The organism is Paenibacillus harenae (assembly GCF_030812415.1).
GTDB lineage: Bacteria > Bacillota > Bacilli > Paenibacillales > Paenibacillaceae > Pristimantibacillus > Pristimantibacillus harenae_A.
Genome location: NZ_JAUSST010000014.1, coordinates 1 through 45,358, shown reverse-complemented (window position 1 = coordinate 45,358; position 45,358 = coordinate 1). Strand labels below are relative to the sequence as shown.

The following is a 45,358-nucleotide window of genomic DNA, read 5'->3' as shown; positions in this document are numbered from 1 at the left end:
GTTCCACTGAAATGTTATCTGCAATGTGCAAACTAGGACAATATTCTAAGAAAACGTGAGCATTTAAGAGCATAGTGATTCTCCATAGAGGGAGGTTAACACAATAGCATTGTGGAATTTTTCTGTAGAAAGGAATGCCAAACTCCAGCAACCGATTTATGTTTGCTGAAGCCTAGCACATGATTAAGAAGAAAATAGGAGTAAGGAGTAGATTATGGAATACCTAGTAAGGGAAATCAACATAACCGATTATCCAGACATATACTTCTTGAATCAAGATTTCAACCCCAATCTTTCATGTTTTACCGAAGAAAAAGTCAAAGAAAAAATTGAAATCATTACACGAGAGACAAAAGATAAGATTTTTGTATTCGAACTCAATAACGAGATTGTTGGATATATCCATGGAACTCGCTATGAGTTGCTTTTTGCCGATCCTTTGATCAATGTTTTAGGCTTTGTAGTAAAAGAACGCTATAGAAATCAAGGTATTGGCAGCAAGTTAATGGATTATTTAGAGCAATGGGCGCGGGAAAAGGGTTATTCCGGCATAAAGTTGTTGTCTCATCCGAGCCGCGAGCAAGCACATAGACTGTACCAAAAAAGGGGCTATCAATTTACGAAGGATCAGAAAAATTATATTAAGTCTTTTTAATTAGCATCAATTGGAAACTTATGCACAATTAAACTAACGGGAGACGATAGTTCAACATCAACATACGGCAGTTGGCCATGACCGGCTGCCGTTTTTCATTGAACTAACGGGCAGGATAGTTGAATGATTTCGCGAATAACTTAAGTCATGACGAATTTACGAAGTTCGCAAAAAAGATGTTATAAGAAATCGGCGTAAACATAAAAAACACAAAAAGACAGGTGAAACTAATGAAATGCTCTCACTGCAATGAAGAGATCGGAGAAATATCATTATGTTTTGGGAGCAATGCCCCATTCCATTACCTCGTGCTTGATGAAAAGGAAAGACAAGATAGATGTGAAATCAATAATGACTTATGTGTAATAGACCAGGACAAATTTTTTATTAGAGGACATCTAGAAATTCCAATCTTAGGAACAGATGAATTTTTTATATGGAGCGTTTGGTCTTCAATAAGTGAAGGCAATTTTATGAGAGCAAATGAAATATGGAATTCAAAGACAAGAAAGAATGAACCTGCTTATTTCGGATGGTTTTCTACCGAACTTCCTTTATATCCAAGTACTCTTAGTCTGAAATGCGAAATACAAACAAGAGAAATTGGAGTATGTCCTTTAATTAATTTAGAACCTAATGATCACCCACTTGCAATAGAACAAAGAAACGGAATATCACTAGATCGAGTACATGAAATAAATCATTTATTAATGCACATAGATCGGATTAAGTGATTTTGTAAGATTAATCAAGGAAGACGCCGACATCTTATAACACCGTATTCACGCTCCGGGGCATTCGCCCCTCGGTCCGCCCGAGGTATTTCGGGGATGGGGATTCAGGCGGACACACCTGCGAGGCTAACTGCGCATTCGCGCAGCCGGCAGCTTCGCTGCCTTAAGCCTCTCGGCGTCGTGAATACAAGAACGTTAGGTGAAATCCCTGTAAATACTATGATAGAGTGAATTCGATGGAGTTAATAGAAATCAAGAAAAACTTATTTACTACACCTGAGGAATACTAATTGGCTCATTGTATTTCTGCGGATGCAAACCGCGGTGGTTATTTGCGGAGCTCCATTTATTTCTTCACTGAGCCGTGGGAAGTATAACTTCTTGGATTAATGTTTCCCCTTAGGGTGAAAACTAAAAGAAAGACCCCTTGTAAGGAGGTCTCTCTCCATAGTCGCACTTCTTGTACAACTCAATTGATCCTTGCTGCATTCTTAGTACGTGCGGAAATGGGTATTTTTCGGCTTCTTAATTATTTTCGTATCGATGATGAAAGCAACAATACCTCCAATTGTATATGCAATCATATCCATAGGGTCGAATATAGAACCAATTACTAGCTGTGCAATTTTATTGTGTTGAAGACCTAGAATTGAAGCAAAGTGAAAATACTGCAGCACTTCTGTGATTAAAGCCAATACAAGAGTAAAGATTACAACATAAATTGAACTAAAATCTTTCAGAGTCATAATAAAATAATATATAAAAACTACTATAATAACATCCCCAACCAATCCTCTTATGAACGGCGTTTCACTAAAGAGCAAAACTATAAGTATACAGAAAATAATACACATTAAGGAAAGGCTAAAGTAAACTAGTCTTCTATTCATAAGTACACCTCGTGTTTGTATGAGTAATGACATCAGAGAAAAATTTTTGTAGTTCTTTTATAAGGTGAAGTATATCCTATTAACTCAGTAGTGCCAATCGCCGGTTCCTTACATAAATAAAGAAGGCTTCGGATTAACGAGATCTCAATGGCAGGGCCGTCCAGTTTAAATAAATTAGCAATGCCAGAAATTCGATGTGGTCTAGACAAATTACAATGGGGAAGAGTAAAAGAAATAATCTCTAGAGATCACATTTGCAGATTATAGATAAAGAGAAGGGATGTAGCTCGAAAAAGACAGGGACATCACCTAACACCATATTCACGCATCGGGCATTCGCCCTCGGTCCGGCAGAAGTTAGATGGGATTCTAGGAGGCATTTCAGCAGCAGAGAAGCGGAATCTGCCGGACACATCCGCACCACCTAACCGCATCGCGGCCCCCCTTCGGGCTTAAGGTGGTGGGACGTCGTGAATACAACAACGTTAGCCGAAAGAAGTTCTTAGTTTAGGAGGAGTCTATATGATATTAGAAAAAGTTATAAATAGAATTGTAATACAAAGTGAATATAAGGATTTTGTTGATAAGTATATAGATAATATACTTACCGAATTTAAAGGTAAGATTCATAGCATTTATATGTGTGGCTCGATTCCAAAAGGAACTGCTAAACCTTTTAAGTCAGATGCAGACTTTACTATTGTATGTGTAAATCCTAAAGATATTGATTACGAAAGATTGTCAAATATTAAAGACAGGCTTTTGGAAGAATATCCAGTAGTAACTAAGATTGATACGATAATTTGCTCGATTGACGATGTATTAAGTAAACCAAATGAGTGGGGTTTTTGGGTAAAGATAATTTGTGTTTGCATATATGGTCATGACGTTGGTGAAAAAGTACCACCGATAATTATTTCTCCAGAGTTCATTTTAGACTTAAATACAGAGACCAAGGAGGAAGTAGATCGTATACATAGTTTACTTTCTAATGCTAGTGATAACACAATGAAAACTAGATATATTAAAGGTTACTCTAAGAGATTAATTCGTGCATTATACTCTTTGGTTTTAGAAGATACAGGTGTATGGCAAGATGACATTATTAAGATGAAGAATGCCATATTAAACTATTGTGAGATTGACTCCGCTTTAGTTGATTATCTGTATGTTTGTTACTTGGATAGTAATGTACTTGTTGAAGAGTTTCTGGGAATTGCAGATGAAGTATATAGCTATTTTGAGAACGCCTTAAATGCAATGGCTGCTTCCAGAACTTCCTTCGGCTAACACCATATCGACGCTCCGGGTCACTCTGAGAAGCGAGTGACCACATCCAGCCCCCTAAGCCCGTCGGGACGTCACTGCATTAGGTGTTCGGCAAGCCTCACAACTATAAGCAGCGACTCTAATTAAAACATAAGACTATTGAGCTAACGGAGAACGATAGCGTGGTAAAGATCAAAGGAGCAAGCACCGCGGCAGCGTTTGCTCCTTTGTTGAAGTAACTGGCAGTTATCCTCAATTAGATACGCAAAGGAAATCATAAACAATTATAGAAGAACGCAACAAATTACCACCAAGATTCGTTTGAGAAGCAAGCGGTGAAATTGGAATTCAGAATATTCAAGGCGGAACGTATGCCGTTTGCAGAATTGAAGTTAGTAAGGACAAGGACATTCCATATGAATTATCCATCTCCGAGCTGGGGACAGTGGTAGATTATTTATACGGGGAATGGCTTCCTGATAGCGGTTTTCAACTAGCTGACAAACCTTGTTTGGAAATATACTACCGTGCTGATAATAATCAAGAAGAGATGTTTATAGAATATTGTTTGCCTATAACTCCATACTGATTAGGAACATATCCCGATGCTCGGAGGTTGATTGAATATGACTCAATATATTGGAAATGGTGCTTATTGTTACGCAAATTCATCTTCAATGCTGTTAGCATCAATCGGGAAAAATGTTTCTCCTTCGACAATAGAAGTTTTGACGGGCGGATGGCAAGATGTTTAATTGTTGTTGGAAGGTAATGTTGAGCAATTGCGCATATTCCCCAATCGGATAGATACGCAAAATAGAACCGGCCAAGGCAGACTGCCTTGGCCGGTTATTTGTGATTGGGGATCCATGTAAGATAGTTTGGGTTCGTGCTTAAGACCGGGAGCGGATTTCCTGGCGCATGAAGAGCAAATAAGACAAGCCGAAGCAAATCATGGTCGCGGCAAGCATGCCGGTAAGATGCGGCCATACAAGCAGTATGCTCTGGCCCAAAGGCAGCGGACTAGGCAACGCCCCGACGACCTGCTCCATGGCTAGCGGTCCTAAGGAGCGAACGTTCGGCATAAGCAGCGTAGTGTTCGCCTCGTTAAACAATTCGGAAGGCGAGAAGCGGTTTAACGCCTGCATCAACTTCTGATAACCCATGACGACTTCCGCGCCTGAATCCGTGGCGGGGGCAGCGCCTTTGGCAATGAGATTCAGAATCATCCCGTAGAAGACGGAGAAGAAAATCCAGAGCGAAATGCCGGCGAGCGCCGAGGTGGTCGCTTGACGGAAGCGTACCGAAAACAAAATGGATACGTTCAGCCAAAAACCTACATAAATAATTGCCGTAATCAAAAACAGAAGCACTCGCCAAAATTCCTCGGGCGTCGGAGGAAAGCCGATGACGATCAAGCCGACCCCCATGACCAGAAGGCCGATAGAGAAGATGGATACCGCAATAATGAGCAGGGTGGAGACGAACTTCGCATTCAGGAAGTCGTCCCGGTAGATGGGCTGCGAGATTAGCCTGCTAAGCGTACCTTTGCTTCGTTCCGCATTTACGGCGTCGAATCCGAGCGCGATCCCCATAAGCGGTCCCAGGAACGTGACGAACCCGATGAAATTAGGCAGCGTTCCGTCCGACAACGTGAAGATCTGAAGGAATAAAAATTCGGATGATTCCCCGGCCTGGCCGTTGCCGCTCCGCAAAGCCGTAATCGCGGAATAAATGGAGCCGATGCAGGCAAGCAGGATAATCGTCATAAGAATCACAAAGCGCCAGCTACGAACGTGATCGCTGAACTCCTTGCGAACCATGACCCAGAACGCCGATGTAGAGGTCGCGCTCCGTGCGTCTTCCTTCGGACGGAATAAGCGAACGGGCAGTCTGGATACCGTTTCTTTAAGCGCCATGAGCATCTCCTCCTTCGAAGTAGCGGCGATAGATATCGTCTAGATGGTAGGATCGTTTCCGCAGCGAGAGCAATTCCGATTCGGTCGCCGCGACGCGGGCGATCTCCGGCGTAACGTCGGCATCGCAAACGACCTCGAACGCCGCATGCGAACCGTTCATGCCCGAAACGGAGCATCGAACGGAGTTCACGCCTTCGATCTCCCCGATCGACTGCTCGAATTGTTCGGTCTTCCGCCCGACCTCGAGTTCCACGATGATGGCATTCTTCTGCTCCAAGGATCGGGACAACTGCTCAATGTCTCCGCAAGCGACGAGCTTTCCGCCTACGAATAAGCCGACCCGATCGCATATTTGCTGAACTTGCTGGAGATGGTGGGAGGAGAGCAGAACGGTTAAACCCTCTTCCTTGCTGAGGACGGTGATGAGCTCAAGCAACTCCGTCACGCCTTTAGGATCGATTCCAAGCGTCGGTTCGTCCAGAATGATCATCTCCGGCCTCTTGATGAGCACGTCGGCCAGACCTAGCCGCTGCCGCATCCCGCGCGAATAAGCGCCTACTTTTTTGCCTCCGGCTGCGGAGAGCCCCACACGGTCCAGCAGCTCCTTGGCGCTCTCGCGGGCAGTTTCCTCGGACAATCCATTGAGCCTTGCGGTGTAGATGAGATTGTCCGTCGCGGTCCGGTCCTCGTAGAAGCCAAGATCGTCGGGCATGTACCCGACTCTTCGCTTAATATCCAATGAGCTGCTGGCGGGATCCAGTCCGAGCACGCGCACCGTTCCGTTGCTCGGCTCCGTCAAACCGAGCATCATCAGAATCGTCGTCGTTTTACCGGCGCCGTTTGGCCCAAGCAAGCCGAATATTTCGCCTTTCCGAATAGTAAGGTCCAGCCGATTCACGGCTAGATAATCGCCGTACGCCTTCGTTAATCCCGATATTTCCACTGCCGAATCGATAACGGAGTACTGAACCGCCACTGTCAACGCCTCCCGTATTTGCGGAACAACCCATATATGCCGAGAGCTACGGCCGCAATGATGAGTATGCCGATCCAGCCCCATAACGAAGAGGATTTGACGGCTACCCGGATGGCGGCATCGGCCGTTTTTTGAGCGGATTGGGCCGACAGGCTGAGCGCGTAATCGCCTGGCAGGGATTGCTCCGACGATTTAATGACGGCCTGAACGCTTTCTTGCTTGCCGGGTTCCAATGAACGAATCGTCTTCGGCTCGAAAGTCACCTCCCAATCGGACGGCGTCTGCGCCGTTAAGCTGATATCTTCGAGTTTCGCCGTGCCGGTGTTCGTGACCGTCAATTGCAACGAACGAGTGCCGCCCGCTTTGATGTCCGCATTAAGCCGCTCGTCGGCAGTCGTTAGTCCAATGCCGTAGGCCCCCGTAATAACGGCCTCCAGCGTTGTTTCCGCTTTGGTTGCGTTGTTGGCGGCCATAATCGGGATTTGGTACGTGCCTGCTTTCACCTGATCGGGCGGGAGAACCTCCACGGACAAGGTTTGATTCGTATTCGGCTCAACGGTTACCGAAGTCACGCTGCTCCCGCCGGAGTTGAACCGAATGTCCCAGCCGGGATCCGCGGAGGCGGTAAGAGCGTATGTCTGCTCCTCTGCCGTCTGATTCGTCAAAATAGCCGAAAACGTGAAGGTAGAATCGGAATGGCCTTCCATATTGGACTGCTCTACCTCAAGCTTCGAGGTGAAGGTTCCTTTCTCGGCTACCGATACACGCAACGGAAGACGCGCTTCGCCTGCTGTCAGCGTAAATTGGTATTCGCCGCGCTCGACCTCCAGCGGGACATCGAGCCGCAAGCTTAACGATTGCGAGCTGCCAGGCTTGACGGCAAGCTGCTTGACGACGCGACCGCCTGCCGTCAGCTCGTGCGTCCACTGTGCATTCGCGTTTTGAAATCCGAGATTGGATGTTACCGTCTCGTCGCTGTTATTGATTAGCTCGACATTATAGCTGACGGATTCCCCGGGCGCGGCATCGACCGCCGTATACGGCGTGTACAGCTCTGTCTCGCTTGCGGCCCAAGCGGCCGCGGGAAAGAGCGCGCTTCCTCCCGTCCACAGAATGGCTGCAATTAGTGCCAGGATGCCTGCCTGGCGGCATGCTTTGCGCATAATGAACGACCTCCCGAATGTAATATGTTCGACGCGCTGACGCGCTTCGTTCATATGGTGTACGACGCGGGCTGCGTTTTGGATTTACTCGGCAAAAAAAATTTTTTGGAGTTTTCTTTTCGCGCATTTTTTGATAAAAAATAATTAAAAGAGATCGCGGGGAGGGAAATATCGGTGCGGCAGGGCAAAGGCAAACCGGTTTGGCAAGACGATGGCGAAGAGAACGAAGCGGCGCTTCTGAGGGCAATGTGCGAAGGTTCAACCGAGGCATTCCACTTGTTCTATGCCCGATATGCTCCGTTAGTGCTGAGAATCGCTTGCCGGACGCTTGGCGAACGGATGGAAGCCGAGGATGCGTGCCACGACGTCTTTCTCGAGGCAATAAGGAAGGGAGACCGCTATAACCCGGCCAAAGGCTCGGTCGAATCGTGGCTGGCCGTCATGACGCGAAGCCGCTGCGTGGATCGTCTCAGAAAACGGAGCAGGACGGTTGCGATGAGCGCGGAGAACGGGGGAGAGAAGCTGCGAACCGATACGACGCCGGAGGATAAGACAATCGGCTTCATGGAGAGGATGGCGGTCAGGGAAGCCCTTGAGGTGCTGCCCGAGCTTCAGCGGAACGCGGTGGTTACGGCATTCCTTGGCAAAAGAACGCAGCGCGAGCTTGCCGAGGAATGGCAGGTGCCGCTTGGAACGGTCAAGTCGTGGATCCGTTACGGGCTCGGGAATTTGCGCAAGGAACTTGCGAGGAGAGGCTGGACAGACGGCAGCATGGGAAGGAGGGAGAGGGAATAATGGCGGAGGGTAGAAACACTTATCAGCGGAATAAGGACAGCGTTCGCGTCGACTGCGGGCACGGTTATTCCGAGCAAGATTGGATCGATTACGCGATGAACAAGCCCGGCGTGATCAGGCAAAAAACGATGGAGGAGAACCTCGCGTCTTGCGGCCAATGTGCGGCCGTTTATAGGGAATGGGCATTCTTATTAGCCGTGGGCGACAGCCGCGACTGGACGGAATCCGTATCGGCGCCGCTAGCCGCCGGGCATCTCGCTTCGCTCGAGAAGGAGATTAGACGGATCGGCCGGATGAGGAGATTACGTAAATGGGCGATCGCCGGTGCGCTTCCCGTCGCCGCGGCGCTGCTCTTGTTCGCGCTGCTGCGGGGAACTCCGCCGAACGAGGCATTAACCCCGTTCGAGGCCTACGTGGAGCGGCAGGAGCCTGCCGCGCTACACGTCGTGATGGCCCCGGATACATCGCGTTACCGCATTATGGCGCCTGGTGGGCGAACCGAAAACGGCTATTTATGGCTCAGCGGAGACAGCAGCGAGGCGTTCCTGCTGCTCGATCACTTGACCGGGCTGTCTAACTCCGTCTATCAGGCGTGGGCAGTGAAAGGAGATCGAAGCGATTCGCTCGGCTTAGTGAAGCTGAAGGGAACGCGCGGCCATCTTCACGTCAGGGCCTACACCGACATGCTTCTTGGCGCGGACATTATTTCCCTAAGCGCGGAACCGATGGGGGGTAGCGCACAACCTACTTCCCGACAAATCGAATTATTGCTGCTGAATCGCCGCTGATCGCCATATATGAACCCCGGTTCAAGCGAACGGTAATCGTTCTAAATGGAGAACAAGACAGATAATAAAATGAGTGGATAACTGGAAAAGGTAGAATTCATCATGGAAAGATTCGATTCTATCAATTTTGTCAAATCTTTGCCATGTTTGCCGTCGTGCTGATACATGCGATGCCAAGCGAAATTGGGGGGACTGACGATATATGCACTCGCGAGATTCGCGGTCCCTTTGTTTTTTTTGCAGGATCGAGTCTGAACGATCGGCCACCTTCATGGGGTCCGAATGATGGAAACTTTCCTTGAACCTATTTCTTACACTACTCTTGCTGTCCCGATTGCGAAATGATGCCACAACACGTCTTCCACAATATCCGCTTGAGACTCCTCACACTCTATTACAAGGATTACCTCTGAATTTTTCCCCCGTAACAGGCGTTGCTGCTTTTTGATGACCTTGTAGTAGAATACGTCGATACAAACCCCAAGGGCAAAACCGCCTGCTGCACCGATCAGTCCCCAATATATCGGCCCCCATGCCAGCTTGAATCCGACACTGGCCCCAATGACGGCAAACGCGGTTCCGAGCGCCGCACCAGTGCTAATCAAGGAAATGCCGTCCGCGTTGTGGATACTGTCGAACAATCGTCGCTCCGTTTTGCGGTTCGTTAAGGGAACTGCGAAAATATTTCCTTTTTGAATTCCGTTTTTCTCCAGCACCGTAATCGCTAATTCTAAATTGGTGGAGTGCTCGAACGTCGAAAAAATCTGTACCATAGGATTTATTTCACCACTTTGCCCTTTTTCACCCGAAATGTAGGGTCTTGGTAATGTTTGATCAGGAAGTCTTTTTGCTCATTGTTAAATAGCTTGTTGTTTTCCACGGTGTTTACATACGAATCATACGCGGCAAATCCCCACATGGAAGGCATAAAAAGCAGCCATTGTTTGTCAAGTACGGCTGTAGACTCAGTAAGTTGCCCGAGAAACAAGTAATGGACTGAAAGAAGCAGCTTAGAGAAATATAAAAAAACGATTGTCCAAATCAGCGCGAAAAACGCAGTGACCACGCGGTGGATATGCAATTGTCCAAGTCCAGGCATAAATAAGGACCATATGACGGACATGATGGGTTTTCTTTTGTCCAAATAATTAATCTCCATCGCTCCGATGGAGAATGAGTTAAATGGCGCATCCTCCTTCTCCGCTAGCAAATACACTTTGTTCATATCGACTGAGGTCCGGTAACTGTCCCAAATGCCAAACAAATAAACGGGAATATACATGAGCATCCACCTTGGATCCAGCACTTCTTTCGCTGCCTCAATATTTCCGCAAAACGAATGCACCATTGCTAGGTTGATTTTGGCGTTGTAATTAACAATGACTTCCCAGATGAACAAGGAGAGACCACGATAATACTTGCTTAAGAGTAGATGCCCAAAACCAGGAAAGGCTGCAGACCACCATGCTATGGCATACGGATTTCGTATATGAAACTGGGTGGTTCCCGCGATGGAAACATGGGCTTTGTATCGGCGGAATTTGTTTTCGACATTTCTATAATTATCCAAGAGACATCCCTGCCTATGCCATGTTTAACTATTTTCCATATGTATTCTCACGAGTTTCAAATTTATGATAAGAACCAAGAAACTGAAGGGGTATAGTTATCATATCAAGCATTATTGGATTATTGCGACGATAATAACCCCCTCTTTGCATATTCCCCGAACAAATTATTCGGTGGGCTAAGGAAGCCGATCTCATACTACGGAAGTAAGTGGATTTCTCACCTTACGAACGAACGGCTGCTTAAGGAGTTCATCCCTCTGTTGGTGCGCAGCACGAACTTCATATAAAATATGGGGATCATTCTTTAATTTGTTAAGTGGTTATGTATGCGCTTACCTCCTATAATTTACTTATGGAGGAGGTGAAAGTCAGAAGTTCGCGGAATATGACACAGAATAAGTTTTGTACTGCAAGGAGAAACAACCGACAAGCAGGATGTTGGTAAGCAGCGAGAAAAAAATATTCTAGGAGGTAAGTTATGTTCAAGTTGAATAAGAAAATTTTTACAGTATTTATTGCGGCTACAATGAGTTTTAGCTTGTTTGCAGCAACCTCAAATGCAGCGACAGACTATTGGCAAAATTGGACCGATGGTGGCGGAACCGTAAATGCTACCAATGGATCAGGTGGAAATTACAGTGTTAACTGGTCAAATACCGGGAATTTTGTTGTCGGTAAAGGCTGGAATACCGGATCGCCAACTCGGACAGTAAATTACAATGCGGGCGTCTGGGCGCCGTCCGGCAATGGGTATCTGACTCTCTATGGGTGGACGAGAAACTCACTCATCGAATATTACGTCGTTGATACCTGGGGCACTTATAGACCTACAGGAACACATAAAGGCACCGTGTCAAGTGATGGCGGCACCTATGACATCTATACGACTCAACGAGTCAACGCACCTTCCATTGACGGAACAAAAACGTTCACCCAGTTCTGGAGTGTCCGCCAGTCGAAGAGAGTTACCGGCAGCAACGTCGCTATCACTTTTAGCAACCACGTTAACGCATGGAAGAGTAAAGGGATGAATTTGGGAAGCAGTTGGTCTTACCAGGTGTTAGCGACAGAGGGGTATCAAAGCAGCGGTAGCTCTAACGTAACGGTGTGGTAATATCTATTCTGGAGGGAACCGATCTCTAATAGTCTGAGACAGGCCGATGGACGTTCCCCTCCAGTTTGCTCCGTCAATCCGGGCGCGTTGAGGGCCGTTTCCCGCTAGAAGAACGACCCTCGATGATGCCGGAAGCAAATTGTAGGCCGTCACGGCCTACAATTTTTCCTATCCGTTTAAAGGAGATATATCAATGAGAAAGTTATCAATCTTTCTTTTAATGGCAGTAATGGTTGTTGTCAGCGCTTGTTCGCAAGAAAAGCCTGATAAAAAGCCTGATACAATGCCTGATGACTTTGTATTTGTCAAAGGCGGGACTTTTATGAACACAAAGTCCAACTACTATGGGAAAAATGTATCGTTATCGAGCTTTTATATCGGAAAATATGAGGTAACTCAAAAAGAGTGGTTTGCGGTAATGGGAAGTAATCCCTCAGAATTCAAAGGCGACCATTTGCCGGTAGAAATGGTAAGTTGGTATGACGTTTTGGAGTACTGTAATAAAAGAAGTATAAAAGAGGGCTTAACACCGTATTACAATATAGACAAAAATAAAAAAGACCCGAAAAACAAAAGTGAGTACGATGATATAAAATGGACAGTAACGATTAATGAAGAAGCTAATGGTTACCGATTGCCGACAGAAGCGGAGTGGCAATATGCTGCAGGCGGAGGCCAGATGAGCAAGAGTTACACCTACAGCGGGAGTAATAACGCGGATGATGTAGCATGGCATTGGAAAAACGCCGGAGATAAAAACTTATCAGGAGATTGGAACTGGCCTATCGTAGAAAGCAACCACAATCAAACAAAATCTATCGGTGTCAAGAAACCCAACGAGTTAGGGCTTTACGATATGTCAGGCAATGTAAGGGAATGGTGCTGGAACGGGTACGGAGACTCGGATAGCAATAGCAACTCTACCCGGGTTGTGAAGGGCGGCAGTTGGATGGGCGAAGTCGGCGAGTTATCTTATCTGAACAATTTCGAGGCGAATGGCAAGGGCCCCGATCAAGGTTTTCGTGTGAGTCGCGACGAATAAAGGGGAACAAGACTTACCATTCATACAAGGGTTCTATAAAAATTACGATAGGACGGCTCTCTGAAGGGAGCCGCTATTGCTTTTCTCGGAAAGTGGATCAAATTCATTCTATAATTGTCTAAACATAATACAAATTAGCCTCGTTCAACGGATAGTTCATCTTCCTCTAATATTTGTCCGCTATAATCAGAAATATCTTTTGCATCTTAGAATAGAGGATGGGTGAACTATGAAAAATCTGCAAGCGGGAATGGAAGAGAAGGCGTCTGAGCCGGAGGTTCGACAGAAAAAAGAACGGATCGAAGAAGTGACACTTCTTCGTGCGTTTGCTTTTTTGGCGGTGACGCTTCAGCATTGCATTGCGGAGTATATTTATCGGCCGGACGTCATGCAGGCAGACTCGATCATGCTGGCGATGCTGTTTCATTTCACCCGTTTCGGCACGCCGACGTTCGTGTTCCTGTCCGGTCTCATCCTATTTTACAATTACAGCGGGAAGCTTAACTATCGTTCGTTTATTCGAAAAAGGTTCGGTGATATCTTTGTGCCATTTCTATGCTGGACGATTATTTACTGGATCGCGATGGAAGGGGTTATCGGCTCCAAGCTAATGCAGCCTTCAGCCTGGCCGAATATCTTTTTGCAACTGGTAAAGCCGACCAACGGCTACCATCTTTGGTTTATCATCATGATTTTTCAGTTTTACTTGTTATTCCCGCTGTTTTCCAAGGTGGTCGCATCGTTCCGGGAGCGTCTGCACCCCCATCCGCAAGGGAGATCATTCAACCGGGTTGCGCGGGCGTCAGTGGCGCTCGGCCTTATATACGGCGGGCTATTATGGTTATCCTACTACAAAATGCCTGACTGGGCTGCTTCCGCGGGCGGTTTTTGGTCGGGGCTGATCACGTACCGATCTTATTATTTTGTGATGTACGTATTTTACTTCCTTATAGGCAGCGTATGCGCCTTCGGCTTGGCTAGGTTTCGGACGTTTGTGGCTGATGCGATGGGTTGGACGGTGTTACTGTTCATCGGGGCGTATATTTGGCTCGGATACGACGTCCTGCGCTTCTCGACAGAGCGAATGAATTTACAGGTTTCCAGCTATTTGAAGCCTTCCACTTTCTTGATCATCGTCACCCAACTGCTTCTGCTGTACGGGTTCGCTCTGATGTTGCAGAGACGGAAAGGCGCGCTTTACCGCATCCTGCGGTTTATCGGACGGCATTCGTTCGGTGGTTTTCTGGCTCACGCATTTGTGCTCATGCTGGTGGGTCTGGTAACGCGGTCCATGCAGCTCAGCGGGTCACATCTGCCGGCGGCGTTGATTACGTTTATCTTGGTTGCGGCTGGCGCGATCGGTTTGTCCAGTCTGCTGGAAAAGCTGCCGTTAGGGCGATGGCTGGTCGGGCCGACGGGCCGCAGAAGGTCGAAGTTGACTTATACAGACCGGTCCGTAGCTGATAATCCCGCCCGAGAACAGACGGGTTAATAATCGCTGTTGCTTTCCGGTACGTAGAAAGCTATTCAACTCCCTTGGTACGTTAGTGCAGGAGTTGAAAATATTTCGCGGGTAATCGCTGGCAAAGCACTTAAAAAAGCAGAATCTAGAAGTTAATCATAAACAACAAAGTCCGATATATCAGAATACTTGTGTCTAAGGACAGAACATATAAGCTCAATAGTCGCGTAGCTGCGGCCTTTTTTATTTTAACGAAACTTAAATTGTTGAAGCGGAACTTTTGACTTAAGTCTAGGGAGAAACCCTACCTTTGTCTGTGTTGAGATTTACTATTATCCGTTATATTAAAAGATTATTTGGAAAAGGGGAAGTGATGAATGAAGGGAATATCCAAGAAGAAGAGTGAAGGTAGAGGGGTCAAAGTTTCTCGATATGTTTTTGTGGTTTTGGCTTGGCTGACTTTTGGTTGTGTGACCTTGCAAACGTTTTTAGCTGGAATGGCTGTTTTTACCGATCCTTCACATTGGAAGGATCACACCATATTTGTGCATCTGTTTGAATATTTACCATTGTTAATGCTGATCCTTGCATTTACTGGTAGACTCCCGAATATATTGCGTTGGAAAAGTGGGGCTATATTCGCTCTTATTTTTGCCCAATACTTTACGGCAAATGTTCCAGGTGCAGGGGCGGTTCATCCTGTGCTTGCATTAGTAATGTTCTGGCTTTCCATGTCGGTGGCAAGAGAATCGACTCGTCATATTCGTCGATGAAGGTTGGAATATAATTGGGCAGTTTAATCCAGGGAGAAATTGTGTAATAAGTAGAGAAAAGCGTTCATATTGAGCGTATTAGACAAGGAGCAACATTACAGGGGCCGGAGAAACGTGGAACCGAGAATTTAATAAGAAAAAAGCTGCCAAACGGCAGCCCTTCATTTCAGCCCTTCGCTCAACTATAACTTCTCTTTCCTACCGAATAAACAGGAGTCAGCTCTGATTGCGGTTTACGAAAGGAACTGTCGATTCTTCCGGATGCTCGATGTCCGTATCACCGTAAAATTCGCGATCCATTCGAATGTTTGCTTGTTCAATCTCCGATTTGTCCGAAAGCGGACGTTCGCTTGCGATGTCTTTCTTGCGACCCATCTTCAACACCCCTTTCAGGCGGTAGTATGTCCGTCATGAGGACGTTTATTCAACCTCAAAATTGGTGGTTTAGATTTGTCGTACTTACTTTGCTAGGCGGTGCCATTCCTGAAGTACATACACGTACAATTATCTATACAGTAAAATCTGAGGAAATGAATAAATGAATTGAAATCCAACATTATAGTCAGGTACATCTAGCAATCGATTGGAGGATAAAACATGCTCGATAACCTCGAGAGCAATTATGATCGTGCCAATGCGGGAGATGATCTGCATCAGCTCAAGCAGGAGCTCGAATCGCTCCGTGGACAGCAAACAGAAGACAAAGAATCGCATTATACGATCAATCGACATGAAAATCAAATCTCGTTCATATTAAACAAATGCGATATCAACCATTAGTCTGAACTTGAATAAACAATGAATCCCCTTCTTTACCCGATTAAGAGGCGAAGTAGGGGATTCGTTTTTTCAAAAACTTTGCCGTATTTGGACAAGAAAAGTACTTTGCGTGTTACTAATGCTCTAATGCAGGCATGTTTATTGATATAATAAGAGGAATGAATGTAGAACATGTTGAACAAGGAGAAAACATGAACAGTTATGATTTTTTACCGATTATACTTGGAAGCGATGAAAACGCATATGGAAACGTAAGACTTATCCACGAGACTTATCAGATCAAGCCACTGCTGCTGTGCACCCGGCTGTTAATCCCAACCATGAATAGTAAATTATTTGATCTCATTCAAATCGAGCGATTCGACCATGAGAATGTATTTCCAGGCGCTCTTCTTTCCATATTAGAAAAACACGTCGCTCCGAACAGAAAACTAATCGTCATTCCTTGCTCGGATTACTATGCCAATATGTTGTCGCGGCATTATAGCAAATTCAAAGGACTTATTGGGAATCATTTTATTTCCGAGGCTTTACTTGATACGCTTGATACGAAAGATAAATTCTATAAACTATGTAAAAAACATGAACTGGATTATCCGAAAACGATTGTTTGCGAACCGCATGAGCGTGAAAGAGCGCTGGAACACATGGATTTTCAATTTCCAATTGTCGTAAAGCCCGAAAACAGCAATGCTTACGCGTATTTGCATTGTCATTTTGAAGGCAAGAAGAAGGTGTATTTCTTTAACACTAAGGATGAGTATTTATCGATGATCAAAAACATGAACACTTCCGAGTACAAAGGAAAGTTAATTATCCAAGAATTTATTCCAGGCGGGGACAGCTCGATGCGTGTCATCAATAGCTACTCCGACGACAATGGGAAAGTGAAAATGATTTGTCTCGGCCAGCCGGTGCTTGAGGAATATGCGCCGAAAACGCTTGGCAACTACTCTGCGATTATTTGTCGTTCCGATATGGATATTTATCAGAAGGTAAAGGTATTTCTTGAAAACATCGGTTATGTCGGTTTTTCCAATATCGATATGAAATATGACAGCAGAACAGGCAAATATATGATGTTCGAAATTAACCCGCGACTTGGCCGAAGCAGTTTTTTTGTCAAGGCGGCAGGACTTAACATGATAGCTGCACTGATAGATAATGTTGTATACGGCAAAGACGCAGATTGCGTATATAGTGACCAAACAGCCCTTTGGACAAATGTACCGAAAGTCGTATTGCGAAAATACGTAACTGAACCGGCATTATCTGCTGAAATTAAAGAGCTGTACAATCAGAAAAAAGTGCTCAAATCACTTTGGTATAAAAAGGACTTGAACATGAAACGCATTTTAAGAGTCTCACGGTATTATTTCGGCCATATAAACAATTACCGACGATATTATTTTAACAAGGACAAGCTGCATCCACCCGAATTGAGAGGATAGGTGCTTATCCAATTTGGCGCGGCAATCGATCCACCATTCTTCCATAGATATCCCACAATAGCTCGACTAAACGGGACATTATATTTCAATCGAACAGCGGCAGTCCGGGACTTGTTTTCAAGTCCATGGCTGTCGCCGTTTCTATTACTGGGGCAATACATGTTGACACAACACCAAATGGTGTCCTACAATCAAATCGTCACCAAATGGTGTCCCATTAGCGGATCAACAAAAAAACAGGAGAGGGTGTTGTGAGAGAGAACGACCAGGAGCGGGATGTATTTGCCGCGATTGCAGTTCCAACCAGGGGCCGACTGATTCACTTGTTAGCAGAGGCTGAAGAGATACCGCTTTATTAATTAACGACACAGTTTTCAAATGGGTCGTACAGCGGTATCCAAGCATTTGACAATCCTTAAAGAGGCCGGTCTGGAATTTGACCGAAAAGTATGCAGAGAAACGCGATTTAGGCTAAAGCCTCCCCGCTCAGAGAAGTTCAAGATTGGTAATCGAACAAATCTCTAAATGGTATCTATTGTCCATCATGTGATCTGTTTTTACGCGTATTGGTACAAGGTTTGGCTTGAGGAATTGGAGCAAGAAGTTGAAAGAGGTATTAGCATAATAATCGCATAAGGAAGGTATCTAATGACTCAAGAATTTATAGAAATCCGCGGAGCCCGGGAAAATAACCTTAAAAATGTATCCTTGCGCATTCCCAAGCGCAAAATCACCATTTTTACCGGTGTATCCGGATCCGGCAAGTCGTCGATCGTCTTCGATACGATTGCCGCAGAATCCACCCGATTGCTGAATGAGAACTTCAGCATGTTCGTGCGCAATTTCCTGCCCCGCGTTCCGCAGCCGGATACGGATGCGATCGAGAACCTGAGCATGGCTGTTATTGTGGATCAGAAGCGGCTGGGCGGCGGTTCCCATTCCACGATGGGCACGATTACCGATATTTCTCCCATTCTTCGCCTTCTCTTCTCCAGACTGGGTCAACCCTATGTCGGACAAGCGCATATGTTCTCGTTTAACGATCCGCAGGGCATGTGTCCCGAATGCAACGGAATCGGCCGCAGACTTGGCGTCGACATGAGCAAGGCGCTGGACATGACTAAGTCGTTAAATGAAGGAGCAATCATGCTGCCTGACTATGCGGTGAACGGATGGGAATGGAACATGATCGTGCAGTCGGGGGATTTCGATCTCGACAAGAAGCTGAGCGATTATTCGGATGAGGAACTGAAGCAGTTGCTATACGCCAAGGCAAGGAAAGTACAGATGGATTTCGCCGGTAAGGCAACGAATATTACGGTGGAAGGCGTCATTGAGAAGTTCACCAACAAATACATTAAGCAGGATGTGAAGATGAAGTCCGAGCGTACGCAAAAAGCGGTCGCGCCATACATCACCGAAGGTCCGTGCTCCAGCTGCCGCGGTGCGAGACTCAGTCAGGCCGCGCTGGCCTGCAGGATTAATGGACTCAACATTGCGCAGATGTCCTCCATGGAGGTCGGGCAGCTCATCCGTGTCATTCGGGAGATTGACGACGCGAAAGCCGCGCCGGTCGTCAAGTCGCTGACGGAGCGGCTGCAACATCTGGTGGACATCGGACTTGATTACTTGACGCTCGACCGAGAGACCGACACATTGTCCGGCGGCGAGTCGCAGCGAGTGAAGATGGTGAAGCACCTGAGCGGCAGTCTGGTAGATGTCACATACATCTTCGATGAGCCCAGCGTTGGCTTGCACCCCCGAGACGTACACCGGTTAAATGAATTGTTGCAGAAGCTGCGTGACAAGGGCAATACCGTGATTGTCGTCGAGCATGATCCCGATGTGATCAGGATAGCCGATCATATCGTCGACGTCGGACCTCACGCCGGCAGCCGCGGGGGTACCATCGTGTTTGAAGGAAGCTATCAAGGCCTTCTTGAGTCAGGTACACTGACAGGCACCCATATGAAGCGGCCGCTTCAGTTGAAGCGCGACTGCAGGCAGCCTTCCGGTAAGCTGTCTATACAGGATGCCACACTGCACAACTTGCGGAACGTGAGCGTAGATATTCCAACCGGAGTTCTGACAGTCGTTACGGGTGTTGCCGGATCGGGCAAGAGTACGCTAATTAACGAAGTATTCCTCAGCACGCATCCGGATGCGATCGTCATCGACCAATCGGCGGTAGGCGTGTCGACACGCTCTAATCCCGGAACCTATACGGGCATTATGGATGATGTGCGCAAGGCGTTCGCTTCCTCGAACAAGGTGAACCAAGGCTTGTTCAGCTTCAACTCCAAGGGGGCATGCGAGAATTGCCAAGGGCTGGGCGTTGTCTATACAGACCTTGCGTTCCTTGAAAGCGTGAAGCTGCCTTGCGAAGTATGCGGTGGCAGACGTTTCAAGGAAGAGGTGCTCGCGTACAAGCTAAACGACAAGTCCATTGCAGATGTGCTGGAGATGACGGTGGAACAAGCATTGGAATTCTTTGAACTTAAAGAGGTTGTACGCAAGCTGCAAGCAATGAGCGATGTGGGGCTGAATTATATTACGCTCGGCCAACCGCTCAGCACGCTCTCGGGCGGAGAATGCCAGCGCATCAAGCTGGCAAGCGAGCTGCATAAGAAGGGCAGCATCTACGTGATGGACGAGCCGACGACCGGCCTGCATATGTCAGATATCGGTCACCTTCTAGAGATCATGAACCGCTTCGTGGATGCCGGCAATACGGTGATCGTCATCGAGCACAACCTCGATGTGATCAGCCAAGCGGATTGGATCATCGATTTGGGACCGGAAGGAGGCAGCAAGGGCGGCCAGTTGGTGTTCGAGGGCACACCTCAGCAGCTCATCCGTGCGGAGCAATCGATAACAGGAAGATACTTGATGTAATATTCAAATCCTCTTTGGTAAATAAGCCATAACGTTTCACCCCTTTGGGCATTTTGACCAGAGGGGTTTTTGATCTTCATATTCATGATAAAGTAAGATTAGAGATTGTTGTAAACCGACTAAGATTTAACTCCGGCCTTAGGAGGTTTTTTGTCTGCGTACGCTCCGCATCCGATACACCGACTCCCACCGGTCGTACAGCATCACTAGAAAAACGGGCACGATGTACCGCAATGCCATAAATAAATGGTTCCATTGATGGTAGATTAGCCACCCCTTGTAATGAGCGTAGTATGCGAATGCTATGCCTATGCAAGCAACCCCCGCATACGCAGGAATTTTCCATCTAACGGGTAGCCACGGCACGCATATCGTAACGAGCAGCGTAAGTACATCTCCCGAGACAAGGTCCATGAACCGGCAATCCGCCATGCGGTCCTCGAAAACGTTCGGCCTAAATTGATACAGATTAAGCAAAGGTGATGCGAATATCGCTCCGATCCACATGATGATCGTGTGAGAGAAGCATAGTAAGTAGATGCGATGCGGAACCGGGGGTTCATAGTCCGCGATTCGGGGGGCGAGAAAGGCGCCCAGGCGAAATCCCACCACATAGAATGCAGCCGAAAGCGTCAAGCTCCAGTGCAGGTATATCATGTAACCGAAATGCACATAGATCCATTCCAATCCAATGAACAGCGCTGCAAACAGGAGCGAAATCCGCCACGGCGGATGTTTCCTGCCGTAATAAACGAACACGATGAAGGCGAAGGGTAAAATCAAGGTGTCCCCGAAAATGATGCCCAGTTCATTATCCATTACGGGGTCGCTTAACAGATGGGTCGGAAACTTGTAGAGGTTCAACAGCAGATTGAACCCGACCTCCAGCATGTCCGCGCAGAAGACAGCAATCGCGTAAGAAGCGATAACCGCATGCACCGATAACTCTTTCTTCCGAAGCAAAATCGCCATCCACGCAGTAAGACCCGCCAATGTCGCGATATACAGCATATCGAGCACCCCACATCTCATCCAGATCTATGTTTAGGATGGATCAAACAGGATGAAAATACTCTGCATTATAAGGGAATTGAGCTTCAGTTGTCAGTGAATGCTATTTGAGGAAGGCAACTTTGTGGGAAGCATGGCGGAGGGGGCATGCCATCAAGGGAGCAAAAACCCGCAAACCAATCGGTCGGCGGGCTTTTTGAATAGATGGAATAAGACATAGAAAGTGTGGATACATTATCCATTGTCGAAATGGAGGATTGTAGATGCACAAAACATTAATCCCGCTAATTAGTCCAAAACAGCCTAAACGTTGCAAAGGGTGTATTTGGGGTAGTTGGGACGGAATCAAACAGTTTTGCCCTAGAACTAAATGCATACGTGACTGATGCATTTTTACTTTGGGGTCTTAGGAGTTAAAGGGTCAAGCAACTTAAGAAGTGAAGGCTTTGAAATTGCTGCAGGACGAGAATCCAAAAACTTGAGTTCATCAATTGAGCTATCAATGATTTTGCCTTGCAAGCGCATGTAATGCTTTTGTCGCTTTGATTTCTTTTTCATACTACACAATAAGGCCTCCTGATTCAGCGGATATAAGAGTGTATGTACTTAGAACGTGACTTGTTTGTACGAATGTCTACAAGCGGAGGACCTAGACTGCCGCTACAGACCGGCTACTACGAATTTTTTTCAACCTTTGTGAGAAAATACATCTGTTAAATAAGTCTTACAACCAGGGAGGGCTAAATATGGTGATCGAAAACGGTGAAGTTCTTACGTTAGTGGACGATGAGGGAGTCGAACAAGAAGTCGAGGTAATGGGTTCTCTAGATTTAGAAAACCAACATTATATAGCAGTTGCATACCTGGACGAGCTTGAGGAGGAGGAGAATGGGAAAGAGGATCTAGATGTATTCTTTCTGCAGGTTAACGAGAATGATGAGCTTTCGGTGATCGAAAATGATGAAGTATTCGAAAAAGTTTCTTCGGCATTTGAAGCAGCGTTGGAAGAAAGATAGGGAAAAAAGAAATTAACTCAATGATATCAAGGCGAACCTGCCGTTATCTTAACGGCAGGTTCGTTGAGCTAACAATAGACGGGTTTATCTTAAACAATAATTCATATGCCATTGATTTTCATTTTATCTGCGTCTCCGCGAAATGCCGTAAGCAGCAGCTCCAACTCCTAAAGCAACTAAAGAAATAATGCCTTTTCGATTATTCATCTTTCCTAGTATGGACTTAGTCTTATTCATATATGCCACCTCCTTGCTGAATCTTGGCGTAACAAGGTTCTATTCTGCGTAGAACTTCTCCTTTCACTCCGGTAATTTTTTACGGATAAATTTGCATGTATGGATGCATAACGAAAGAGAGAATATAAGCAAAAAAAAGGAGATGAATTTCCCGATGTACAACAACATGACTGCCGTAAAACGTCTTGTCCTTTTGATGATGAGCCTGATGCTGTTTGCTACCGGTTGCGCCCTGACGGACAATGGCCAAGTAAGACAACAGAATACCCGAAACGACAGACAGGAAATCTTGCGCGATCGCGGCAATGCCGATAACCAGATTAATCGTCCATTTGGAAATGCAGATAATAGGGAAGTAACCGAAGATCGCAACAATCAGAATAATACGAATGCTATCGGAGCGCGAAACAATGGCAACAACGGATTGGATACGGCAGAGGAACGGGTTGAAGTAGCCGACAGGGCTGCGGAAAACATTACGAAATTAAAAGGCATCCGTCAAGCAAACGTCCTTGTTACGCAGCGAAATGCTTACGTTGCGGCAGTACTAGACGATGAGCAACAAAAGTTAACACAAGATATTGAAGATCAAATCGCAAACCAAGTAAGAACCGAGAATTCCAATATACGGGATGTCTTTGTTTCCACTAATCCGCAATTCGTAGATCGTATCAATCAATATGTCGACGACGTCCAACAAGGAAGACCAGTCGCAGGATTCGTGGAACAATTTAATGAGATGGTAGCAAGAATATTTCCAAACGCAAGATAGTTCGTTTTTATGAAGCCGAAAAACAGCCATGCTCCTTTGAGCATGGCTGTTTTTACGGGTGAGGATGCCGTATTTTACTATGGAGTGAATGACTCATTTCTCACCCAAGCTCCACCTTCGTCGGTACTCCGGTAAAACATTGTAGCGCAGCGGAGTGCTCCGCGTGCCGCTTCTTCGACAGTTGAAAATCTATTTTCCGACGGATCGTGAGGATCGGTTTTGTCCGCATGTATATAGTAGTGACTTAGCTGATAAAAATAATGGCCGTTCTGATTTCTGAGGATATCAATTTCAATTTCTTTACCATCGATTGTTACCTTCAGTGCTTGGACAACCTCGTGAACGGTTTGAATATCGGCGTGAAGATTTCCGAGTTCAGACAAATTCAACATTATGAGAATCCTCCCAATAGCTTCCTTCGCCAAAGTAATCTTTACATACGCTGTTAAGCGATTGCAGAACATCGATAAATCCTTTTAAATCGCATGTATGGAAGGTGTCGTTAATTTCACGGTTTTCTTCCGTAATTGAATAAACATGAATCTCAGCGCAGCCGTCCCACCTGATATTGACATCAAAACGCTTATCGTCCGTTTCCAGTTCCAGCGCTGCAGTTCCGCCGTCCGCATCTCTTTTATGTTCGGTCTTTATAATCCACATTGTTAAACACCACCTTGGGTTTATGATACCCAAAAGCAGCACATTTATTGCCTTTACAACAGTATTTGGAACCGATTTTGCAATTAAATAAGGAGACAATAACAGTAACTCAAAGGAGGAATTCAGATGAACATTATGGATGGAATGGACGCGGCGAGGTTTAATTCAGCCAATCCTAATTACAAGTCAGAGAAGAAGTTAACGAAGAAAGAAAAAAAGATGCCGATGGTTTTAAGAAATCTGAATAATAAATAAGTCGATCCCTTGACCGTGCCGCTTCGGCGGCAGCTTTGAAAAGACGCGAAGACGTTCTGGAGGAATTCGACGCAAACGTCCCCAGGCCGACGATGAAGACAAATGAATGAAGACGCCCCGAAAAGTCGCAGGCATCGGCATGAATGCCGGTACTCTGCGACTTTTTTCGAGCTTTATTGAAAGCCTTTTCAATATTTCCATATGATTTTTGTGCCAATTTATGGGGTAATTTATATGCATGAATACTTATATAATCAAATTGCATCGTGTCCATTCATACGCCAGTCTCCAGGAAAAGAAAGGGGGATGAATCGAGTTGTTGTCTTATGGAAACGCTTTCGTTGAAATTGATTACAATGAAGCCAAATAAGAGACGGAGGTTTGTGACATGTTATCAAAAATCAAGTCATTCAGGGTCTGTTTGTTAGCCGTGATATTGGTGTTTACAATGGCGATTTCCGATTGGAGTCCGGCAGTATCAGCTGCAGAAACAGCTGATTTCACACCGTTGAATGCATCGCAGGTTGTATTCGAAATGGGGGCTGGCTGGAACCTGGGAAACCAACTTGAAGCCAGCGCCAACGGAACGCCGAACGAAACGGCATGGGGCAATCCTGCTGTAACGCAGGCTCTCATTCAAAAGGTAAAGGCAGCAGGATTCAAAACCATCAGAATCCCTGTCTCGTATTTGAATTATATAGGGAGTGCTCCGAACTATACGATTAATTCTACATGGCTGAACAGAGTTAAAACAGTCGTAGACTATGCCTACAACGAGGGCCTGTATGTAATCATCAACATGCACGGAGACGGTTACAATTCAGTTGCCGGCTCTTGGCTTTTAGTCAATTCAAGCGATCAAACAACGATTAGAGCAAAATATCAAAAAGCCTGGCAGCAGATCGCAAATACGTTTGTAAATTATGACGAGCATTTGATCTTTGAATCCATGAACGAAGAATTTGATGGAACTTACGGCACGCCTAACACCACATACTATTCAAATCTCAATACTTATAACCAAATCTTTGTAGATACCGTAAGACAGACCGGAGGAAACAATAGTGCAAGATGGCTTCTTATTCCCGGCTGGAATACGAACATAGATTATACAGTGGGCAATTACGGTTTTTCGCTTCCAACAGACAATTATAGATCATCTACAATTCCGAGTTCCGAGAAGAGAATCATGATATCCGTTCATTACTACTCGCCATGGGACTTCGCAGGTGAGGAGTCCGGCACAATAACCCAATGGGGCGCAACAGCTGCAAACCCTTCGAAAAAATCAACCTGGGGACAGGAAGATTATTTGGAATCGCAACTGAAGTCCACATATGATAAATTCGTAACGCAAGGATACCCTGTGGTTATCGGTGAATACGGTTCCATAGATAAAACGGCCTTCGATTCATCGAACGATACGTATCGCGCGGCATTTGCCAAAGCGGTAAGCGAGACTGCCAGGAAATACAGTTCCGTACCAGTTTATTGGGATAACGGACACAATGGACAATATGGTTTCGGATTGTTTAACAGGTCTACCAATGCTATAACCGAGCAAGGAATTATTGATGCGATAATGAGCGCTATGGGCAATTATAAAATGAAGAACGTTACTACAGGTTTGTATATTGACGGGATAGGCCGTACCGCAAACGGCTCCAATGCAGGTCAATGGAGCGCCGGCACCAGCAACAACCAACGATGGAAAATGGAGTTTTACGGTAGTTATTACAAATTAAAAAATGTAGCAACAGGTTTGTATCTTGACGGCATGGGCCGTACCGCAAACGGCTCCATTTGCGGACAGTGGAGCAACAGTACCAGCAACAACCAACGGTGGGTATTGGAAGCTTACGGAAGCAATTACAGGATAAAAAATGTGGCTACCGGTCTTTATTTGGATGGCGGCGGCAATACGACAAACGGCTCCGACTTGAAAATGTGGGGCAGCAACACCAGTACCAACCTGCAGTGGCAGTTTATTAATCCCTAATCATAACAAAGTTCGGGAGCCGAGCAGCGGCACGCCGCGCAGCCATTTCGCTATTCGTCATTTTTTTACATCCAAATATTGCTTTATTGGTTCGTTGTTACCAATAAAGTAATCCTTACTAAATAAAGTTAGGTATTAAGAAATATGTAAAAGTTGGTAGTATACTGGTACATTTGGTATTGGGATGCCGGCCGGCACCTAATTATGATGGGAGGATTTTATAATGAATAAGTCCTTAAAAGTAGTCCTTTTGATGTCGTTATTGATGTCCATGTTCGGAACAGCTGTTTTTGCCGCCGACACGTACGAAAATCCTACAAACGACCAGCCTGCGACAGCATATTACAAAACTCAAGGTCAGATATTTGGCGGATACTTAATGGCCAACGATTATGACTGGTATCGTTTTACAACTTCTAATACAGCTAGTCAGACTGTATCTTTTGCTCCTTCTGACAATCAATCCTATAGAATTCTTGTGTTCGAAAATCCGAATTCGGGAAACGGTCCGTTAGCAATGTTGAGTGTTTCTAACAGTGCCGGATCTTACCAAAGCCTTCAATTCTCTGCCGTTGCAGGTAAAGAGTATTACGTTCTCGTTACTTCTGGAGGACCGCTAAGCGGTATACCTCATTATTCGCTCTATATAGCTAACCAGTGAGTACCCATATCCGAAAGAGCGTCTAAGCGAGAATTCTCGTAAACGAAACAGCCGCAATAAAACATATGGGCTGTCCCCAAAGCAACTAGCTTAGGGACAGCCCATATGTGCGTATGCAGCTAACCTCAGGTTGCTATGTTGGAGGAAAAAAGGGTTACAAAGATTCGCCTGTTACAATTTGATGCTGTAAAAAGCAACACATTCAAAACGATTAACAGCCATGATTCCAATCTCGCTTACAGGTATCAGTGCCTTTAACGAGATTGCTCATTCGCCCAAAACTTTCTTGGAAACTACCCAACTGCTTGGCTACCTGCCTACTTCCTGACTCTTCTTGGAGTGGCAAAAATCATAGGTATCATCCCGTCGTGGTCTTAATGATTGTCCCTCTTTCGTATTACCTGCTGTTGAAATTGGAGAGAGAGGCATGAACGAAAGCTACGAGGAAGGGATTAGTGACGACCAATACTCACCGGTTGGTCTGACTGGCCTGACGGATATAGAAAAAGGAGCAGACCATGGCGAGCAAGACGATAATAGCCATTCCCCAGAAGATGCTGCCATAGGCGGAAGCAAGCGTACGGGCTTGTTGCCATTCGAGTGCCGTTGCTGTTGCCGCGATCCCGAATGCACCGCTGAAAAATTGCAACAATTGGAATAATCCTAGTCCCGATCCGACCTGGGATCCGGGCAGCAGTCGGGACAGCTCATTCGAGACGCTGCTGGAAATGAACGTAAAGCCGATACTCATCATCATATAGATGAATAGAATCGCCCATGACGATCGGACTGCGAAGAGCGCGAATAATACGACCGAAGCAAGTACGAGCAACGGGATGTATTGAATGATGAGGCGATTGCCGTAACGGTCGATCATTTTGCCGACTAAGCGAGAGAGAATCATAGCCAGCAAAGATCCCGGAAATATGATTAAGCCTGATTGGCTGGCCGATAGTCCGAATTGGTGCACCAGAATTTGCGGCATGATGAACAAGGTGGCGAAGCTGCATAGATAGGCACCGATCCCGACGGCGCTGACCATCAAATAAGGCGCGTTCCGGAAAAGAGCCGGTTGAACAAACGGATCTCTTGCCGTAAGGATGCGCACGACAAACAGGAAGATTGCAGTCAGGCCGGCAATGAGCCAATACCAGACCTGACTGGTAAGGAAAAGCAGGAGACCCGTCGTTCCGATCCCCACGAACAAGGCGCCAAGCAGATCAAAGCTTCCTTTCGACGGCGTTTCTTTGGGAAGCAAACGGACGAAGAAAGGAATAAGCAGCAAAGTGAGCGAAGTGACGCCAAATAAATAATGCCAGCCCAAATATTCGACAATTATGCCCCCGACTACGGGGCCTAGGCCTAAACCAAGCGATGCAGCCGACATAATGGCGGCCATTGCTTTGCCTCTTCTACCCACGGGAACATATCTTGTAATGAGGATCATGGAAAGTGCCGGAAGGGCACCCGCACCGGAAGCCTGAAGCAGACGCGCGATTAAGAGCGGGATAAAGCTATCGCTGAATAAACCGATTATGGCGGCTCCACCGAACGATAATATGCCAATCACATACAATCGTCGAATTGGAACGAAATCGGACAGTCGGCTGTAGGTGATGGACGAAATGGCAAACAAAATGGAGTATCCTGTCACGATCCAGGATACCGAGGTGGATGAAAGCGCGAAATCATGCGCGACATCGGGCAGTGCGAGGTTAAACATCATCGTATTCATAATGACAAGCACGATGGAAAACCCGAGCAATAATGTAACGACACCTTCCCTGATCTGTTCCTTCTCTACGCTTGCGCGATCGGCTAGGCCCGTAACTGGCATGATATCCCTCGTCTCTAAGTTCTATAGTTCGATTGTAATCGAACATTAGAAATATAGCATGGAATATGATACGATGCAATTACAACTTGCTAACTATAAACTAAGAGCGATTGCACGTTATCGACGGAAGGGGCTGCCCTACGTGAAAGTGTTACATCATCCCGATCGAGCAGATATTCAACTCACTTCGGTACTTTATGCATTAAGCGACCCCATTCGCATACGCTTGGTAGCTACATTGTGCAAGATAGGGGAAGGGTCTTGCGGAAGTATTGATTTGCCAATCGTCAAGTCGACCTTGTCGCATCATACGCGAACACTCCGTGAAGCGGGTATTGTTCGTACCCGGATACAAGGCACGCAGAGGCTGCTGAGCATTCGGCATGAAGATTTGGAAGCGCGTTTTCCAGGGCTGCTCGATACGGTCCTGCAAGCCTACGAATCATCGACAGGCGAGGTGGCGGTTTACCCTTTACCATGAAGAAGTAGTTTAAATAGTTTAAATGATACTACAAGTCCAAAGAACTCAGTTCGAATCTTTCAAATAAAGAACTAGACAGCCGTTGACGCGAAAATCAACGGCTTCTTTGTATGCACTTAGAATAACGCTCTTTTCTTGCAGGAGCGGCAATTGATGGCCATTACAGTTTTATTACATTCTCCTATGATTAGCATTCATCAAATGGGAAAACATAAGAACGGGGTACACAATAAGAAAAAAATAGGAAGGTGATCAAATTGGATAAATATAAAGACCTCAAGAATACGCTCACCTATATCCATTCCGAACTTAACCGTATTGAAACTATGGCAGGAACGCTCTCTTCAATCGAACGCGAGCATTATCATAAGCTCACTAATTTCGACCATAACGCGCTGGTGGATATTGCCGTTGAAGAACAAAATGCTGCCCGGCAACTGGGAACGATGAAGCAAATGTGTTTGGCCATGGCTCAGAAAGTCGAAGGTATGAAGAATGAAATCGAACGCGAGGAAGTCGGGGAGAGTGCTAGACGTGTTGAGACTCATTGAAAACATCATACGTTCGGCTGTAAATGAAACCGTCGATAAAGCCATTACGAGGCTTATCAGGGACCAATACACGGAAAATCTGTTTGAAATGATACCCGCAACGAAGAAGGTTGGAATAACAAACCTTATCGAAATCGCAATGCGCGCGAATCAAGGGACTCCCATCTCCCACCCGCTTGGAAGCCCCAACCATCTGTCTCCTTGGGAAAAAATCATGTTCAATCCCGTCCACCTTTTTCGCTTACCGACCCCTGAAAATGTAGGAATCCGCACCTCTGTAACCATAGGGCCTCGTGCAAGAAAGCCGATGACCGTTTCGATACCCATCATGATCGCCGCCATGTCATTTGGAGGCGCATTAAGCAAAAGCACGAAGATTGCCCTTGCGAGAGCAGCTACCGCCGTAGGTACAGCAACGAATTCCGGCGAAGCGGGTCTACTTGAAGAGGAACGGGAAGCAGCACAGTTATTCATCGGTCAATATAATCGAGGCGGCTGGATGAATACGCCCGAAAAATATAGTCGCCTTGATGCCATTGAAATTCAATTAGGCCAAGGCGCGCAAGGTTCAGCACCGCAACGCACAACCGCAAAAAACATCGGTAAGGACTTTCGCGAAGTTTTGGGTTGCGTGAAGGAGAAGAGGCGATAATTCATTCACGTCTTCCGGGAGTGAATTCAAAGGATGATTTTATTCAATTGGTAAAACGGCTTCGAGATGAAACAGGCGTACCGATCGGACTAAAGATCGCCGCAACGCATCATCTCGAAAAAGAGTTGCAAATTGCTGTAGAGGCTGAGGTTGATTTCGTAACCTTGGATGGGGCGGAAGGTGGAACTCATGGAGGAGCTCCCACCCTACAGGATGATGTTGGGTTACCTACACTGTTTGCGATAACGAGAGCTAGAGATTTCTTTGCGCGAAAAGGTGTTCTTCGGGATATAAGCTCTGCACGCTTGATCCTTTTATTGCCAAAGCAACGGGAATTGAACTTGGATATATTTCAACAGAAGATCAAAATCGATTCTTTAATGAAACCGAATCATTATTCTACAATAAAGAAGCACAAATAAAGGTGCAACAAAATCACCCTCTCCATTAGGTCCTGCATAAGAGAAGCCGATACCATAGTCCTTTCAGAAGTCGATCTGACGGAGGACCTCAGTCCTCCGGTGTACGGTCAAGAAAGAGGCGTGTAACAGATGTTGAGTCGTTCTCTTGAATTTCTTCCTCTGTCGCTTTTTTTTCTATTTCATCGTGAGTGTTCATTCCTGGAGCAACTGTAGGTTCTTTATTTTCTTTTTCCAACGATATCACCTCAGAGGATATCATTGGAATGGTTAGGGATTGTATACATTGTCTTGGTTAATATCGATCCAATTTGCAAATACTAATGATATCGATGGAGAGACACCCCCCTCCTGAAAGAGAGTGAAACTAGTGATAACACCAAAACCGATAGAGTTGCAATACATAAAACGTCTTAGTGACGAAGAGAATACCCTGATCGAAGCGCTACGGACGATCCAAATGCTTCCTGCAGCTGCATTGCTTCTGGTTAGGAACGAGCTGAAAGGACCGTTGGAAAACGGGCCAATGGCAGAGATCCTGGACGGGTTCTTGGCGAGGCATACCGAAGGAGGCACTAACGAGTGAAACTCCAGACCTGAAAAGCAGTATAACCTGCGGCAGCTGGTTCAGAGCGAACGGTCTGAAGAGGGACAAGAACATACATTCGTTAAGTTCCGCGCAGTGCGCGGTTTTTTATTTTATGCATGCAAAATAATGACAAGAACATACTCCCGCACCACAGTAGCAATATACAATAAAAGTTGGGTCACGAACATAGCTGACTAACGGTTTTGATGCGCAGTTTAAAAATAATGTTGACACGACACTGAATGGTGTCATATAATCAAAACGACACCAAGCGGTGTCTAATTAAGAGGTAATTATTTGGAATGATTGGAACTCATAAGGTTATCGTTGCGGAAACATCCGCGAAAGTTGAAACCCGGCCTGATCGTGGGCGCTACGTCCGAAGAGCAGCCATTACTTTGGGAGGCGGCAATATTAACGGCTGTCCATTCGTTCCACCAATAGATTTTTACTTCAGAATGGAGAGGGTGTTTTGAGCGAGAACAACCAGTTGCGGGATGTGTTTGATGCGATTGCAGATCCAACTAGGCGCCGGCTGATTCGACTGTTAGCAGAGGCAGAGGAGATACCGCTACATGAGTTAACGGCACAGTTTGATATGGGCCGTACAGCGGTATCCAAGCATTTGACAATTCTTAAAGAGGCCGGACTGGTACTTGACCGAAAAGTCGGCAGAGAAACGAGATTTAGGCTCAACGCCTCTCCACTCAGAGAAATTCAAGATTGGGTGGCTTTCTACAGCAATTTTTGGAGTGAGAATATGTTGCGCTTGAACCGACTATTAGAGGAGGAAGAAGAATGAGTTTAACATTATCCTTGGATTTTCAGTACACGACATCGATCGAGAAGCTTTGGTCCGCCATAACCGATTCAAGCAAGCTTGCCAAGTGGGTGGCCAACATCCACACCGGTGAGGGGATGGCTAATGATTTTAAACCCGTTGTAGGGCACCGTTTTCAATTTCGCACTCAGCCGTCCGAATACTGGAATGGAATTATTGAAGGCGAAGTACTTATCGTGGAGGAACCACACCGGTTGTCCTATACTTGGGCGAGCGGCGAGAAGCACACGGTCACCTGGACGCTGCAAGATTTAGGAAGCGGAAAGGTTAACCTTCATCTCGAACAAACCGGAATCTCAAATGCTGCGGCGCTGGGTGGAGCTAAGTATGGCTGGAATAAATGGTGCGGCGAGCTTGAAAAAGCTTTGGCCTAATTGTAAAAAGGAAGGGGGCCTTATGATTATCATATTTGTTATTTTACAAAGTTGTCTGCTCGTCTCCATGGCCTTTGGCGGCGGAAGCAAGCTGGCTGGTGCGAAAAATTTTGTTGAAATGTTCGAGTCGCTTAAACTGCCGCAATGGTTTCGAGTTACTACTGGGCTCGTTCAACTAGCAGGGGCAGTCGGACTTGTTATCGGTTACTGGAATCCGGCAGTAGCCGTATGGGTAGGCATAGGGATTGGCATTACGATGCTGGTGGCATGCCTTTCACATTTCAGAGTCAAGCATCCTGTTGGAAATGCAATACCGGCCTTTGTGATTACTTTGATTGCAGCCACTCTAGTAGCAATATAATAAGTACACTTGAGGCAGTCGATCACGGGAAAATACTCGATATCATTGTGGATGACCAATCCTCACTGCAGCGGACTGAAAAAAGATTGAATAGAGGTGCTCCTAAATGACAAAAGGCCAACGGAATCCAAAGATTGATCCATATTTTAGCAAGTTAATAAAGTGGAAGGAAGAATTCGAGCTGTTGAGAAATATCGTTCTTGACTGCAAGTTGACCGAAGAGTTTAAGTGGATGCATCCTTGTTACACGTATCAGGGTAAAAATATTGTTTTAATTCATGGATTTAAGGAATACTGCGCGCTTCTGTTTCACAAAGGCGCCTTGTTAAAAGATCCCCATGGTATCCTAATCCAACAAACGGAGAATGTGCAGGCGGCGCGCCAGATTCGGTTCACCGATGTTCAAGAAATAGACGAGATGCAGCTTATCTTGAAATCATATATCGATGAAGCCATTGAAGTTGAAAAATCCGGTTTGCAAGTGAACTATAAACAGAATACGGAATACATAATTCCTGAAGAATTACAAAATAAATTCGTAGAAATCCCCGACTTGAAAACGGCTTTTGAAGCATTGACGCCGGGACGGCAAAGAGCGTACATTCTTCATTTTACTTCACCCAAACAATCCAAAACCCGAGAGTCAAGGGTTGAAAAATATTTGCCGCATATTCTGAGCGGAAAGGGATTAGATGATTAGGATATTCGATGAGAAAATAAATGAAACCGATGTCTATCGACAAAGAGCGAGGACATAGCTGAATTGGCGAAAGCTTGAGAAATCAAGCTTTTTTGTTTTTCACCCGGAGTATAGATCACATGCCTGCACTGGTAAACCACCTTAGTCAGCCGGCTCCAATGAACAATTCCTAAAAAACTTGACCTTACAAAGAAGGGAGGCGAAGCTTTGAGAATAAGTCAATGAGCTAGGCCATTTTCTCTTTTATTTCATAGAGCCATTTCGCGAGTAAGCTTGCTTATTTGCGACTCGGCTCCTTATTTAGTTTATTTTAGTCAAGACGAATAGAAGAGTTCGCCCACTCTCGGCATATGCTGAATGGTAACCGTATTGCATGTTGTCGAGGGGGGAGAACAATGAAGATCGCGGTCGGGATTATTCACGGAATCGGCAGACAGGAGTCGGATTTTCACGAGGAACTAGCTTTGGCGCTGGCCGAGCGGTTGTCTTTGATATGCCCCGAGATCGAGCTGGTGACGGAAGGGATCTATTGGGGCGATATTACCGAGCGGATCGAGGAGAAGCTGCTGTGCAAGCTGGCGCCATATAAGCTCCGTTGGGACGATTGGATCGACGCCCGCGGCTTCATGATCAGCTTCGCCGGAGATGCAATCGCCTATCAGCCGATTCCCTGCGCGGATAACCCTCATCCTCAAGAATTCATATATACGGAAATTCACGAGCGCGTGGCGCGCAAGCTCCAAAGTCTGGCAAGCCGTGCCGGCGCGACCGCTCCGCTATGCCTAATCGGCCACAGTCTCGGAACGGTAGTCATCAGCAACTATCTCTACGATCTGCAGAACCGTAAGCTCCCTCCCCGCATCCAGTCTATCATCGCGCACGGCAACTCTCCGCTCGAGAAGGGAGAGACACTCTCCCATTTGTTCACGATGGGCAGTCCCATTGCGTTATGGACGCTCCGATATGACGATTTTGGCAAGCCCGTAACCGTACCAGCCTTGAAATTCCGGCACCAGCGCGTCGGCGAATGGGTCAACTTCTACGATAAAGACGACGTCATCGCTTATCCGCTCAAACCGTTAAGTGAGTCTTATAACAAGGTCGTCTCCGAAGATGTCGAAGTTAGCAACCCCGGCCTGATGTCCTGGACGCCTCTCGGCTCGCATGGCGGATACTTCCGATCGGTGGCGATTCAGAAGCGAATCTGCCATTCGCTTGCCCAGATGTACCGCATCTTGAATTCGCAGTGACCTTGGACAATAAAAACCCGGTCATGTAGACCGGGTTAGGTGATGTTTTCCTAACATTTAACTGGGCATGTCAGCCTTACTTCGAATTATTTTGCAATCTGCTTTTTCCTTGATCGTTCGGGTTGTTAGACCGTGACGGGCTACTCTTTGGGTTGTTTTTATCGGGTTTGGTTTTAGTGCTCATTTTATTGTTCACCTCCTGTTATCCATAAAAAGTATTTCTCAAAACCGTTATTCTTATTAGAATAATGTGTGTGTTCCTGAATACTGGTGTAGTGTGCAAATAAAGCAACCAATCGAAGCAGGGGCGTAAAAGGTGAAATCGTTTAAGCAATAATTCAACCAAGATACGTGCAAAGTCATCTGAATTGTACGAATGGTTAAATGAAGGTTGGAAAAAAGAAAAATAAAGCTTGTAAGGGAAGCGAAACAGGACAAATAATTAATAGGGCCGATGCGTACGATGCTCTATAATCCGCTCCGAGCGATCATGCTCCGACAAGGCCTCTTTTATAAACGCCTTCAGGCTGTAACCTCCCGCGCGGAATACCTTCCCGTGATAAAACCATACGACGGTCAGCGTTCCGGATAGCAGGAAGAGACGGCTAAAGCGGATGAGACGGTTGATGCCTTTCGATCGTTTCCTGGCGAACTGCCTCAAAGCGTCGGATTGGAATTTCAATTAAATACTTGCCTTCAGAGCTTTCCCCGATTTGGAACTGCTGTATGGAACGGGCGATGGTAGCGTACTCCTGAGGGTCCAACTTGTATGGATCATCCCAATAGATCGGCTTTAAGCTCTGTTTGTTTACGATGAAGTATTCCGTCCACGTCGTAAAATTTTCGTCCAAGGGACACCTCGATTGCCCAAAATGAATTAATTCCATTATAAGTCTATTGGGAGCTTGCAAAAAGTGCAAAATAGACCAGAGTATTTTTCATATTATGTCCGTACCAAGCTCCAAGATGACCTGCAGCAATCGAATTTGTGATGTTGGAAAATTTTTATATTTTATTACCAATTCAAGGCAAAACATGGTACCATTGTAAAGTGACTTTAAAATTGTTGAATAAAAGTAGGAGGGAAATTATTTTGAAAAAAACGGTCGTAGCTTCTATTATTGGAGGGGCGATGCTTCTCAGTGTTAGCGCAGGTGTGTATGCAGGTGCTAACTTACAGGAAATCAAAGCGTATTTGAATAATGACATTAAGGTTAAAGTTCATGGGAAACAAGTACAATTGTTAGACGTAAATGGGAATGTGGTTACTCCTATCACCTTCAAAGGAACGACGTACTTACCTGCTAGAGCCATTGCAAATTCCTTGAATGTGGCTGTTGATTACGAGGCTGCAACGAGTACTGTTTTATTCGGCGAAAAAGTTGACGGCACTCCTATTAATGCAAATCAAGTCTTTTATCGTTCCACTAAAGATCCTAACATGACGCAGTACAAAAACAAGGACTATATAGAAGTGCTCAAGGAGATGGGGGGCTCAGGTTCTAATTTTACACTAGAACCCGAGAAAAAGTTCCAAACCCTCTATTTACAAGTGGCTGCCATTGGGGCTGATGTAAAAATTAGGATTAAAGACGGCAATTCAAGGTTGTTAAAAGAAGAAACAGTAACGATTGATGACGGATTGAAAACAATCGAAGCTAATATCGCAGGTCTAAATGAAGTTACCGTGTTTTATTCAATCGATAACTATAATGACGATACGGGTATTTTTGTACCGCTAACTACATCCTATTATAAATAATCGCTACTTATAGAGACTTGGTAGATTTACAAGGGGCTGGCCCAAAGCATGAACAATGCTTAAGGGTAAGCCCTTTCTCTGTCACGGATGTGGAGAAGATGACTGGCATGGGAAGGCTTCGATGACCGCTTGATGATAACTAGTCCCCTGAAAAGGTACGCTCTGCATTCGCTTCCCTGTAAGCTGCAGGTGGCGTGCCCTTAGCCTTGGAGAAAATTCGGGTGAAATAATGGACGGAAGAAAAACCGACCTGTTCGGCGATTTCCTTGATTGGAAGCCGGGTTCGGAGCAGCAGCCGTTCCGCGGCGCGAATACGCTCGTTCTTCACGACATCCGTATAGGATTCAAGGATGTGGGATGAGAACAGCCTCGACAGATGCCTTTCGGAAATATTGAGCTGACGGGCGACCTCCGGCAAAGTCAGACTGCCGTCGAGATTATCCCGTATGTATTGCTTTGCGCGCCGGATGAGCGATGTGGCTGCCATACGCACCGGTTGGCTTGCTGTTTTCCGATCGGTACCGAACATGACAGGAAAAGATTCAAGGAGTCCGCTTGCCAGTTGGGGAAGGACGGCATCAGGTATTGCCCTGGATATGTCCCTAGGGACAAGCAGAGACTTCCAGATCTGCACGGCAGGGGATAACGCTTGGCCGTCGTGCCAGATGTTTCCTTCGTTCAAGACGTCCATATAAGCGAGCAATTCGTCGGCATCCGAAAACTTCTCATCCGGTTCGAACGCCACGAAGAACAAATTCAGCTCGCCCACATCCCTAATCTGATGGGAAATACCGGGCCGTGAGCAGAACAAGGTACCCTCATAGAGTGGGTAGCTACGTCCGCGTTCTTCGTACACTCCTTTTCCGCCGTCAACGTAACAAATTTCGTAGAAGGAATGTTTGTGCACCTGATTAGCTTGCAAGTGCTGCACGACTCCCCAGTAATGTACATGAAAAGTTAATCGTTCGCCCTGCAGCAAGCCCGCTTGCCGGTTCAGCCTTTCCTCGCTTTTGTTCCATTGAATCATGCGCTCCATTCTCCTTTGGCTGATTGATGCAAAAAAACGTCCTCTGATTGCAAATACGATATAGCTATATGGTATCTATAATGAGGGTAGATTGCATCCTATTCATTTGAAGGAGCTGAAAAGCGAGATGAGCAAGGAAAATATGCATTTTTACAAAGAACACGGGTATTATTTGGCGAAGGGAGTCTTCACGCAAAGCGAGGTAGCGGAGCTGAGGGAGTCTGTGGAGCGCATCATTCAAAGGGCGGCGCGGGCGAACGCGGACGCCAATCATGCATGGCAAGGCGATTATTTGGAGCCGGAGCAGTTGAAGAAGTTGGTGCTGAAAGGATTCCACGACGTGCACTACCATGACGCGGCCTTCACCCGCGCAGCCACCCATCCTAAGATGGTAGAAGTGTTAAATGAGTTGATCGGTCCCAACGTGCAGCTTCATCATTCAAAAATGCTGGTCAAACCGCCTGCCAATGGCGCAGCTTTCCCAATGCATCAAGATTATCCTTACTTTCCGCATCGGGATCATTCCATGTTGGCCGCAAGTGTGCATCTGGATGACTCGGACATAGAAAACGGCTGCCTATGCGTCATTCCCGGGTCGCATAAGGATGGGCCGCGTCCTCATGTCGGCGCGTATTACCTGAACCACAAGGAATATCCCATTTCGATGGGCATGCCTTGCCCGGCGAAGGCAGGGGACGTGCTTTTCTTCAACTACTTGACGATTCACGGTTCTGATGTCAATCGCAGCGAACGAACGCGAAGGAACGTCTTGTTCCAATACCGCGATGCGGCAGATATACCGACAGAGAACGTACATTTCGATTGGGGAATGGGACTGATGGTCAGCGGAGAGAATCCCGACTTTAACCGCGCGAAGCCGAATTATCGGATCGTGGAATAACGATTCGGAACGGGGGCAGCATCAAGCCGGTGAAGGCGTAAATACTTGCAAATAGGAGCTCTGAAATAGGATTGCCGCAACGATGAGAAACCATATTTCCCAATTGTGAGGGGGCGACTTCGAATACGGAGTTGTCTCTTCTTGCAATGCCGTCAATTGTGACTTGCATCGTTAAAACGAATATAAGTATCGGGGAGATTAAGGGGCATCGGAATGATTTCTTGACTTCGTAGTCAAGAATTTGATATCTTGATTATATGAGCAGACCAAGAGAATTTGATGTCGATCGTGCATTGCACCAGTCTATGGAAGTGTTCTGGACAAAAGGCTTTAAGTCGACTTCCTTTGAGGATTTGACCCGTACGACGCGGGTTAAGAAGCAAAGTTTGTATTGCGTATTTGAAGATAAGCGAGACTTGTTTTTAAAGTCGTTGGCGCTGTATCGCGAACAGAGTATATCCATGCTGGAAGAACTGGCATCGCAGGAAATGCCCCCCTTGAAAAAGCTGGAGGCCATACGTGATGCTACGTTATGTCAAGGCAACGAAACAATTCGTAGAGGATGTCTGATGGTAAATTCCACACTGGAATTCGGAGCCTGCGACGACGAAGTAAACCGCGAAATAGAGATGATGTTCGCCAAGGTTGAACAAATACTTGAGAAGGTAATCCGTAACGGTCAGGAGCAGCAGTTCATTACGACCCGGCATACCAGCAAAGAGCTTGCAGCTTATCTAAACAACGCTCTTCTCGGTGCGAAAATCCTGGAAAAGTCAGGTGCGACCCGGGAACGGATCGACACAGTCTTACGTACGTCTTTTGCGATGCTAGAACCTTGATCTTTTTTTACGAACTTTTTGACTGCATAGTCAAAAAAAAGGCTGTAATACTTTTAAATGATCATTTGTTGCGGAATAGTATCTAAATATTATAAAAAAAATTGGAGGTTATTATGAATAATACTCAATCCGTTCAAGCCTTATTCAAACCATTCGCTTTCGGGAATTTGACCCTGCCTAATCGTATCGTGATGGCACCGATGACCCGAACATTTTCCCCGGACGGAGTACCAGGTCAGGATGTTGCTGCCTATTACCGCCGAAGGGCTGAAAACGGTGTTGGACTTATCGTGACAGAAGGTACGGTGATCAATCATCCCGATTCGTCAAATCAAGCCAACGTACCACACTTCTATGGTGAAGCTGCATTGAACGGTTGGTCAAGCGTAGTGTCTGCGGTACACGAGGTAGGCGGACGGATCATACCGCAGATTTGGCATATGGGAGCACGAGGAAATGTAGGCGATTATTCGGAATCCGAAATCGCCTCAATCGTTCAAGCCTTCGCACAGGCAGCATTCGAAGCAAAACGGCTTGGCTTCGACGGCATCGAGCTCCACGGTGCACATGGATATTTGATCGACCAATTCTTCTGGGAGAAAACCAACCCGCGGACTGACAGCTATGGCGGGGACATGCTTGCGCGCACCCGCTTTGCATTGGAAGTTATCGAAGCTTGTCGTCGTGCCGTCGGACCGGAATTCCCAATCGTGCTGCGTATCTCGCAATGGAAGCCCAATGACTACACAGCGAAATTGGCTGAAACGCCAGCTCTACTGCAACAGTTCTTGACGCCTTTGGCTGATGCGGGCGTTGATATTTTCCATTGCTCAACCCGCCGTTTTTGGGAGCCTGAGTTTGAAGGCTCTGATCTGAATCTTGCCGGATGGATTAAAAAGCTGACAGGGAGACCGACGATTACGGTTGGATCGGTTGGCCTGGATAGTGATTTTACGAGTCTCTTTGCCGAAGGAAAAGGAGCGGGTAATTTCAAGATTGACGGGTTAATCGAAAAGCTTGAACGTGAAGAATTTGATCTGGTAGCCGTTGGTCGGGCATTATTGGTTGATCCTGCGTGGGTAAACAAGATCCGCGACGGCCGTGCAGCCGAATTGATCCCCTTTACGCCTGAGGCAGTGAAGATACTTTACTAACTCATAAAAAGGAGCCGAAACCCGGGACAGAGTTCGAATTTACATCCTCCTAAAAACTCCTTGGAAAGTGTAAAGCATTTTCCCTACGCTGTAAAATTAAAGCTCTGTAAGCGTCAAATAGCCCACACCTTGTTATCAAGATGAGGGTTATTTGACGCTTACGTTGATAGAACTCGTTCTAAAATGGTATGAAAGGACTCTTGGAAAAAGACTATGAGAAGCTCAGGAAGCTCTAGGCTGAACAAGCCTTAGAGAGGGAAACCTTCTTCATAATACAGTAAACTTAGCTCTATTTATTTTAGTGGTACTAGTGACTATTATGGATTCACCTGTGTAATTTGGCATAATGAAATAGCTGCATTTACTACTGTACCTCCTCCAATATCCAATTGTCCAAAAACAATTCCAAGTCCCGTTCTTTCTACGTTAAAATTTTCCGCCATTGAGCCATTACTGCTCCGAAAATTAACTGTTGTATTAATAAGTGTATCAAATAACTCTCTAAGTGGTCTTTCACGACAATCACATTCGCCTGGGAAATTCATAGGAGTATCCAATTCGATTTCAGGACCAGGTAAAAAAAGGACTCCAATCACATCTGCAATGCTTACTATAGAGGTTGTGTTAGTCGCTTCGTCTGTTACCGTAACCAAAAAATCATTCACTTCATTGATGGTGACTAAAAATAATAAAGGTGGCACATTAGGTACGTCTGCAACAGTAGAAAGAATAACGGTCACACCAATTAATTGTTCTAAAATATTCTGCATTGGAGTAACACAACAATCACAAACACTAAATTCTGGTCCTGGTGGTCCTGGAACTCCTGGTGGTCCTGAAGGCCCTTGTGGTCCTGGAACTCCTGAAGGCCCTTGTGGTCCTTGAGGTCCAGGCGGGCCTGGAGGGCCTATAAATCTACCCATAATTCGATAACACTCCTTTTTTTGATATACGAATAAGCTATTCAGTATGATCGCAATTAGGTAGGGCGAAATGTATCATTACAACTATTTGGACTCAATCACGAGATTCCAGACCAACAGATAAAGTGAATTTATCTATGAGCACAATACTTTTCATTTGATTGTATTGTCGTCCATGCATTTTCATCTAATTGACATACGATATATATGACTCACTTTGCATGATAAAGGATGATAATAATGATCAAAAAAAACGAATATGTAGGTATAATGGTTAACAACAGCTATGAAAGGAAATATGTTCTCAAAAAATATCTCAAATGCAATATCACTAATTTAAAATTAATTTGTTTCACACCATCTTCGATCAACTGGAAACGAAAGAGCTTAATCGGATTATATCTCTCGAAGCAAAGATGGGAGATAGGCAGATTTCCACTCCCTCAAGTTATTTATAATCGTTGTTACAATTTAAATGAAACGATGATCAAACGTTTGGAACTAGTGATTGGCAGAAATAAATGCTTCAATCATATCAATCAATTAAACAAACTCGAAATTTATAGGAATTTAAGCCAATTGCTTGTTTGCTATTTACCAGAAACCATTCCGTACGACAAAGAGAGCTCCTTACGACTATTAGAAATTCATAAAACCTTATATTTTAAACCTTGCAACGGTCATCACGGGAATAATGTGTACCGTGTGGAAATGAAGGATTCTGGGGATATTCACATTTGTCACCATTATTTTACTCCAGAAATAATTGAGAGAGAACCTTTGAAGTTGCAAGAGAAGATTCATAATCTTATCGGATCCACTCCATACATCATTCAGATAGGTGTCGATATGTCGAAATTGAACGAACAAAATTTCGATATTCGAGCGCTCGTACAAAAAAATAAAAAAGGCTTATGGGCTGTAACAAATGTCGTTAGTCGGATTGCTTATAAGGGTTGCTTTAATACAAGCATCTGTGAAACGGTTTGTTTAACTGAAGAATTACTTAATCGCCTGCACCCGCCGAATAAGACTGATGCGATTATCCAAACTATATACGAAATCGCTTTGAAGGCTGCAGAAACAATAGAAGCAAATACAAGCAACCATTTGGGCGAACTTAGCGTGGATTTTGCATTGGATAAGGATGGGCATGTTTGGATATTAGAAATTAACGGGATGCCCCAAAAAAATCTATATGATGGATTACACAAAAATTATCGAAGTGTTTATAGTCAGCCATTACAATATGCTCAATATTTATATCAACATTAATATAAAATGAACTTTCCCATAGCTACATCTGTTTCAAAAGAGGAGCTGTGCAAAAGCGCGCACTCCTCTTTTGACGTTCCTCATTACAAAAAAACAGAAGATAGTCGCAATTCTCATTTTTTCCTATTAAACAATCATACTTATTTTTAGAAAATAGATGATAGATAGAGGACAACGTAATCACGTTTGGCAGCGTTGACTGTAAAACTGTCCAACAATTGACCGATATAATGACCATGTTAGTATTTAATCATGCTCCAACGCTAAGAGCTGAAAAAACAAACTCAGTAAGTGATTGGCAGCCCTTCGCTACGCTAACGGGCAGGATAATTCAAATAACGGTAAGCGTCCCATCACGTACAGCTAGCTCCATCTCCATCTAAGACCAAAGGTTTTGCGATACCTATCCTATCACGCGACAAGTAATCGGAAGCATAGATGACCATGGCAAATAAGGCTCGAGCGCCTCTGGATTTTGTGAATCCGAAAGCTGCGGAAGCTGCTCGAACAGGTACTTTAAATATTGAAATGGAAGAAGTCCGTTTTCCTTCGCCGTCTCGATGACGCTGTAGATCACCGCACTGGCCTTCGCGCCGCGAGGCATATTCGCAAATAACCAGTTCTTTCTCCCGATTACGAATGGCTTGATCGAGCGCTCACTGTGATTATTATCGATATCGAGCCGACCATCATTCAGGAAGGCGGTCCATTTCTCCCACTGAATTAGGCTGTAAGCAATCGCTTTTCCAACCAGACTCTTCGGCAGTGTTTGAGAGCGCTGTTGCTTGAGCCATACCGAATAAGCCTACTGGATCGGAAGGCTTCGCTTCTTTCGCTCGGCATATCGTTCTTCTGGCGAAGCATCCTTAAACTCGCGCTCAATGGCGAAGAGAGCATTGCAGTAAGCCAGTCCTTGACTAGCTACCGAATCCTTGTTACCCCTCGTCGCTGACGGGGCTGCTTTCAACGCTTCATCGTATTTTCGCCGCGCATGTGTCCAGCATCCCACAAGAGTCCAGGAACCTTATGATAGTCCGCATAACCATCGACATGCAGGTAACCTTTGAACCCGGATAAGAAGATTTGTGGATGCTCGCCGCCAGGTGTCTTCTGGTAATCGTAGATGACCGCCGGCGCTACTCCGCGTCGGGTGCGATACAACCACAAATACGAGGACGATTGAGCAGACTTCCCAGGCTCACGCAGCACCTGCAGCGTCGTCTCATCTGCATGAAGCGCATCCTGCCTTAGCAGATAAGCTTTCATCACGGAGACCAATGGCATGAGCCATTTCTGTGCACCATAGATCATCCAATTCGCCATCGTCTGACGAGATAACGTGTATCCAAGACGCGCGAAATGCTGCTCTTGCCGGTATAACGGCAAGCTGTCGACGTATTTCTGGCTCATAACGTAAGCCATGCTCGACGGTGATGCGAGGCTTCCCGGATAGACAGGTTTTGGCATCGCAGCTGTGACAATGGGGGTTTCAATATCTTCACGTTCACAATGACGGCAGGCATACACATTTCGCACGTGACGGATGACCTTCACTTGTGGCGGTACAACGGCAATATCATTGCGCGTCTCTGTACTCATCTCGTGAAGGAACCCACCGCAGCACGCACATACTTGCTCGCCTTTCTCTAGTGAATAGGTGATTGTTTCTACTGGAAGCTTGGAGAGATCCTCTGTTCGCTTGCCGGATGATTTGCGCCGCTCGTAGATAATTTGTTCAGACCGCGGCTCTTCACCAGCAGGTGCTGCATTCACTTCGGCTTCGTTGAACAACGGGAGTTCTAATTGATCCGGATGCGTCTGTTCGCTGGAAGCACCGAAACGCTTCTTCTGCACTAAGCGGAACTGCTCTTCGTACCATTTGAGCTTGGCCGATCGTTCGATGATTTGTTGTTGTAGGGATTCGATGGTTGGCGTATCTGCATGTTTTTCCATACTTTACTCATTAGATTGAAAAAAACCAATCCCTGTAAGTGCCTATGACGAAATGATTACAAAGATGTGTCTAAATGACGGTAACAGCATGAACCTTGGGATGGGCTTGCCGCTGGCTAAGTGAAAGACCATCCAGCAGCCAGCGAAGCTCCCTGCTGGAAATGGCTACTACTTCTTCCTTGCCTGTAGGCCATTGAAATCTGCCACGTTCTAGGCGGCGATAGTAAAGCCAGAACCCATTGTGATCCCAATATAGAATTTTGAGCTTGTTGCATGCCCGGTTACAGAATACGAATAAGCCGGAGGAGAACGGATTCAGACCAAAGCTTTCCTGAACGATGGCAGCAAGTCCGTCGATCGACTTGCGCAGATCGGTGGAACCACAAGCAAGAACACACGCTGATTGCTTGGAAAGGTCAGCATGGTGAAGTAAGCGCGTGAATCACTTCGCGCAAAAGCATGGGGTCAAAGCCGGAATGAAGTCGATACTGGCTTCACCGATATGAAGGATTAGAGAAGGAGCAGGAGAAACGTTGCCAGGTGGATCTACAGTGTCAAGAGGTACAAACTGTACGGGAGAA

At 45.8% G+C, this 45,358-nt stretch carries 49 protein-coding genes and 3 pseudogenes; 33 read left to right on the top strand and 19 right to left on the bottom strand.

All coding sequences use genetic code 11. The features are described from left to right. The first annotated feature begins 214 nt into the window (after nucleotides 1-214). Both J2T14_RS30475 and J2T14_RS30470 read left to right on the top strand, forming a co-directional pair. On the top strand, nucleotides 215-655 hold the full coding sequence (locus J2T14_RS30475) for a GNAT family N-acetyltransferase (RefSeq protein WP_307476944.1): 441 nt from the start codon (nucleotides 215-217) through the stop codon (nucleotides 653-655). A gap of 230 nt (nucleotides 656-885) precedes the next feature. Further along, on the top strand, nucleotides 886-1,389 hold the full coding sequence (locus J2T14_RS30470) for a DUF2199 domain-containing protein (RefSeq protein ID WP_307476941.1): 504 nt from the start codon (nucleotides 886-888) through the stop codon (nucleotides 1,387-1,389). 491 nt (nucleotides 1,390-1,880) lie between these two features. Here the strand turns inward: J2T14_RS30470 and J2T14_RS30465 are convergent, their stop codons facing one another. After that, nucleotides 1,881-2,279, bottom strand: coding sequence for a ribosomal maturation YjgA family protein (locus J2T14_RS30465; RefSeq protein WP_307476940.1), 399 nt, complete (start codon nucleotides 2,277-2,279; stop codon nucleotides 1,881-1,883). A gap of 522 nt (nucleotides 2,280-2,801) precedes the next feature. Between J2T14_RS30465 and J2T14_RS30460 the strand changes: the two genes are divergently transcribed. After that, entirely contained in the window at nucleotides 2,802-3,569 is a 768-nt protein-coding gene (locus J2T14_RS30460) for a nucleotidyltransferase domain-containing protein (RefSeq protein WP_307476937.1), read from the top strand. A gap of 319 nt (nucleotides 3,570-3,888) precedes the next feature. Further along, nucleotides 3,889-4,137 (top strand): GyrI-like domain-containing protein, encoded by a 249-nt coding sequence (locus J2T14_RS31065; protein ID WP_373458239.1) that lies wholly within the window; start codon nucleotides 3,889-3,891, stop codon nucleotides 4,135-4,137. Between the two features lie 304 nt (nucleotides 4,138-4,441). Here J2T14_RS31065 and J2T14_RS30450 read toward each other — a convergent pair whose 3' ends face one another. The 3 genes from J2T14_RS30450 to J2T14_RS30440 are packed head-to-tail and all read right to left on the bottom strand — an operon-like array spanning nucleotide 4,442 to nucleotide 7,606. Then, nucleotides 4,442-5,467: an ABC transporter permease gene (locus J2T14_RS30450; protein WP_307476935.1), complete on the bottom strand. Its 1,026-nt coding sequence runs from the start codon at nucleotides 5,465-5,467 to the stop codon at nucleotides 4,442-4,444. Then, nucleotides 5,457-6,443, bottom strand: a complete 987-nt coding sequence (locus J2T14_RS30445) for an ABC transporter ATP-binding protein (RefSeq protein ID WP_307476933.1) — start codon at nucleotides 6,441-6,443, stop codon at nucleotides 5,457-5,459. The genes J2T14_RS30450 and J2T14_RS30445 overlap by 11 nt, the downstream gene beginning before the upstream one ends. 2 nt (nucleotides 6,444-6,445) lie before the next feature. Next, the gene (locus tag J2T14_RS30440; protein ID WP_307476931.1) at nucleotides 6,446-7,606 is read right to left on the bottom strand and encodes a COG1470 family protein; all 1,161 of its coding nucleotides are present in this window, start codon (nucleotides 7,604-7,606) and stop codon (nucleotides 6,446-6,448) included. A 174-nt stretch (nucleotides 7,607-7,780) separates the two neighbouring features. Here J2T14_RS30440 and J2T14_RS30435 point away from each other — a divergent pair, with 174 nt between their 5' ends. Continuing rightward, entirely contained in the window at nucleotides 7,781-8,401 is a 621-nt protein-coding gene (locus J2T14_RS30435; protein WP_307476929.1) for an RNA polymerase sigma factor, read from the top strand. Then, the gene (locus tag J2T14_RS30430; RefSeq protein ID WP_307476927.1) at nucleotides 8,401-9,189 is read left to right on the top strand and encodes an anti-sigma factor; all 789 of its coding nucleotides are present in this window, start codon (nucleotides 8,401-8,403) and stop codon (nucleotides 9,187-9,189) included. Before J2T14_RS30435 ends, J2T14_RS30430 begins: the two co-directional genes overlap by 1 nt. A gap of 311 nt (nucleotides 9,190-9,500) precedes the next feature. Here J2T14_RS30430 and J2T14_RS30425 read toward each other — a convergent pair whose 3' ends face one another. Both J2T14_RS30425 and J2T14_RS30420 read right to left on the bottom strand, forming a co-directional pair. Next, on the bottom strand, nucleotides 9,501-9,962 hold the full coding sequence (locus J2T14_RS30425) for a hypothetical protein (protein ID WP_307476925.1): 462 nt from the start codon (nucleotides 9,960-9,962) through the stop codon (nucleotides 9,501-9,503). 5 nt (nucleotides 9,963-9,967) lie between these two features. After that, complete coding sequence (locus J2T14_RS30420; RefSeq protein WP_307476922.1) at nucleotides 9,968-10,759, bottom strand: hypothetical protein; 792 nt, start codon at nucleotides 10,757-10,759, stop codon at nucleotides 9,968-9,970. A 479-nt stretch (nucleotides 10,760-11,238) separates the two neighbouring features. On the opposite strand from J2T14_RS30420, the gene J2T14_RS30415 reads away from it, so the two are divergent. From J2T14_RS30415 to J2T14_RS30400, 4 genes are all read left to right on the top strand, one after another. Then, nucleotides 11,239-11,874, top strand: a complete 636-nt coding sequence (locus J2T14_RS30415; protein ID WP_307476920.1) for a glycoside hydrolase family 11 protein — start codon at nucleotides 11,239-11,241, stop codon at nucleotides 11,872-11,874. A 193-nt stretch (nucleotides 11,875-12,067) separates the two neighbouring features. Beyond that, nucleotides 12,068-12,916 (top strand): formylglycine-generating enzyme family protein, encoded by an 849-nt coding sequence (locus J2T14_RS30410; protein WP_307476918.1) that lies wholly within the window; start codon nucleotides 12,068-12,070, stop codon nucleotides 12,914-12,916. A 229-nt stretch (nucleotides 12,917-13,145) separates the two neighbouring features. Then, the gene (locus J2T14_RS30405; protein WP_307476916.1) at nucleotides 13,146-14,408 is read left to right on the top strand and encodes an acyltransferase; all 1,263 of its coding nucleotides are present in this window, start codon (nucleotides 13,146-13,148) and stop codon (nucleotides 14,406-14,408) included. Nucleotides 14,409-14,755: 347 nt separating this feature from the next. Then, nucleotides 14,756-15,151 carry a DUF6220 domain-containing protein gene (locus J2T14_RS30400; RefSeq protein ID WP_307476914.1) on the top strand — a complete coding sequence of 132 codons (396 nt, stop codon included), beginning with the start codon at nucleotides 14,756-14,758 and terminating at the stop codon, nucleotides 15,149-15,151. 216 nt (nucleotides 15,152-15,367) lie between these two features. Here J2T14_RS30400 and J2T14_RS30395 read toward each other — a convergent pair whose 3' ends face one another. Then, on the bottom strand, nucleotides 15,368-15,526 hold the full coding sequence (locus J2T14_RS30395; RefSeq protein WP_307476912.1) for a hypothetical protein: 159 nt from the start codon (nucleotides 15,524-15,526) through the stop codon (nucleotides 15,368-15,370). 222 nt (nucleotides 15,527-15,748) lie between these two features. On the opposite strand from J2T14_RS30395, the gene J2T14_RS30390 reads away from it, so the two are divergent. The 4 genes and pseudogenes from J2T14_RS30390 to J2T14_RS30375 all read left to right on the top strand — a co-directional run bounded on the left by J2T14_RS30390 (nucleotide 15,749) and on the right by J2T14_RS30375 (nucleotide 20,277). Beyond that, a complete protein-coding gene (locus J2T14_RS30390; RefSeq protein WP_307476910.1) occupies nucleotides 15,749-15,931 on the top strand; it encodes a DUF2524 domain-containing protein in 183 nt (60 codons plus the stop codon). 158 nt (nucleotides 15,932-16,089) lie between these two features. Further along, complete coding sequence (locus tag J2T14_RS30385; protein ID WP_307476908.1) at nucleotides 16,090-17,382, top strand: carboxylate--amine ligase; 1,293 nt, start codon at nucleotides 16,090-16,092, stop codon at nucleotides 17,380-17,382. A 251-nt stretch (nucleotides 17,383-17,633) separates the two neighbouring features. After that, nucleotides 17,634-17,888: pseudogene (locus J2T14_RS30380) on the top strand (ArsR/SmtB family transcription factor); the annotation flags it as partial. A 142-nt stretch (nucleotides 17,889-18,030) separates the two neighbouring features. Next, complete coding sequence (locus J2T14_RS30375; RefSeq protein WP_307476905.1) at nucleotides 18,031-20,277, top strand: excinuclease ABC subunit UvrA; 2,247 nt, start codon at nucleotides 18,031-18,033, stop codon at nucleotides 20,275-20,277. A 138-nt stretch (nucleotides 20,278-20,415) separates the two neighbouring features. Here J2T14_RS30375 and J2T14_RS30370 read toward each other — a convergent pair whose 3' ends face one another. After that, the gene (locus J2T14_RS30370) at nucleotides 20,416-21,297 is read right to left on the bottom strand and encodes a hypothetical protein (RefSeq protein WP_307476903.1); all 882 of its coding nucleotides are present in this window, start codon (nucleotides 21,295-21,297) and stop codon (nucleotides 20,416-20,418) included. 384 nt (nucleotides 21,298-21,681) lie between these two features. Continuing rightward, complete coding sequence (locus J2T14_RS30365) at nucleotides 21,682-21,846, bottom strand: hypothetical protein (protein WP_307476901.1); 165 nt, start codon at nucleotides 21,844-21,846, stop codon at nucleotides 21,682-21,684. A 188-nt stretch (nucleotides 21,847-22,034) separates the two neighbouring features. Between J2T14_RS30365 and J2T14_RS30360 the strand changes: the two genes are divergently transcribed. Together J2T14_RS30360 and J2T14_RS30355 are read left to right on the top strand one after the other, a co-directional pair. Beyond that, on the top strand, nucleotides 22,035-22,304 hold the full coding sequence (locus tag J2T14_RS30360) for a DUF1292 domain-containing protein (protein WP_307476899.1): 270 nt from the start codon (nucleotides 22,035-22,037) through the stop codon (nucleotides 22,302-22,304). A 391-nt stretch (nucleotides 22,305-22,695) separates the two neighbouring features. Beyond that, on the top strand, nucleotides 22,696-23,313 hold the full coding sequence (locus J2T14_RS30355; RefSeq protein ID WP_307476897.1) for a YhcN/YlaJ family sporulation lipoprotein: 618 nt from the start codon (nucleotides 22,696-22,698) through the stop codon (nucleotides 23,311-23,313). Between the two features lie 77 nt (nucleotides 23,314-23,390). On the opposite strand, the gene J2T14_RS30350 is transcribed toward J2T14_RS30355, so the two are convergent. The 3 genes from J2T14_RS30350 to J2T14_RS30340 all read right to left on the bottom strand — a co-directional run bounded on the left by J2T14_RS30350 (nucleotide 23,391) and on the right by J2T14_RS30340 (nucleotide 24,502). Further along, nucleotides 23,391-23,705 (bottom strand): hypothetical protein, encoded by a 315-nt coding sequence (locus J2T14_RS30350; RefSeq protein WP_307476895.1) that lies wholly within the window; start codon nucleotides 23,703-23,705, stop codon nucleotides 23,391-23,393. After that, nucleotides 23,689-23,973 (bottom strand): hypothetical protein, encoded by a 285-nt coding sequence (locus J2T14_RS30345; RefSeq protein WP_307476892.1) that lies wholly within the window; start codon nucleotides 23,971-23,973, stop codon nucleotides 23,689-23,691. Before J2T14_RS30345 ends, J2T14_RS30350 begins: the two co-directional genes overlap by 17 nt. A gap of 175 nt (nucleotides 23,974-24,148) precedes the next feature. Further along, complete coding sequence (locus tag J2T14_RS30340) at nucleotides 24,149-24,502, bottom strand: hypothetical protein (RefSeq protein WP_307476890.1); 354 nt, start codon at nucleotides 24,500-24,502, stop codon at nucleotides 24,149-24,151. A gap of 114 nt (nucleotides 24,503-24,616) precedes the next feature. On the opposite strand from J2T14_RS30340, the gene J2T14_RS30335 reads away from it, so the two are divergent. Continuing rightward, a complete protein-coding gene (locus J2T14_RS30335) occupies nucleotides 24,617-26,227 on the top strand; it encodes a cellulase family glycosylhydrolase (RefSeq protein ID WP_307476888.1) in 1,611 nt (536 codons plus the stop codon). 223 nt (nucleotides 26,228-26,450) lie between these two features. Continuing rightward, the gene (locus J2T14_RS30330; RefSeq protein ID WP_307476885.1) at nucleotides 26,451-26,888 is read left to right on the top strand and encodes a hypothetical protein; all 438 of its coding nucleotides are present in this window, start codon (nucleotides 26,451-26,453) and stop codon (nucleotides 26,886-26,888) included. 469 nt (nucleotides 26,889-27,357) lie between these two features. Here J2T14_RS30330 and J2T14_RS30325 read toward each other — a convergent pair whose 3' ends face one another. Continuing rightward, nucleotides 27,358-28,725: an MFS transporter gene (locus tag J2T14_RS30325; RefSeq protein ID WP_307476884.1), complete on the bottom strand. Its 1,368-nt coding sequence runs from the start codon at nucleotides 28,723-28,725 to the stop codon at nucleotides 27,358-27,360. Between the two features lie 142 nt (nucleotides 28,726-28,867). Between J2T14_RS30325 and J2T14_RS30320 the strand changes: the two genes are divergently transcribed. The 4 genes from J2T14_RS30320 (at nucleotide 28,868) to J2T14_RS30305 (ending at nucleotide 30,831) form a co-directional block, all read left to right on the top strand. Beyond that, complete coding sequence (locus tag J2T14_RS30320) at nucleotides 28,868-29,206, top strand: ArsR/SmtB family transcription factor (protein ID WP_307476882.1); 339 nt, start codon at nucleotides 28,868-28,870, stop codon at nucleotides 29,204-29,206. A gap of 257 nt (nucleotides 29,207-29,463) precedes the next feature. Beyond that, on the top strand, nucleotides 29,464-29,757 hold the full coding sequence (locus J2T14_RS30315) for a hypothetical protein (RefSeq protein WP_307476880.1): 294 nt from the start codon (nucleotides 29,464-29,466) through the stop codon (nucleotides 29,755-29,757). Further along, on the top strand, nucleotides 29,741-30,409 hold the full coding sequence (locus J2T14_RS30310; protein WP_307476878.1) for a glutamate synthase-related protein: 669 nt from the start codon (nucleotides 29,741-29,743) through the stop codon (nucleotides 30,407-30,409). The genes J2T14_RS30315 and J2T14_RS30310 overlap by 17 nt, the downstream gene beginning before the upstream one ends. Nucleotides 30,410-30,429: 20 nt before the next feature. Beyond that, nucleotides 30,430-30,831, top strand: coding sequence for a glutamate synthase-related protein (locus tag J2T14_RS30305; RefSeq protein WP_307476946.1), 402 nt, complete (start codon nucleotides 30,430-30,432; stop codon nucleotides 30,829-30,831). An 88-nt stretch (nucleotides 30,832-30,919) separates the two neighbouring features. On the opposite strand, the gene J2T14_RS30300 is transcribed toward J2T14_RS30305, so the two are convergent. Then, nucleotides 30,920-31,066 (bottom strand): hypothetical protein, encoded by a 147-nt coding sequence (locus J2T14_RS30300; protein WP_307476948.1) that lies wholly within the window; start codon nucleotides 31,064-31,066, stop codon nucleotides 30,920-30,922. 132 nt (nucleotides 31,067-31,198) lie between these two features. Between J2T14_RS30300 and J2T14_RS30295 the strand changes: the two genes are divergently transcribed. The 6 genes from J2T14_RS30295 (at nucleotide 31,199) to J2T14_RS30270 (ending at nucleotide 34,943) form a co-directional block, all read left to right on the top strand. Further along, complete coding sequence (locus tag J2T14_RS30295) at nucleotides 31,199-31,414, top strand: hypothetical protein (RefSeq protein WP_307476877.1); 216 nt, start codon at nucleotides 31,199-31,201, stop codon at nucleotides 31,412-31,414. A gap of 475 nt (nucleotides 31,415-31,889) precedes the next feature. Then, the gene (locus J2T14_RS30290; protein ID WP_307208565.1) at nucleotides 31,890-32,219 is read left to right on the top strand and encodes an ArsR/SmtB family transcription factor; all 330 of its coding nucleotides are present in this window, start codon (nucleotides 31,890-31,892) and stop codon (nucleotides 32,217-32,219) included. Further along, nucleotides 32,216-32,632 carry an SRPBCC family protein gene (locus J2T14_RS30285; RefSeq protein ID WP_307208566.1) on the top strand — a complete coding sequence of 139 codons (417 nt, stop codon included), beginning with the start codon at nucleotides 32,216-32,218 and terminating at the stop codon, nucleotides 32,630-32,632. The genes J2T14_RS30290 and J2T14_RS30285 overlap by 4 nt, the downstream gene beginning before the upstream one ends. Then, complete coding sequence (locus J2T14_RS30280; RefSeq protein WP_307476876.1) at nucleotides 32,586-32,993, top strand: DoxX family protein; 408 nt, start codon at nucleotides 32,586-32,588, stop codon at nucleotides 32,991-32,993. The genes J2T14_RS30285 and J2T14_RS30280 overlap by 47 nt, the downstream gene beginning before the upstream one ends. 106 nt (nucleotides 32,994-33,099) lie before the next feature. After that, the gene (locus J2T14_RS30275; protein WP_307476874.1) at nucleotides 33,100-33,693 is read left to right on the top strand and encodes a YdeI/OmpD-associated family protein; all 594 of its coding nucleotides are present in this window, start codon (nucleotides 33,100-33,102) and stop codon (nucleotides 33,691-33,693) included. A gap of 395 nt (nucleotides 33,694-34,088) precedes the next feature. Then, a complete protein-coding gene (locus J2T14_RS30270; RefSeq protein ID WP_307476872.1) occupies nucleotides 34,089-34,943 on the top strand; it encodes a chemotaxis protein in 855 nt (284 codons plus the stop codon). 442 nt (nucleotides 34,944-35,385) lie between these two features. Here J2T14_RS30270 and J2T14_RS30265 read toward each other — a convergent pair whose 3' ends face one another. Next, nucleotides 35,386-35,625, bottom strand: a complete 240-nt coding sequence (locus J2T14_RS30265; protein WP_307476869.1) for a hypothetical protein — start codon at nucleotides 35,623-35,625, stop codon at nucleotides 35,386-35,388. 411 nt (nucleotides 35,626-36,036) lie between these two features. On the opposite strand from J2T14_RS30265, the gene J2T14_RS30260 reads away from it, so the two are divergent. Further along, the gene (locus tag J2T14_RS30260) at nucleotides 36,037-36,705 is read left to right on the top strand and encodes a stalk domain-containing protein (RefSeq protein ID WP_307476867.1); all 669 of its coding nucleotides are present in this window, start codon (nucleotides 36,037-36,039) and stop codon (nucleotides 36,703-36,705) included. A gap of 139 nt (nucleotides 36,706-36,844) precedes the next feature. On the opposite strand, the gene J2T14_RS30255 is transcribed toward J2T14_RS30260, so the two are convergent. Continuing rightward, nucleotides 36,845-37,732 (bottom strand): AraC family transcriptional regulator, encoded by an 888-nt coding sequence (locus J2T14_RS30255; RefSeq protein ID WP_307476865.1) that lies wholly within the window; start codon nucleotides 37,730-37,732, stop codon nucleotides 36,845-36,847. A 127-nt stretch (nucleotides 37,733-37,859) separates the two neighbouring features. Between J2T14_RS30255 and J2T14_RS30250 the strand changes: the two genes are divergently transcribed. The 3 genes from J2T14_RS30250 to J2T14_RS30240 all read left to right on the top strand — a co-directional run bounded on the left by J2T14_RS30250 (nucleotide 37,860) and on the right by J2T14_RS30240 (nucleotide 40,626). After that, complete coding sequence (locus tag J2T14_RS30250) at nucleotides 37,860-38,633, top strand: phytanoyl-CoA dioxygenase family protein (protein WP_307476863.1); 774 nt, start codon at nucleotides 37,860-37,862, stop codon at nucleotides 38,631-38,633. A gap of 257 nt (nucleotides 38,634-38,890) precedes the next feature. Then, entirely contained in the window at nucleotides 38,891-39,472 is a 582-nt protein-coding gene (locus tag J2T14_RS30245) for a TetR/AcrR family transcriptional regulator (protein ID WP_307476861.1), read from the top strand. A 113-nt stretch (nucleotides 39,473-39,585) separates the two neighbouring features. After that, on the top strand, nucleotides 39,586-40,626 hold the full coding sequence (locus J2T14_RS30240) for an NADH:flavin oxidoreductase (protein ID WP_307476859.1): 1,041 nt from the start codon (nucleotides 39,586-39,588) through the stop codon (nucleotides 40,624-40,626). 317 nt (nucleotides 40,627-40,943) lie between these two features. On the opposite strand, the gene J2T14_RS30235 is transcribed toward J2T14_RS30240, so the two are convergent. Further along, nucleotides 40,944-41,549 (bottom strand): hypothetical protein, encoded by a 606-nt coding sequence (locus J2T14_RS30235; protein WP_307476857.1) that lies wholly within the window; start codon nucleotides 41,547-41,549, stop codon nucleotides 40,944-40,946. A gap of 240 nt (nucleotides 41,550-41,789) precedes the next feature. On the opposite strand from J2T14_RS30235, the gene J2T14_RS30230 reads away from it, so the two are divergent. Continuing rightward, complete coding sequence (locus J2T14_RS30230) at nucleotides 41,790-42,824, top strand: YheC/YheD family endospore coat-associated protein (RefSeq protein ID WP_307476855.1); 1,035 nt, start codon at nucleotides 41,790-41,792, stop codon at nucleotides 42,822-42,824. Between the two features lie 403 nt (nucleotides 42,825-43,227). Here the strand turns inward: J2T14_RS30230 and tnpC are convergent. Further along, nucleotides 43,228-44,777: pseudogene (tnpC, locus tag J2T14_RS30225) on the bottom strand (IS66 family transposase). A gap of 70 nt (nucleotides 44,778-44,847) precedes the next feature. Beyond that, nucleotides 44,848-45,162, bottom strand: a pseudogene (tnpB, locus tag J2T14_RS31060) (IS66 family insertion sequence element accessory protein TnpB); the annotation flags it as partial. Nucleotides 45,163-45,358: the final 196 nt, after the last annotated feature.

What these genes read in the sequence shown, in the direction of transcription:
- J2T14_RS30330 (WP_307476885.1), top strand. Translation starts at nt 26,451, where the DNA reads ATGAATAAGTCCTTAAAAGTAGTCCTTTTGATGTCGTTATTGATGTCC.
- J2T14_RS30285 (WP_307208566.1), top strand. Translation starts at nt 32,216, where the DNA reads ATGAGTTTAACATTATCCTTGGATTTTCAGTACACGACATCGATCGAG.
- J2T14_RS30335 (WP_307476888.1), top strand. Translation starts at nt 24,617, where the DNA reads ATGTTATCAAAAATCAAGTCATTCAGGGTCTGTTTGTTAGCCGTGATA.
- J2T14_RS30255 (WP_307476865.1), bottom strand. Translation starts at nt 37,732, where the DNA reads ATGATTCAATGGAACAAAAGCGAGGAAAGGCTGAACCGGCAAGCGGGC.
- J2T14_RS30400 (WP_307476914.1), top strand. Translation starts at nt 14,756, where the DNA reads ATGAAGGGAATATCCAAGAAGAAGAGTGAAGGTAGAGGGGTCAAAGTT.
- J2T14_RS30460 (WP_307476937.1), top strand. Translation starts at nt 2,802, where the DNA reads ATGATATTAGAAAAAGTTATAAATAGAATTGTAATACAAAGTGAATAT.
- J2T14_RS30425 (WP_307476925.1), bottom strand. Translation starts at nt 9,962, where the DNA reads ATGGTACAGATTTTTTCGACGTTCGAGCACTCCACCAATTTAGAATTA.
- J2T14_RS30465 (WP_307476940.1), bottom strand. Translation starts at nt 2,279, where the DNA reads ATGAATAGAAGACTAGTTTACTTTAGCCTTTCCTTAATGTGTATTATT.
- J2T14_RS30350 (WP_307476895.1), bottom strand. Translation starts at nt 23,705, where the DNA reads ATGTTGAATTTGTCTGAACTCGGAAATCTTCACGCCGATATTCAAACC.
- J2T14_RS30385 (WP_307476908.1), top strand. Translation starts at nt 16,090, where the DNA reads ATGAATGTAGAACATGTTGAACAAGGAGAAAACATGAACAGTTATGAT.
- J2T14_RS30235 (WP_307476857.1), bottom strand. Translation starts at nt 41,549, where the DNA reads ATGGGTAGATTTATAGGCCCTCCAGGCCCGCCTGGACCTCAAGGACCA.
- J2T14_RS30355 (WP_307476897.1), top strand. Translation starts at nt 22,696, where the DNA reads ATGTACAACAACATGACTGCCGTAAAACGTCTTGTCCTTTTGATGATG.
- J2T14_RS30360 (WP_307476899.1), top strand. Translation starts at nt 22,035, where the DNA reads ATGGTGATCGAAAACGGTGAAGTTCTTACGTTAGTGGACGATGAGGGA.
- J2T14_RS30345 (WP_307476892.1), bottom strand. Translation starts at nt 23,973, where the DNA reads ATGTGGATTATAAAGACCGAACATAAAAGAGATGCGGACGGCGGAACT.
- J2T14_RS30340 (WP_307476890.1), bottom strand. Translation starts at nt 24,502, where the DNA reads ATGGACACGATGCAATTTGATTATATAAGTATTCATGCATATAAATTA.
- J2T14_RS30470 (WP_307476941.1), top strand. Translation starts at nt 886, where the DNA reads ATGAAATGCTCTCACTGCAATGAAGAGATCGGAGAAATATCATTATGT.
- J2T14_RS30240 (WP_307476859.1), top strand. Translation starts at nt 39,586, where the DNA reads ATGAATAATACTCAATCCGTTCAAGCCTTATTCAAACCATTCGCTTTC.
- J2T14_RS30275 (WP_307476874.1), top strand. Translation starts at nt 33,100, where the DNA reads ATGACAAAAGGCCAACGGAATCCAAAGATTGATCCATATTTTAGCAAG.
- J2T14_RS30415 (WP_307476920.1), top strand. Translation starts at nt 11,239, where the DNA reads ATGTTCAAGTTGAATAAGAAAATTTTTACAGTATTTATTGCGGCTACA.
- J2T14_RS30440 (WP_307476931.1), bottom strand. Translation starts at nt 7,606, where the DNA reads ATGCGCAAAGCATGCCGCCAGGCAGGCATCCTGGCACTAATTGCAGCC.
- J2T14_RS30375 (WP_307476905.1), top strand. Translation starts at nt 18,031, where the DNA reads ATGACTCAAGAATTTATAGAAATCCGCGGAGCCCGGGAAAATAACCTT.
- J2T14_RS30475 (WP_307476944.1), top strand. Translation starts at nt 215, where the DNA reads ATGGAATACCTAGTAAGGGAAATCAACATAACCGATTATCCAGACATA.
- J2T14_RS30365 (WP_307476901.1), bottom strand. Translation starts at nt 21,846, where the DNA reads ATGAAAAAGAAATCAAAGCGACAAAAGCATTACATGCGCTTGCAAGGC.
- J2T14_RS30390 (WP_307476910.1), top strand. Translation starts at nt 15,749, where the DNA reads ATGCTCGATAACCTCGAGAGCAATTATGATCGTGCCAATGCGGGAGAT.
- J2T14_RS30430 (WP_307476927.1), top strand. Translation starts at nt 8,401, where the DNA reads ATGGCGGAGGGTAGAAACACTTATCAGCGGAATAAGGACAGCGTTCGC.
- J2T14_RS30245 (WP_307476861.1), top strand. Translation starts at nt 38,891, where the DNA reads ATGAGCAGACCAAGAGAATTTGATGTCGATCGTGCATTGCACCAGTCT.
- J2T14_RS30410 (WP_307476918.1), top strand. Translation starts at nt 12,068, where the DNA reads ATGAGAAAGTTATCAATCTTTCTTTTAATGGCAGTAATGGTTGTTGTC.
- J2T14_RS30280 (WP_307476876.1), top strand. Translation starts at nt 32,586, where the DNA reads ATGGCTGGAATAAATGGTGCGGCGAGCTTGAAAAAGCTTTGGCCTAAT.
- J2T14_RS30395 (WP_307476912.1), bottom strand. Translation starts at nt 15,526, where the DNA reads ATGGGTCGCAAGAAAGACATCGCAAGCGAACGTCCGCTTTCGGACAAA.
- J2T14_RS30450 (WP_307476935.1), bottom strand. Translation starts at nt 5,467, where the DNA reads ATGGCGCTTAAAGAAACGGTATCCAGACTGCCCGTTCGCTTATTCCGT.
- J2T14_RS30270 (WP_307476872.1), top strand. Translation starts at nt 34,089, where the DNA reads ATGAAGATCGCGGTCGGGATTATTCACGGAATCGGCAGACAGGAGTCG.
- J2T14_RS30250 (WP_307476863.1), top strand. Translation starts at nt 37,860, where the DNA reads ATGAGCAAGGAAAATATGCATTTTTACAAAGAACACGGGTATTATTTG.
- J2T14_RS30405 (WP_307476916.1), top strand. Translation starts at nt 13,146, where the DNA reads ATGAAAAATCTGCAAGCGGGAATGGAAGAGAAGGCGTCTGAGCCGGAG.
- J2T14_RS30230 (WP_307476855.1), top strand. Translation starts at nt 41,790, where the DNA reads ATGATCAAAAAAAACGAATATGTAGGTATAATGGTTAACAACAGCTAT.
- J2T14_RS30325 (WP_307476884.1), bottom strand. Translation starts at nt 28,725, where the DNA reads ATGCCAGTTACGGGCCTAGCCGATCGCGCAAGCGTAGAGAAGGAACAG.